This window comes from Allobosea sp. 67-29 (assembly GCF_001898115.1).
GTDB lineage: Bacteria > Pseudomonadota > Alphaproteobacteria > Rhizobiales > Beijerinckiaceae > Allobosea.
This window is the reverse complement of record NZ_MKSQ01000017.1, coordinates 1-52,460: the sequence shown is the minus strand read 5'-3', so window position 1 is coordinate 52,460 and position 52,460 is coordinate 1. Positions and strand designations below refer to the sequence as shown.

Sequence of the window (52,460 nt, the reverse complement as noted above, 5' to 3'; positions counted from 1 at the left end):
CCGGGAATGCCACGGCGAACGAGGTCGCGCCCGGCTTCCCAACTAGGCTCCAGATAGGTCGGCATCGTCTCACCCGGCTGGCAGGGCATCGGCCGCGAGGGCTTCGGCATGGGCGCGGATATCCGGCGGCCAGCTGCGGCTGTGAGCGGCGAAGCCTGCCGCGTCGCCAGCGAAGAGCGCGCGGGAGGCTTCCTCGAAGCCTTCGCGGTTGCCGGCCATGGCGGAGATGAAGGCATAGGCCGTCTCCTGTGCCTGCCGGGCCCGGCTGCGGCCGCCGTCGCTGCGACGCGCTTCCTCGACGAGGCGTCGCAGGGCCTGGGATGCGCCGCCGGGCTGCGCCGCGAGCCATTCCCAATGGCGCGGCAGCAGCGTGACCTCGCGGGCGACGACGCCCAGCTTCGGACGGCCGCGGCCGCGCTCGGCGGGCGGTCCGGCGAGGGGTTCGGCAGGCGGGCGGGGCTCCTGCAGCCGCGCGACGATGTCTTGGGGGGTGCCGCGCAGGTCGAAGTCGACGGCGCGGCCGGTTCCGTCGTCGAAGACGAGGATCGTGGCCGTCGGATCGGATTCGAGCGCGGCCTTCACGGCCAGAGCGACCTCGGGACGGGGACCGTGCGCGAGGCGGGCATCGCCCCGGAAGGCCGTGCAGTTCGGGATGGGCGGATGGGGCATCGTGGTGCTTCCTGGGTTGGCGGGCCTTCTAGCGCGACGCTTTCCTCCTGGCAATATAATCCGGGTAAAAATATCGAAGCGCCGGCACGCGCCGGGCTTGCCCCGCACCGCAAGGAATGCTGCAATGCAGCAAGAAGAGCGCGGGCGGCGCGCCATGGGCCGGGATCGGGAGATATCGCCATGCCGGAAACGATCGAAAAGGCGCCTATCCCGGCTGTCGACATCGTTGCCCTGGCGGATGACCTGCAGGACAAGATCGAGCAGGCGCGGCTGGCCTCGCGCGACGATCCCTTCGGCAATCCGGTGCTGCGGGTGACGCTGTGGCTGACGCGGCTGATGGATTCGGGCGAGCTGTCGGTCGCGGCGGCCGGGGAGCTGGTGCGGCTGCTCGGGCGCCGGGCGTTGCGCGAGCGGGCTGGGCGCCTCGCGCATTATGTCGGGCTCGAGCGGGACGAGGCGGCAGCGTTCGCGGCCATCGCGCGGCGTCAGGGCGAGGAGGCCGATTCCTTCGCCGCCTTCCGCGCCGCGGTCGAGCGGCCGCGCTTCGGCGCGGTGTTCACCGCGCATCCGACCTTCGGCATGCAGCGCCGGCTCGCGCATGCGCTGGCCGATCTCGCTTCGGGCGACGAGGCTGCCGGCGCCGTCATCGACGCGCCGGCGCTGAGCTTCCGCCCCGACGGGCGCATCACCTTGCAGGACGAGTTCGAGCAGGCGCGCTTCGCCGTGCGCCATGCGCGGGACGCCATCGACCGGCTCAATGCCGCCCTGCTCGCCGAGGCGCGGCGGCGCTGGCCGGAAGAGTGGACGCACCTCGCGCCGCGCCCGGTCATCCTGGCCTCCTGGGTCGGCTGCGACACGGACGGCCGCACCGATATCGGCTGGTGGGACACGCTGCGCTACCGACTTGAATCGAAGGACGGGCAATTCGCCCGCATCCTCGAGAAGCTGCCCGAGATGTCCGCGACGGAGGCGCTGCGCAACCTCGTCGGCGCTGCACGGGACGCAGTCCAGCGACAGCTCGCTCTGGCTCCGCCGATCGGGACGCAGCCTTCGCTGGAGGCGCTGCAGGCCTTTGCCCTGGCGCTGGTGCATGAGCGCGAGACGGCGCTGCCGGATTCGTCGCGCCTGCTCGCGGTGCTGGACGAGGCCCTGGCGGCAACCGCCGACGACAAGTCCCGGTTGGTGCTGGCGCTTGTGCGGGCGGGCGTCGTCGCTCACGGCGTCTCGATCGCGCTGCCGCATTTCCGGCTCAACGCCTCGCAGCTCCACAATGCGCTGCGCGGGGTGATCCCCTCCGATGGCGAGCCGGCCGAGCCGGCTCAGCGACGCGCGTTCCTCGCCGCCGCCAATGCGGCGCTCGGCAAGGTCGAGCCGGTCGGCGTCGATTTCGGGGGGCTCGCTGCCGAGCGGGCCTCGGCGGCGCGGATGATGATGACGATCGCGCAGATCGTGAAGCATGTCGACGGCTCGCGGCCGGTGCGTTTCCTGATCGCCGAGACGGAGACCGGCTACACGCTGCTCTGCGCGCTCTGGCTGGCGAGCCGCTTCGGCATCGCCGACAAGGTCGAGATCTCGCCGCTGTTCGAGACCTCGGATGCGCTGGAGCAGGGGCCGCGCATCATCGACGAGGCGCTGCGCAGCCCGCATTTCCGCGACTATCTCAAGCAGCACGGCCGGCTCTGCATCCAGTTCGGCTACTCCGACTCGGGGCGCTATGTCGGGCAGGTCGCCTCGACCTTCTGGGTCGAGCGTCTGCGCATCCGCATTTGCGAACTGCTCGCCCGCTACGAGCTCACCGGCGTCGAACTCGTGATCTTCGACACGCATGGCGAATCGGTCGGGCGCGGCGCCCATGCCGACAGCCTGGCCGACCGGCTGGCCTATCTCGAGCCGCCCTATGCCAGGCAGGCCTTCGCGAAGGCCGGCATCGCCACGGTGCGCGAGACCAGCTTCCAGGGCAGCGACGGCTATCTGCTGTTCGGCACCTCCGCATTGGCGGGCGCAACGATCGGCCGGATCGCGGAAGCGGTGTTCGCGGCACCCGAAGCCGGCGACGATCCGATCTATGACGAGCCGGATTTCGCCAGCGAGTTCTTCCAGACCGTGCGCGAGGAAATGAACGCGCTCGTCGACGATCCCGGCTATGCTGCGCTGATCGGCACCTTCGGCCCCTCGCTGCTCGACAAGACCGGATCGCGCCCGGCAGCGCGGCAGACGGAAGGTGCGGGCCCCGCGCGCATCCGCCATCCCCGCGAACTGCGCGCCATCCCGAACAACGCCATCCTGCAGCAGCTCGGCTGGATGGCCAACAGCCTGCACGGCATCGGCCATGCGGCGGCGCGCGCGCCCGACCTCTTCGGTGCGATGCGCGAGCAGTCGGACCGCTTCGACCGGGCCTATCGTCTCGCCGCCCATGCGATGGGCCATAGCGACCTCGACGTGCTGCGCGCCTATCTCGACACGCTTGATCCGGGAAGCTGGTTCGACCGGGCGCGCCGGACGGTGAGGGAAGGGCGGCGCGACGAACTCCTCGCCGTCGCGGACGCGCTGTCGGGGCTCGAGCTCGCGCCGGCGCTCAGGCGGCTGTTCTGGCGGCTGAGCGCCGACGCGCTGAAGCTCAGGGCCACGGCCGACGACGTGCCGCGCATGCCGGTCAGGCTTGCGGCGCTGCACGCGCTGCGGCTCGCGGCGCTGCACCGGATCTGGCTCAAGGCGGTGCATGTGCCCGATTTCCGGCCGCATGCCGGCGTCACGCGCGAGGCGCTGTTCGAGCGCCTGCTGCGCCTCGACGTGCCGGCGTCGCTGGCGCTGCTCGGCGAGATCTTTCCCCGCGATCCCGACCCGACCCTGGGGCTCGACTTCGGCGAGCCGCCCGGGCCGCGCGAAGGCGGGACCTATGAGGCCCTGCACCGCGACGTGCTCGTGCCGATGGGCGAGCTGTTCGCCCTGATCCGTGAGATCTCGGGCGCGATCCAGCACGAGATCGGTGCATTCGGATAGCGGCTCCCCGGGGTGAGGGCTTCCATGGGTGAAGCCGGCCAAGCGTTGCAACCCGCGCCGATGGCACTACGTTGACCGGCCGAGGAACCGCCGACCGGAGACGAGCCAGGCATGGCCGCCACCACCTTCGACGCCGCCGCAGCCCGCGTCACCGTCTTTCGCGCCCTGCTCCAGACCATCGAACGGCACGGCAGGAGTCGCATCGCGCTGGAAGATCCGGAGCGGCAGCCGATCAGCTATGGGCGGCTGGTGCTGGGCGCGCTGGTGCTGGGGCGCAAGCTCGCGGCGCTGACGGACGAGCGCGAACATGTCGGGGTGCTGCTGCCGAACATGCAGGGCATGGCGGTGACGCTGTTCTCGCTCCTCGCCTATGGCCGGGTGCCGGCGATGCTGAACTTCACCGCCGGCGTGCGCAACCTGCGGGCGGCGGGGGAGCTGGCGCAGCTCAGGACCATCGTGACCTCCCGCCGCTTCGTCGAGAAGGGCGAACTCGACGCCGAGATCGCCGCGCTCGGCGAGGGGCGGCGCGTGATCTATCTCGAAGACGTCCGCAAGCAGGTGACCAGTCTCGACAAGGCCTGGGGCGCATTGCAGAGCCTGGCGCCCGGGCTGGCGCACAGGCGCTACGAGGCCAAGCCCGACGATCCGGCCGTGATCCTGTTCACCTCCGGCACCGAGGGCACGCCGAAGGGCGTGGTGCTCAGCCACGCCAACCTGGTCTCCAATGCAAGGCAGGTCTTCGCCCATGCCGGGGGCGCGATCTCGGAGCGGGACATCTTCATGAACCCGCTGCCGGCCTTCCACTCCTTCGGGCTGACGGCCGGGATGCTGGTGCCGCTGCTGCACGGCATGAAGGTCGTGCTCTATCCGAGCCCGCTTCACTACAAGCAGGTGCCGAAGCTGATCCGCGACATGAAGGCGACCTTCCTGCTCGCGACCGACACCTTCCTTCAGGGTTACGCCCGGGCCTCGGACAAGGACGACCTCAGCAGCGTCCGCTTCGTCGTCGCAGGGGCCGAGCGGGTCAAGGCCGAGACGAAGCGGATGTGGGAGCCCTACGGCACCACGATCCTGGAGGGTTATGGCTGCACGGAATGCTCGCCGGTGATCGCCGTCAATACGCCGCGGGCGCTGCGCGAGAGCACGGTCGGCCGCATCCTGCCGGGGCTCGAGGCGGCGCTCGACCCGGTCGAGGGCATCCATGAGGGCGGGCGGCTGCGGCTGCGCGGGCCGAACGTCATGGCGGGCTATCTCGATCCGGCGCAGCCGGGCCGGATCGTCCCGCCGGAAGGCGGCTGGCACGACACCGGCGACATCGTGGTGATCGAGGACGGCTTCGTCACGATTCGCGGGCGGGCCAAGCGCTTTGCCAAGCTCGGGGGCGAGATGGTCTCCTTGGCGGCGGTCGAGACGATGATCGCGAAACTCTGGCCCGATCAGAACCACGTCGTCGTGGGCCTGCCCGATCCGCGCAAGGGCGAGCAGCTCATCCTGGTGACCGAAAAGCCGGATGCCGACCGCGCCGCCCTGCTCGAAGGCGCGCGGGCACAGGGCTTTCCGGAGCTCTGGGTGCCGCGCGCGATCCTGGTGACGCAGGCGATCCCGGTGCTGGGCAACGGCAAGATCGACTACGGCGCCACGCGCGAGCTCGCCGCCTCGCGCCGCTCGCTGCTTTGAAAAGGGAGCCTCGGTTCGTTTAGGATGAGCCCAGGCAATGTTCGGCCACAATCGTAACTATGTTGCATCGCATGATGATCCCTGCCTCCATCCTCGCCACCCTCCGCGTCGCCACGCTCGCTCCCGTCCTGTCGCTGGCGGGACCGGGCGATCTCGCGGCGCAGCCGCCCGGCGCGCTCTATGTCCGGCGCGACGAATGCGTCGAGGCCGGCAGGCTCAGCGCGGAGCAATGCGAGTTCGCCTACCGCAATGCGCATGCCGAATTCCTGCAGAAGGCGCCGCGTTATGCCTCCCGTGCGGCCTGCGAGCGCAGCCACGGGCGCTGCGGCGCGCAGATGATCGCGTCGGGCGGGTGGGAATCCTTCGGCAAGGGCGGCGCGACCTATGTGCCGCGCTTCGTCGGGGTCCGGGTGACAGGCGAGGGCGCGTCGGCGCGCGCCCTGCCGGTCGTGGAGGGCAGGACCGCGATCGCTTTCGCCGGGCGGCCGGTTTCGGAACTGCAGGACAAGGTCACCGGCCAGCGCGGCGTGATCGGCCTGGTCAGCAATGTCGGGCGCGGCGCGCACCGGCATGCCGGCCAATCCTCCGGCGCCGCCACCCGGAGCGGGGACCGCGACGACACCGTGCGCGTGCCGATGAAGGAGGAGCCGATCGGCGCGAACGTGCCGCCCGGCCTCTACGTCAACCCCGACGGCGTCGAATGGTACAAGCCCGCGCATCCGCATTGAGGGCGCCCGGAGGGCACTGGTGCGGACGGCGGGGATCGAACCCGCATAGCCGAAGGCCGAGAGATTTTAAGTCTCTTGCGTCTACCAGTTTCGCCACGTCCGCGCGGTTCGAGCGGTAGCGGGCTGCGGCCTGCGATGCAAGCGTGGCAGGCTGCCCGCTAGCGGCGCCGGTAGACGAGGCTGAGATTGTTCGCCGGCATCTCGACGATCTCGGGGCGGGCAAAGCCGGCGGCGGTCGCGAGCGCGGTGACGGCTTCGAGGTCGCGCAGCCCCCAGGCGGGGTCGCGGCTGCGCAGGCTTTCGTCGAAGGCGGCATTGCCGGGCTCGAGGGGGCGGTCCGACCGGCGGAACGGGCCGTAGAGATACAGCATGCCCCCGCCGGCGAGGAGGCCGGCGGCATGCCGGAAAAGCCCCTCGGCCGCCGTCCAGGGCGCGATGTGGATCATGTTGATGCACAGGATCGCCGCCGGAGCCAGCGCGGGCCAGGCTTCGCCGCCTGCGTCGATCGCGATCGGCGGCAGGATGTTGGCGAGCCCGCAATCCTCGATCCAGGCGGCGATGCTCGCCCGCGCTTCCGGGCTCGGATCGCTCGGCTGGAAGGTCAGCGCGGGGAGCGCGCGGGCGAAATGCAGGGCATGCTCGCCCGAGCCGCTGGCGATCTCGAGGACGAGGCCTTCGGCCGGCAGGATCTCGCGCAGCACGGCGAGGATCGCGTCGCGGTTGCGCTCGGCGGAGGGCGCCCGCAGGCGCGCATCGCCGGCAGGGCGGGCGATCTCGGAGGGATTCCAGAAGCTCGGCTTGGCGGTCGTCATGGCTCGGTCACCGAATCTTGGGCGGGCCCCATCGCTTTGGAGGCGCAATACGCTATAAGGGGGCCGGAAGCAGGCTGCCAGATGTCGCGGCTTTGCAGTGTGCAGGCTGGTTTTGTTAACCGAAATCCTGATCGTCGTGGTGCTGACCGTCATCAACGGTCTGCTTTCCATGTCGGAACTCGCCGTCGTCTCCTCGAGGCCGGCTCGGCTCAAGGTTCTCAGCGATCAGGGCAACAGAGGCGCGGCGACAGCCATGCGCCTTGCGGAAGACCCCGGCCGCTTTCTCTCCACCGTGCAAATCGGCATCACGCTCGTCGGCGTGCTCTCGGGCGCGTTTTCGGGTGCCACGCTCGGCACGCGCCTGTCGGAATGGCTCGGCGCGCACGGCTTCTCGCAATCGGCATCGGATACGCTGGGCGTCGGCATCGTCGTCGTCGCCATCACCTACCTCTCGCTGATCCTCGGCGAGCTGGTGCCCAAGCAGATCGCGCTGCGCGATCCCGAGCGCGTCGCTGCCCGCGTCGCGCCGGCGATGTCGCTGCTCTCCAGGATCGGCGCGCCGCTGGTGTTCCTGCTCGATCTCTCGGGCAAGACCGTGCTCGCGCTGCTCGGTCAGAAGGGCGAATCGGAGGAGAGGGTCACCGAGGAGGAGGTGCGCACCATCATCGCCGAAGCGGAGACGGCCGGCGTGCTGGAGCGCGACGAGCGCGAGATGATCGCCGGCGTCATGCGCCTGGCCGATCGCTCCGCCCGCGCCCTGATGACGCCGCGGCGCGAGGTGGAGCTCATCGACCTCGCGGATGACGTCGAGGAGTTGCGCAGGCAGCTGCGCGAGACGCGCCGCTCTCGCCTGCCGGTGCAGGACGGCGAGCCCGACTCGATCGTCGGCGTCGTGCTGGTGAAGGATCTGCTCGCCTTCCTGTCGCAGGGCGGGACGATGGAGGATCTGCGCTCGCATGTGCAGGAGACACCGATCGTGATGGACACGGCGAGCTCGCTCAACGTCCTGCGCGAGATCCGCTCGAGCCGGGTGCACATGGCGCTGGTCTTCGACGAATACGGTCATTTCGAGGGCATCATCACGCCTGCCGACGTGCTCGAGGCGATCACCGGAGCCTTCCAGGAGGAAGAGGAAAGCGAGCCCGCCGTCGTGGCGCGGCCGGACGGGTCCTACCTCGTCGCCGGCTGGATGCAGGCCGACGAGTTTTCGTCCGAGTTCGGCATCCCGATGCCGCGCGACGCCGATTTCCAGACCGTCGCCGGCTTCATCCTGGCCGAGATGAACCGCCTGCCCAATGTCGGGGAGACCTTCGACAAGGACAACTGGCGCTTCGAGGTCGTCGATCTCGACGGGCGCCGGATCGACAAGATCCTGGTCAGCCCCATCGAGTGAGGCGGCCGGATCAGCGCCGCGGCGGCTCGCCGGGCTCGATGACGCGGTATTCGGCGTCGATGATCTCGATCCGGTCGGCGGCAGGCCGCTGGCCGGCGAAGGGATCTGCAGCGCGGTCGAAGCCGGCCGCCTTCAGCTTCGCCTTGAGGCGCCAGACGGCGATGGCGCCGGCGATTGCGACGACCGGAATCAGGATGAGCGCGAGGCTCGCCGCCACCAGGAACAGGGTGACGCCGATGACGAAGCTCGCCGCCATGACGAGCCAGGTCACCCAGCGCGGCGCCGCAGCGGCGCGTCCGTTCAGCCGATCGTGTAGATTGACGCGGATCATGTCGTTTTCATTCCTTCCCGCGCCAAGAGATAGGAACGAATTGCGGCGCTGACGAGATGGGACCTGCGACTCTTGCGCCGGGCCGCTTCGGTTCAGGCCGCGTCGCGCCAGTCGTAGAGCCAGCCATAGCGGCTGCTCATGCCGTCCGGGCCGAGGCGCTTGAGCACCAGGTCGCGCCCGATGCTCCAGGGCCAGCCGAGATGGAAGGTGCGGCCGTTCTCCCGGCTCGTCTCCTGCACCCGGGCGACGCGCCGGGCGCGGGTCGCGGCGTAGGCGGCCATGGCGGCCGGCACGCCGGCGGCGCCTTCCTGAGCCAGATGTCCGGCGAGCAGCCGGGCGAGCACGCCGGCATCCTCGATGGCGAGCGAGGCGCCCTGAGCAAGGAAGGGCAGGACCGGGTGGGCGGCGTCGCCGAGGAGCGCGATCCGACCCTTGGCCATCGCGGCGGGCTTGCGGTCGAACAGCGACCAGACCTGCCAGCCCGGGGCGGCGTCGGCGAGCTGGCGCAGGGCCGGTGCCGCCTCGGCGAGATGCTCACGCAGCGCGACGCGGCGGCCTTCGCGGCTCCAGCCCTCACGGGCCTCCTGGGCCTGGCGCAGGACGACGAGATTGATCTGCCGGCCGCTCGAGACCGGGTAGTGGACGGCATGGCGCCGCGGCCCGAGATGCAGGGTCACGCCGGGCTTTTCGCCGGCGAGATGCGGGGCGGAGGCCGTCGGGATCATGGTCCGCCAGGCTTCGTAGCCGGTGAACGCCGGCGCGGCTTCGTCGCCCGCCAGGCTGCGCACCCGGGACCAGAGGCCATCGGCGCCGATCAGGCCGAGGCCTTGCAGGCGTTCGCCGCCGTTCTGGCCGGTGAGCGCCACGGTGACGCCCGCCTCGTCCTGCCGGACATCCTCGACGCCGCGTCCGACGATGAAGCGGATGTTCGGCATGGCGCGGGTGGCATCGAGCAGGATGGTGTGCAGGTCGATGCGGCTGAGCAGGCGGAACGGCGTCGGTTGCCGCGCGGCATCGGCCGGCATCTCGACGATCGAACGGCCGTCGCGCCAGCGCCGGACCGTCAGGCCGTGTGATGAGACGCCGACCCGCTTCAGCGGCAGGGCGAGGTCGAGCGCATCGAGCACGCGGCCGGAATTCGGGGTGATCTGCAGGCCGGCCCCGGTCTCGCCGAAGCCGGTGCGCTTCTCGATGACGGTCGAGGCGATGCCGCGCCGCGCCAGCGACAGCGCCGCCGTCAGGCCGCCAATGCCGGCGCCGGCAATGAGGAGGTGAGGAGCAGTCACGGCGAAAGCCTTCGATCGGGCGGCGTGCGGGGAACCGTCGGGGAGCGCAGGTGCCCCTCAGAACCTGCGCGATGGGCTGGCCGGTCGGGTCGCGGAGATCAGGCCGCCTTGGCGGCGTCGTGATACTCGCATTCCGGCGGGTTCGAGGCGCCGCCCTTCAGCGAGGCGTCGTATTTGAACAGCGTCGAGCAATAGGGGCAAATGATCTCGGCGTCCGATCCCATGTCGAGGAAGACATGCGGGTGGTCGAAGGGCGGCTTGGCGCCGATGCACATGAACTCGCGCGCACCGATGTGAATCGTGGCGACGCCGGGGTCATTGTGGAAATGCGGGATGCCGGTCGCGGCCATGGCTGTTCGCTCTTCAAGGCTGGAATGCGCGCGCAACCTATCCCGACACGCAGCGAGATGCCAGAGGCTGTTGAGGGCGAGACGGGTGTGCGCCGCGCACCCCGGGCATGCCATCCGCCTCACGGGCCGCGCAGGCAGGCCTGGGCAAGCCGGGTCATGCGGGTGCCTTCCTCCGGCGAGAGCGTATCGGTGAGGGCCTTCTGCCAGAGATTTTCGCGCTTCAGGCCGTCGACCGTGCAGGCGCAGACCTCGCCGCAGGCCCGCCCGGACAGGGCGGGGCCGGTGCAACTGCGCTGGCACTCGGCCCGGAACGCCCGCTCGTCCGGCGAGAGCGGCGTGACGACATGGGTCGCCAGCATGATCAGGCCGATGAACAGCGGCTGGTGGACGAGGTAGACGAGCAGGCTGTGGCGCCCGCCCCAGCACAGGACGCGCGAGGCTTTCGTTCGCGGCCGCCAGCTCGCCGCAGCGGTTGCCTCGAGGCGCGGCAGGACAAGGCGGGCGAGCGCGATGCCGGAGAGGACGCAGCCGAACCACGGGAAGACCGGCACGAAGTCCGCCGTCTGGATCGGGGCACGGGAAAATCCGATCCAGACGGCCCAGGGCTGGTCGAGCAGCGGGCTTGCGACGAAGGCGGGCAGGGCGAAGGCGATCGCCGCCGCGATGACGACGAGGAGGACCGGCAGGCGCAGGAAGGGCAGGGCGAGCACGCTCGCCAGCGCGACGTGGTGCAGGATGCCGAAGAAGATGAAGTTGTCGCGCATCGCGAAGAAGGTGCCGAGCGTCACCGCAGCGGCAGCGGCGATGACCATGGCCAGCCGCTTCAGGAAGGCGGCGCGGTTCAGGCCGTTGCGCGTGGCCAGCACCAGGCTGATGCCGACGACGACGAGGAAGGAGCCGGCGATGCAGCGGGCGAACAGCCGCCAGCCCGGCTCGAACGCGATATCGGTCTCGATCAGCCCGAAATTCGAGAGGTCATAGGCAAAATGGAAGACGAACATCGCCAGCAGCGCGATGCCGCGGGCGAGGTCGACGAGCTGGATGCGCCTTCGCTTGGCGAGGGGAGCCGGGATCGAGCTGGAGGGGGTGGCGGCGGCAGGTTCGGTCATGGCCGTCGTTCATAAGCAAGCCGCGTGGCGCCCGCTACCCAAAGCCGGCCCGGCATGGCAGGGAAGGCGGCATCGAGAGAAGGATCGCGACGGGACCCATGCAGAGCTTTTCCTCCGACGGTGTGAACATCGCCTATATCGATCTCGCGCCCACCGGTGAGACGCCGAAACACGAAACGGTGATGCTCGTTCATGGCTTCGCCTCGACCCACGTCATCAACTGGGTCAACACCCAGTGGACGAAGTCGCTGACCCATGCCGGCTACCGCGTCGTCGCGCTCGACAATCGCGGCCATGGCGAGAGCGAAAAGCTCTACGATCCGGCCGCCTATTCCTCGCAGGTGATGGCCGAGGATGTGCGCCGCCTGATGGACCATCTCGACATCCCGCGCGCAGCGGTGATGGGCTATTCGATGGGCGCACGCATCTCGGCGCATCTGGCGCTGGCGCATCCGCAACGCCTGAATGCGCTGCTGCTCGGCGGGCTCGGCATCCATCTGGTCGAGGGCGTCGGGCTGCCGATCGGCATCGCCGATGCGATGGAGGCCCCCTCGCTCGATTCGCTGACCGACCCGATGCAGCGCATGTTCCGCGCTTTCGCCGAGCAGACGAAGAGCGACTTGCGGGCGCTCGCCGCCTGCATCCGCGGCTCGCGCCAGACCCTGACCGCCGAGCAGGTCGGCCGGATCGCCGTGCCGACCCTGATCAGCGTCGGCACGAAGGACGACGTCTCCGGCTCCGGTCCCGAACTGGCAAAGCTCATTCCCGGCGCGCAGTCCTTCGCGATCGAGGGGCGCGACCACAACCTCGCCGTCGGCGACAAGAGCCACAAGCAGGCGGTTCTCGACTTTCTCGCGCGTTTGTGAGAATTTCCGGCCGACGAGGGGCGTTCTGGAAAATGCGGGCGACGCCAATGTGTTGTCGACGGTTCCTGAAAGACTGAATCCGGCGCCTCGCTTTTCGATTCAATCCTGTTCGACGCCAGCCTTTGATGCCGTCCCCGGCGACGGCTAGGCTCTCCTTCCGACGACGACCCTTTCCGGAGAACGATCATGCCGTCAGGGCGCTCCGCCATCGAAGCCCGCGATCCCGCCACCGGCCTCGACCGGGTCGATCCCGTCTGGGCGCGCCTGCGCAGCGAGGCAGAGGCCGCGGTCGCGGCCGAGCCGGCGCTCGGCACGCTCATCGTCGCCTCGGTGCTCAACCAGCCCAGCTTCGAGGGCGCCGTGGCGCACCGCGTGGCGCTGCGGCTCGGCCACCAGGCCGTGACCTCCGATTTGATCGAGCAGGCCTTCGCCGAGGCGATGGCCGAGGATGCCGCCATCGGCTCCGGCATGCGCGCCGACGTGCTCGCCGTGCTCGACCGTGACCCGGCCTGCTACCGGGTGCTCGAGCCGGTCCTGTACTTCAAGGGTTTCCATGCGCTGCAATGCCACCGGCTGGCGCATTGGCTGTGGCAGCGGAACCGGCGCGATTTCGCGCTCTACCTGCAGTCGCGTGCCTCGGAGATCTTCCAGACCGACATCAACCCGGCCGCCCGGATCGGCAAGGGCGTGTTCCTCGACCATGCGACGGGGCTCGTCGTCGGCGAGACGGCGGTGATCGAGGACAATGTCTCGATGCTCCACGGCGTCACGCTGGGCGGCACGGGCAAGCAGGGCGGCGATCGCCATCCCAAGATCCGCAAGGGCGTGCTGATCGGTGCCGGCGCCAAGATCCTCGGCAATATCGAGGTCGGCCAGTGCAGCCGCATCGCGGCCGGCTCGGTCGTGCTCCAGCCGGTGCCGCGCAACAAGACCGTGGCGGGCGTGCCGGCCAAGGTGGTCGGCGAGGCCGGCTGCGCCGAGCCTTCGCGCTCGATGGACCAGATCCTCGCAGGCGATTGCGGCGCCTATATCTGAGCGGCTTCCGCCGAGGCGACGAGCCATTCCATCACCTCGATGCGGCGCGCATGCGCGCCGAGGTGCGTGGCCGGCGTCAAGGTCAGGCTGTCGGCCGTCGCAACCGCCTGCCGAAACGGCGCCGCCAGACGTCCGGCTGCCAGATGGGGCGCAATGAGACTCATCCGCCCCATCAGCACGCCGGCGCCCGAGAGGGCGGCGTCGAGCGCCAGGCTGTAGAGCGAGAAGGCGGGGCCGCGCGCCGGATCGACCCTCGACCCCGGAGCAGCAATGGCGAGCCAGCGCGCCCAGTCGCCGCGCCAGACGGCGTCGTGCAGCAGCGTCTGCCCCGCCAGATCGGCGGGCGAGACCAGCCTTTCGGCCAGCGGCGGCACGCAGACCGGCAGGATCGCATCGGGGCCGATCCGGAGCGCGGACGGCTCCGCCGCCGCATCCCGGTAGAACAGCGACAGGTCGTGGGAATCGCGCCGCGGGTCCGGCGGTTCCTCCATGGCCGAGACGGAGATCTGCAGCCCGGGAAAGGCCTGCTGCAGCCGGCCAAGGCGCGGCGAGAGCCAGAGCTGGGCGATGCAGGGCAAGGCGGCGATGGCGAGCGGGCGGTGTGGCTCGCTGTCGCGCAGCGCCTGCACGGCCTGGCCGAGCAGGTCGAAGCCGCGCGTCAGCTTCGGCAGCGCCTCGCGCGCCGCATCGGTGAGGGCGACGCCTTGGGGCATCCGCCGGAAGAGCGGGACGCCCAGCGTCGCCTCCAGCTGCCGGATATGCTGGGTGACGGCGCCGGCCGTCACGCCGAGTTCATCCGCCGCCTTGACGAAGCTTCCCAGCCGCGCGGCCGCCTCGAAGGCGCGCAGCGCGTTGAGCGGCGGCAGGCGTGGGCGCGGCGGCTTGACGGGCAGAGGCGGGCTCCGTGTCGAGACTGAGATTTCCTCAGGCTCCCAAGCAGCAATACTCATTTGCGCGGCGTGCGGCAAACCGCTGTTATGGCAGCATTCTTGAGAGCGCTGGTTTTTCGGAGGATGGCGATGACGGCATTGGGACGGCGCGACTGGGTGCCGCAGGCAAGCGAGGATTACATCCAGCGCATCGCCGCCGAGACGGCGGGCCAGCCGCTCGATGCCATCGCGGAGAAGATCGCGGCGCTGACCGCCGAGAATCGCATCATCCACGAGCGCGACTGCGTCAATCTCAACCCGGCGACCAATGTCATGAACCCCAGGGCCGAGGCGCTGCTCTCGGCCGGGATCGGGGCGCGCCCCTCGCTCGGCTACCCCGGCGACAAATACGAGATGGGGCTGGAGGCGATCGAGCAGATCGAGGTGATCGCAGCCGAGCTCGCGGCGGAGGTCTTCGGCGCGAAATATGCCGAGATCCGCGTGCCCTCGGGCGCCATCGCCAATCTCTATGCCTTCATGGTCGCGGCGAAGGCCGGCGACTGCATCATCGCGCCGCCGGGCGAGATCGGTGGCCATGTCACCCATCATGGCGCGGGCGCAGCCGGGCTCTACGGCATCGTCACCCATCCGGCGCCGATCGACCCGGTCGACTACACCGTCGATGTCGCGAAGCTCAGGGCCGATGCGCTGCGCCTCAAGCCGAAGCTGATCTCGATCGGCGGCAGCCTCAATCTCTTCCCGCATCCGATCCGCGCGATTCGCGCCATCGCCGACGAGGTCGGGGCGCTGGTGCTGTTCGACGCCGCGCATATGTCCGGCATGATCGCCGGCCATGGCTGGCAGCAGCCGCTGGAGGAGGGCGCCCATCTGATGACGATGAGCACCTATAAGAGCCTCGGCGGCCCGCCTTCCGGCCTGATCGTGACCAACGACGCCGAGATCGCCAGGAAGCTCGACGCCATCGCGTATCCGGGGCTGACGGCGAATTTCGACGCTGCGAAATCGGCGGCGCTCGCCGTCTCGCTGCTGGACTGGAAGGCCTATGGCCGCGCTTATGCGCAGGAGATGGCGAAGACGGCGAAGGCGCTGGCCGAGGCGCTCGGTGAGCGGCAGGTGCCGGTCTTCGCCCGCGACCGGGGCATGACGACCTCGCACCAGTTCGCCATCGAGGCGGCGCCTTATGGCGGCGGGCAGGCGGCGGCGAAGAAGCTGCGCGCCGTCAACATCCTCGCCTGCGGCATCGGCCTGCCGCTGCCGGCGGTGGAGGGCGACGTGAACGGGCTCCGGCTCGGCACGCCCGAGATCGTGCGCTTCGGCATGACGGCGGCCGACATGCCGGAACTCGCCGGCTATATCGCCGAGGGGTTGAACGGCTCGCGCCCGGCCGAGGCTGTAGCGAAGGAGGTGACCGCCTTCCGCAGCCGCTTCCGCACGTTGCATTTCATGCGCTGAGCGCCGCCGCTGCCTGCTCAGCGCGGTAGGTCTGCCGCATCGATCCAGAAGACCTCGCCCTCGCTCTCCTCGGTGTCGAGCCAGGTGAAGGGCAGGTCGGATTCGGCCTCGAGCGCCTCCCGGCCGGTGCCGACCTCGCAGATCAGCGCACCGCCGGGATTCAGGTGACGGCGCGCCTGAGCCAGGATACGGCGCGTGATGTCGAGCCCGTCAGCGCCGGCGATATGGGCCATCTGCGGCTCGCTGCCGTACTCCGGCGGGAAGGCTGCGACCTCTTCCGCCGTGACATAGGGCGGATTGGCGATGATGAGGTCGTAGCGCTGCCCTTTCAGCGGCGCGAACAGGTCGCCCTCGAAGAGATGGACGCGCTCTTCGAGATCGTAGTCCGCGACATTGAGGCGGGCGACCTCGAGCGCTGCCGGTGAGAGCTCGACCGCGTCGACGTCCGCATTGGGGAAGCGTCCGGCGGCGATGATGGCGAGGCAGGCCGAGCCGGTGCAGAGGTCGAGCACGCGGCCGATCTCCTCCGGCTCCGGCACCAGGCCGAGACCGTCCGATTCGAGCATGCCGCGCATCAGGATCTCGCCGATATAGGAGCGCGGGACGATGACGCGCTCGTCGACGCGGAAGCCGAGGCCGTGGATGTAGGCGCGGCCGACGAGATAGGCGGCGGGCTTGCGGGTGCTCACGCGCTTCTCGATGAGATCGAGCAGGTGGACGCGCTCCTCGCGGGTCAGCCGGGCCTCCAGCCAGGGATTGATGTCGTCGATCGGCAGCTTCAGCGCCTCCAGCAGCAGGAAGGCGGCTTCGTCGAGCGCATTGGTCGTGCCGTGGCCGAAACTCAGCCCCGCCGCATTGAAGCGCGAGACGGCGAAGCGCAGCAGGTCGCGCATGGTGAGGAGGTCGTCGAGGGCGGTCATGGCGTCCGGGCGGTTGCGAGCGTTCCGCCTCTTACAGGGCCGCGGGGGATCGCGCCAAGCTGCTCGTCGCAACCTGGCTCGGAGCATCTGGTGGCCCGGTCCGTGTCAGGAATCGCCCGGAGGCGCGAAGAAGCAGAGCAGGTCTCCGGCATCGTCGATGCAGAGATGCCAGTGGCCATCGGGCGATTGCTTCGCCTTGTCATAGGGGATTTCGAGAATCAGGGGCTCGCGCCGCTCCTGCGACCACATCGGGTGCTTGCCCGGCGCGATGGTGACGATGAAGCCGCCATGGCCTTCGCGCACGGCCTCGGGCGCGATCGGAGCACAGTCTGAATCGAGGCAGCAGTAGAACGGATACTCCCAGCCGCTGGGAGCCTCATGCGCGCGAACCGGCATCGCTCCCGCAGCCAGCAGCAGCACCATGGCAAGTGAAGCGATCAAGCGCATCGGTCAGCCCTCGCGGCAAGGATGGCGCGCCGAAGGCGGCGAATACGTGGCATTCCCGCGCGGCGTTCAGGCTGGGACAGAGAACTTGTCCCCGCCCTCACAAGCCGCGCCTATGATCGCTGCACCTCGTCCCCGAGGGGCAGCCATCCGGAGGTATGCCGTTGGTGGGGACGGGGGCGGCGCCTGCGGGTGGGTTTACGCCCCACTCCCGGGAGGCTTCGGGGCACCGCCCTGGGGGTACTACGGCCCCTGTGCGAGGAGCTCGCTGGACGGGCTGGCGGAAGCGGTCCTGTCCGACACCGCGGTGTGGCGCACCCTATGGGGCGTTGAGGCCGCAGGACGGCAGGGCAGGCCCGCCGCGCCCTTATAAGCGCGGCCCGGAGCCAAAAATCGCCGAAGGCGGAGCGCCACGGGGCGTGCGGAGGGTGGCTCAATCCCCCCGCGCCGCATCCTGGCTCAATGGAAGCGGCCCTATACACCTTGCGCCTCGCGGCGCTCCGCTGCCCCTCATCGCGACCGAACGCGCCCCGGCGCGGGCGGGCGAAGGCGTTCGCGCGGGCCAAGGTGCCTTCCGCGCGCGATTCCGGCGCGGTCAACCCGACGTTTTCTCCACATAGCGCGCCAGCATCTCGACCTTCATGTCCTCTTCGCCGATGAAGCGCCCGCCGCCGAGCCAGATCGATTGCACCGCGCCGCTCTCGTCGCGCACCAGCCGCGCCGGTTCGCCCGGGCTGTTGAAGCCGGAGGCGCGGGTGATGCGGCCGTGGTCGGGGCCGTCGAGCGTGATCTCGCCGGCATCGAGGAAAGGGGTGAACAGCGCGGGATTGGCGACGAGGACGTGCCCGGAGACGGGGACGAGATCGCCTGCGCCCCAGATGCACCAGCCGCGCCGGCTCCAGCTCTCGGTCCCGGCCGGCGGTGCGCCGCGCTCCGCGAAGGTCCTGAGGATATGGGCGACGCCGTCGAGCCAGGGATGGGCCAGGCCGTCGATGGCATTGGTCAGGACGGAGACGGTCAGGTCCTGTTCGGGAAAGACGCAGGTGCGGGTGATAAAGCCCTGGAAGCCGCCCGAATGACCGAACCAGCGCCAGTCGCCGTCGCCGCCGTGAATCGTGCCGTAGCCGTAATGCCGGCCGAGGCTCGCCTCGTCGTCCGGCCAGAGCCGGCGGCTCATCTCGCGCCGGCTGAGCGGCGAGAGCAGCGAGGTCTCCGCGCGCGGCGAGAGCTGCGCGAAATAGCGCGCGACATCGGCGGCGGTGGCGACGAAGCCGGCGGCGGAGACCATCGCCCGGCCGGGATTGTCGCCGGGAATGACGACGCGGTAGCCCAGTGGCTGGGTGCCGCTATGACCCTTGGCCAGCGGCCGCGGGCCCCAGAGCTCGATATCGGCCTTGGTTTCGAGCAGGCCGATTTTCGCCACGACCTCGTCGGTGATCCATTCGCTGTAGCTCAGCCCGGTCACCGCCTCGATGACGAGGCCGAGCAGGGCGAAGCCGTGATTGGAATATTTGAAGCGCTGTGCGGCCGGGAAGACGGGAGGCGCGGCGAGGTCGGCCAGCAGCTCGGCCCTGTCGCAATAGGGCTTGCGGTCGAAGAACTGCCCGTTGTCGGGCCCGTCGCGGGTGAGGCCGGCGCTGTTGGACAGGACCTGGCCGATCGTGACCGCGGCCACCTGCGGATGCAGCCCGTCGATCAGCGAGCCGACCTTGTCGTCGAGCCGCAGGCGCCCATCCTCGACGAGGCGCATGATGCCGGCGGCGGTGAAGCTCTTGGAATGCGAGGCGATGCGGAAGCCGTGGCGCGGCGTCAGCGCCTCTCCTGTCGCGAGGTCGGCGCTGCCGAACGCGGCTTCGAGCACGATCTCTCCGCCGCTCGCGATGGCCACGGCGACGCCCGGCTGGTCGTGCTGCCGGCGCTGGAAGTCGAGCCAGCCCGCGACATAGGCGAGGGCGGCGGGAAGCCAGGGAGTCATGAATGCGATCCGTCCTCAGGGTCGGGAGAGGCGCATGCTACGGATCGCGGAGCAGGGCGCAAGCCGGGTGCCGGCGCGGCGCGGGGCCCGCTTTCGCTTGCCCTGTGCGGCCCGGCATGGCATCGCTCCCGGCCGAAAGAAAGGGACACGCATCGTGGACAAGACAGAACTCGCCAAGCTGCAGGACTATCTGCGCCGGACCTTCAGCAACACCAACATCACCGTGCGGGCGCGGATGAAGAAGACCGACTCGGCCGAGGTCTACATGGGCGAGGAGTATATCGGCATCATCCACGTCGACGACGAGGACGGCGACCGCTCCTTCAATTTCACCATGGCGATCCTCGACGTCGACCTCGAGGGCTGACATTCACTGGGGAATGGCCCGAGCGCGTCGGGCCGCTCCGCTCAGCGGATCAGGCCGTCCAGCGTGCGGCGCACACCGCCGAGCATCACCGCCCAGTCGGCGATGATGGCGCGGGGGAAGCGGATGTTCACGTCCATGCCACGATGCTGGAAGGTGACGCGGCAGGGCTCCTCCAGCAGATTGCCGGTGTCGATCGGGCAGCGCGCGGCGAATCCGCGCCCATCCGGCACCGAGACGTAGAATTCGTCGCCCTCGAAGGGCGAGCCCTTGCGGAAGCCGCGGACCACCAGCCCGCCCGGATTCGACCAGACCATCGGCGTCAGGAAGCGGGCATAGGTGGCGAGCTGGCGCGAGGGTTCGTTGACCTTGTCCGGCGGGCTCAGGGTGATCAGGAGCTTGTAGCGATCCTGCGGGCCGGCCGGGCCGAGATTCGGCCAGGCGAGCCGCAGGCGCGCCATGCCGACCAGCTGGCTGCGGTCGCCATCGCCGTCGTCGACGCCCGTCAGGTTCCGCGGGATCATCAGCGCGACCTCGCCGACGCGGGCGGGCTGCAATTCGGCCGAGGGGACATCGCGGCGATGCGTCCAGTACAGCGCGGCGCCGGTGGCGAGCGCGCCGACGAGCAGGATGGCGAACGCTGCCTTCAGCACGGCGCCATCGGCGCGCGGCAGGGGCGGCGGCTGGCGGCGCAGCCGCTGGCGGACCATCGAGGTCAGGGCGGCGGCCTGATGCCCGGGCAGATGATGTTGAAGCGACGCAGCCATGTCCGGTGCCTTCGGAACGGGTTCGCGTCACTGAATCACCGCGGCCTTAACGGCGCGTAAACCATAAAGCGCCGGTTCAGCCGGCCGCCGTCCTGTCGCGGTGCTCGGCATTGCCGACGACGCGGTCGCGGCCGCGGCGCTTGGCGTCGTAGAGATGCCTGTCGGCATGGGCCAGGAGATCGCGGAGGGTCGGCGCGTCGTCGGGGAAGGTGGCGACGCCGATGCTGATGGTGGGGGCGGCGGCAAACTCCTGGGCGAGCGTGCGGTGGACCGCGACCCGCATCCGATCGGCATGGGCGAGGGCGGCGGCATGCGGCATGTTCTCGCAAAGGATGACGAACTCCTCGCCGCCATAGCGGAAGATTGCGTCCTCGCCGCGGATCTCGCCGCGCAGGCATTCGACCACGCGGCGCAGCACCTCGTCGCCGGCGATATGGCCGTAACGGTCGTTGATGCTCTTGAAGTGGTCGACATCGAGCATTGCCAGGCTGAGCGGCCTTCGCAGCGCGCCCGCTCGCGCCAGAATCGCCGGGCCGGTGGTGTCGAAGCGCTCGCGGGTCAGGGCGCCGGTCAGCGCGTCCTGCCCGCTCTTCCCGAGCAGTTCCTCATATTTGCGCCGGTAGGTCAGCTTGTAGAAGACATCGGCAAGGGGCTGAGGCGCGGCCTCCTGGACATCGCGCTCGAACAGCAGGAGGTAGAGGCCGATCAGGGCGCTGTACACGACGGCGGCGCCCATCTTGGCGATCCAGCCGCCGAACAGCGCGTCCCAGGGGGTACCGCTGATGGCGTGGAGGCCGATGAAGAAGCTCACCTGGTCGAAGCTCAGGATCAGCGCCAGGCTCAGGCAGGCACGCGGGACGGCCGCATGCGGCAGCAGCCGGTGCAGTCTCTCGTAGAGCAGGATCAGCGCGATCGAATCGACGAAGAGCAGCGTCGTGCCCCAGACCATCAGCGCACCCATCTGGTCGATGAGGGCGAGATCGGGGTTGTACCCCGGCAACGCGACCGGCGATCCGTAGAGGCGCAGCGTCATGACCAGCGCCACCATCAGGAAGTTGCCGACCAGCAGGCCGTAGATCGGCTGCCGGACGGTCTCCGCATCCTCCCGGATGTAGAAGAGCAGGATGATCGCCAGCTTGCCCGAGAAAAGCACCGTCGAGCCGGGCGACAACAGGCCGAAGGGCAGCTGGATGAAGAAGACCGCGGCCAGATAGGTCTCGAGGAAATGCATCACGCCGAGCGCACAGAGAAAGGCGCCGAGGCCCATCACATGGCGCAGGCGGAACAGAAAAGCCATGACGCCGAAATAGATCAGCGCCTGAGCCAGAAGCAGGGTGATGCCTGACATTGCCGAAGAATCGAGCCGTATTCTGTAGTCTGCGACACTCATACGACGAAACTATCGATATTTCACGCGGTTTGATGCGGATTGTGCCAGAGATCATATCGCGACATGCGCAGCCTTGCCGGTCTGGATTGACGAAACGTTAACCGTGATCATTTACTATTCGTTAAGGATTTCCTTTCCCGCCGCCGGCTCGCAGGCCAGTCTCCCGCGCGATACGCTCGATGAGGCTGCGCGCCATGACGATCCAACCTGCCGCTCTCGAGGCGCTGCAGTCCATTCTCCTCGGCTTTGCCTTCGCAGGACTTCTGGCGAGCGCGTTCGAACTGTTCACCGCCCGCCGGGCCGACTTCAAGCTGTTGCAGGCGGGAGGATTGACCGCGCTCGCGAGCGTGCCGGTGGTCGTGTTCAGCGCGCCGTTCCTGATCCTGCGCAACACGGTTCGCGGCCGGCGGATCGAGGGGCGTCCCCTTGTGTTCGCCCTGCTGGCCGGCATGATCGCGGCGCTTTGGAGCATGGCCTCGGGCCGCGTCGTCCTCGATCTGCTGCAGGCTCTCGCCGCTTGACGGCAGGGCGCCGGCGCCTGCAATCCTCGACAGCTCAGGCCAGGAGGATCCGATGCCGCTCTATTCGCTCGACGGCGACAAGCCGGAAACGCCCGCCGAAGGGCAATGGTGGCTGGCGCCCGATGCCCATGTGATCGGGCGGGTCCGGCTGGCGGCCGGCGTCGGAATCTGGTTCGGCGCCGTGCTGCGCGGCGACAATGAATGGATCGAGATCGGCGAGGACAGCAATGTCCAGGAAGGCTGCGTCTTTCATACCGACATGGGCTTCCCGCTGACCGTCGGAGCCCGCTGCACCATCGGCCACCGCGCCATCCTGCACGGGTGCACGATCGGCGAGAACAGCCTGGTCGGCATGGGGGCGACGGTGCTGAACGGCGCCAGGATCGGCCGCAACAGCCTGGTCGGCGCCAACGCCCTGGTGACGGAGGGCCGGGAATTCCCCGACAATTCGCTGATCGTCGGCGCTCCGGCCAAGGCCATCCGGACGCTCGACGACAAGGCCGCGGCCGGCATCGCGGCTTCCGCGGCGGGCTATGCAAGGCGCTGGCGGCAGTTCGCAGCCGGCCTGAAGCGGCTGGATTGAGCGCTTCCCTGAAAGAAGTGGGCCGGCTCTCCCGTCGGAAAGCCGGCCCTGGCGAAACCCGATCCTTGGGGACGGGTGGGTGGGGACGTGACCGAGCCTCGCCTTTCCCGTGAGCGACCTGACCCTTGAGCCGGTCGCCAGCCTGCCCGAGCCGCAGCGCGGCCGGGGCGCTCCTTCAGCGCTGCACCGAGGCGACCGTCGGCGTCTGCGCGCCGCCGAGCGAGGTCCAGCCCGTCTGGTACTGCGACTCCCGCTTGACGTAGACGTAACCGGTCTGGCTCCAGGGCAGGATCGCATTGCGCTTGTTGTCGAGGACGAAGTCGCCGCGGTCGGTGCGGATCATCAGCACGGCGTGGCCGGCGTTCTCCTCGTCGATGACGACCGTCGCCAGCATGGCGCGGCGCGGCAGCCCGGCTTCGGCCAGGCGCTTGCGCTTGAGCAGGACGTAGTCCTCGCAATCGCCCTTGCCGTCGGTGGGGATGTCCCAGCGGTCGACCACGCCCCAATGATCCTGATCGGTGATCGGCTCGATCTCGCGATTGATCCGGTTGTTCATCGCGACGATGGTTTTCCAGAGCTTCGGCGTCAGTTCGACGTGATCGGGCTCACGTGTGTCGACCCGGCATTCCGACGGCATGCGCTTGCAGAAGTCCGTCCAGGCATAGGGAGCGCGTGCGTCGCCGTTGGCGACGGCGGGGGCGCTCGCTACCGGAACGCCGGACGAGGGCTGCGCCAGCGCCGGCGCGCCGGCCAGGCCGATGACTGCGATAAAAGCGCTGCCGATCAAAGTACGATGAAGAGAAAACATGTCGTCCCCTTTCTGTCCCGGGGAGACGATGCTGCTCAGCCGATGGATTTCACTTGAAGTGAAAGCGTACAAATTTATGCAATTCGCCCAGCAACGGCGGCGGTGAATATCAGGGGCAATCTTGTTGAAATCGAGAAGTAACGATTTGCTTCAATGGCGGAACAAAGGATTAACCATTAATGCTTCGTTCGGCGGCAAGAGGCGGTTAACTTACCGGATCATTACCAGAAGTCGACGGCCCCCGAAGCCGCCGCCGCAGCTTTTCCCCGACATTCGATTCCGCCAGGCAGGGCGCGGCTGCTCGCCGGGCACGATGCGGGGAGAGAGGCATGGCGGTGCGAAAGGCGTTTTGGTCGCCAGCCCGACAGCGGGAGCGGCCGAGCGCTGCATTGGAAGACGGACTTGGAGGTCGGGCCGGTCGAGACGGGAGCCGCGCCGGCCCGCTTCAGAGCTCGAGATTCTCGTCGAGCAGGTCGGCCGAGAGCGGGAAGCGGAATTCGACCGCATAGCCGCCGTCGAAACGACGCACGATCCGTGCCGGCGTGCTGCCCAGCCGAACCGGCGTGTTCATCGGCAGATCGAGATCGCTGGAGACGGCGGCGCCGGAGAGCGAGATGTCGATGATGCGGACGGGATGTTCCGAACCGTCGCTCAGGCAGAGGAGGGAGCGCGGATTGCGCGGGACGATGCGCTCGTGGCGGCGATCTTCCGGCAGGCCGAGTTCCTCGCGGTTGGCGAGCCAGGTGAGCTGGGCGGTGAACTTCTCGCGCTTGCGGCTCGTCGCCGTGATCGTCATGGCGAACCCTTCCATGGTGGTCCGCACGCAGCTGCCTTCGATCCGGCCGAGATGTTCGAGATAGGCGATGACGCGCTCGCCGGGGGCCGCCTTGACCGGCGCGGCGAGATGGACCCCGCCCGGCGAGATGTCGATGCTCTGGCAGGGGTATTCCATCCGGTTGGGCAGCATGTAACGGCCCAGCAGCACCACCTTCATCCGGTGGTGCCGTCTGCGTTCGACCGGAACGGCCGCCGCCCGGGGCGTTTGGAGCGCGCTCAACATCAAAGACCAGCCTGGATTCGGGGCGATCCTAGGCAGGTGCGGTTAACGGAGGGTTAGAGGACGCGGGCTTCGCCGCTCGCCGCCGCCCCCGTAGCGAGCCGGCTCAGGCCCGGCCGCCGGGCAGGACGACGAGGCGCGGCGGGCCCGCGCGCTGGGGCTCGGGTGCCGCGGGGCGGGCGGACGCTGCCGGCCACAGCATGCGCAGCGAGATCATCCGCATGCTGGCGACGGTGTCGAGCCCGAGCCATTCCGGAGACAGGGCGGGCGACAGGGCGCCGAGGATCCGCGCATGGGTGCGGCCGCGATAGCGCAGCGGCAGCAGCAGCAATTCCAGATAGATCGGCGTGCCGGTGCTGCTTTCGCCGGAAAGCCCGGCGACCGCACCGGCCGTCTCGTCCATCACGGTCTGGACAAGGCGGCGCATGTCGCCCTGGGCTTCGACATCCGGCCAGAGGGCGGTGAAGGGGCGGCCGCGCAGCTCGTGGCCGATCAGGGCGCAGAGCCGCGTGCCGGCCAGGCGAAAGACCGGGCCGATCGGCTCGTTCTCGAGGATGAAGGTATCCGCCAGCGCATGGCGCAACGCTCCGGGCTCGATCTCGCCGCGCTCGGGCGCCGAGCGTTCGCCGCGCAAGGCGTCCCAGTAGTCGAAGACCAGTCGTGTGCTCGTGTTCTTCATCCTGCGCCCATGTAGCCGGTTGACCCAGTCGTCGATCCTGCGTCCAGCGATGGCGCAGATCCGTCCGAAAGGGAGACGAATCGTTCTCCGAGGTGATCGAAGACGCACCCGTCATGCCGTCTTGCCACTGCCGACTGAGTCGGGGGAGGCGCCGGGCCGGTTAGGGTTAATGAAGTCTTGCTTTTGTGGAAGACGCTTAAAATGCGTATCAAATGCCGTGGAATTCGGGGCGGCGGCAGGTCGCCTCGAGCGGGCTGGAGGGGGGCGTGACACGTCGTCCGGACATCCGGGCGGCGGCACAGCCGGCGGAAAGGGAGAGGGTCTCGCGCTCTCTCCCTTTTCGTGAGTGAAAGCCTGAAACGCCGCGCGCCCCGCCGATGCGCGCCCGTCCCGGAGCCGCGGTTGCGGCCAGCCACATGCCGCTCCTTGGGGGCGGTGCCTTCCGGCATCTTGCGCGCTCCCGCCGCTTCGGCAAATGTTGCGGCGCAATGGCCTCCCATGATCCTCGCCCCCCGGCGCGCGAACCCGCCTTCAACCTGCCGCCCGTGGTCGTCCAGCTCCTGGCGGTGCTGGCGCTGATCCATGCCGGGCGCAGCCTTCTCTCCGACTACAACGACTATGTCGTGATGTCGTGGTTCGCCTTCGTCCCGGCGCGCCTGACGCTGTGGCTTTCGCCGGGCCGGCTCGACGACGTGGTGGGGGCGCTGGCGCAGTCGACTGTCGGCCAGGATGTCGGCGACCGGCTTCAGCTCGTGCAATTGCTGCTCGCCGATGGCGGGGTCCGGCTCTGGACCTTGCTGAGCTACGGCTTCCTGCACGGTTCCTGGCTGCATCTGGCTTCGAACGGGCTCTGGCTCGCCGCCTTCGGCAGCCCGGTGGCGCGCCGCCTCGGCCGCGGCCGCTTCCTCAACCTCATGGCGCTGGCGACCATCGGCGGCGCGCTGCTGCACTGGTGGTCGCGCGAACTCGACGTGCTGCCGCTGGTCGGCGCCTCGGCCGGCATCTCGGGGGCGACGGCGGCGGCGATCCGCTTCGTCTTCGCGCCGGGGCTGCGCTTCGGCGATCTCGGCGACGATGCGGTCGTCCGGGCGATTCCGGTCGAGCCGCTCGGGCAGCTCTGGCGCAACTCCCGAGCCCTGCTGTTCACCGGCATCTGGTTCGTGACGAACATCCTGTTCGGCGCTGGCCTCGTGCCGATCTTCGGCGAGGAGACCAGTATCGCCTGGGAAGCGCATATCGGCGGCTTCGTCGTCGGGCTGTTGCTGTTTCCGCTGTTCGATCGCGGCCGGCAAAGCCGCTGAGCGCCGCAGAGCGCCTTGCCTGCGCCGCGGTCTTATCTCACACTCCCCTGCATTGCGAAGCACTCCTCGGGCCTGTCCGGCACTGCGTGTTCGCCGGCAGCCCTGGAGCGTCAGCGGAACCGCGCGCCGCGGGGCGGCGCGCCATGGCAGGAGGAGCGTTCGATGAATGTCGAGCAGTTGCTGAGCGACAAGGGCCGGGAGGTGATTTCGGTGCAGCCGCACCGCACCCTCGCGGAAGCGGTGCGCGTCCTGAGCGAGAAGCGGATCGGCGCCGTGGTGGTGATGGGGGCCGATGGCGCGCTGGTCGGCATCCTGTCCGAACGGGACATCATCCGGGCGCTGGGTGCAGAGGGAGCCGCTGCGCTGGATAGCGCCGTCTCGCGCGTGATGACGGCCAAGGTGGTGACGTGCCGGGCGCAGACCAGCGTCGACGAGCTGATGGAGATCATGACGACCGGCCGCTTCCGCCATGTGCCGGTGATCGAGAATGGCCGCGTCATCGGCATCGTCTCGATCGGCGACGTGGTGAAGCATCGCGTCGCGGCGATCGAGGCGGAGAGCCAGGCGATGCGCAACTACATCGCGATGGCGTGACGAGGGCGATCGCCGCGCCGCCCCTCCGGCAGCGGGCGGCGATCCGCTTTCCGATCCGCGGTCTCAGCCGACCGAAGGGATGTGGTTGGCGGCGACGACCGTCGCGATCTCGTCGAGGGCGCGGTGAGCGGCCTGGCGGCCGAGGTCGATCGTCTCCTCCGCGCGGTGGAAGTCGAACAGGCCGACTCGGCCGAGCCGCGGGCCGATCATCACGTCCGGCGGGTCACCGGCGAGGCGCGAGCGCGAGATCCGGTCCTGGGTGATGTTGAAGGCGTCGATCATGACGCCGGCAAGGCCAGGCCGGTTATCGTTCGGCCGGCCGACGAGGTTGCGGACGCGCTTGGCGGCGTCGCTGATGCCATCGAACCAGCGCGGCGACGGGCGATGCATCTCCAGATCGGTCGCGTCGCCGTTCTGCTCCGAATCCGGGTCGGGATCGGAGGCGTAGTTCTGGATGACCGTGCCGCGGCCGGCGAGGTCGTTGTTGAGATTGACGCAGATCACGACATCGGCGCCGAGCGCCCGGGCGGCCGTGACCGGCACGGGGTTGACCAGCGCCCCGTCCATCAGCCAGCGGCCGCCGAGCTTGACCGGGTCGAAGATGCCGGGAAGGGCATAGGAAGCGCGCAAGGCCTGGATCAGCGGGCCGTGCGTCAGCCAGATCTCGTGACCGGAGCCGAGCTCGGTGGCGATGGCGACGAAGCGCTGGTCGAGCTCCTCGATCCGGACGTTGTCGAGATGGTCCTCGAGCAGCCGCTTCAGCCGGCCGCCGGAGATCAGTCCGGCTCCGCCGATGTGGAAATCCATGAGCCCGACGACGCGCCGCTTGGTCAGCCCCGTCGCGAATTCCGCCAGCTGGGAAAGCTTGCCGGCGGCATAGCAGCCGCCGACGACCGCGCCGATCGAGGTGCCGGCGATGACCTCCGGCGCAAAGCCCGCCTCGATCAGGACTTCGAGCGCGCCGATATGCGCCCAGCCACGCGCCGCGCCGCCGCCCAGCGCAAGGCCGATCTTCGGCTTGCGCCGCATCGGCAGCTCAGGCGCGGACGACATCTCGTTCATGGTGCTTCCACCTCCGCCGAGACCGACGGCTCGTCGCGCGGCTTTGTCCCACAACATGGATGCGTCCCTCCGCAGAGGTCCAGAATCCCGCAATGCGATGAGCGAAACGTGAACGGCATGCCACTCTGCACTATCCGCCTCGTTTGACGGAAAGGTGAAGGCACGGCGGAGCAGGGCAGCCCTGCCGGCGGCTCACGCGAAGACAAGCGGAGCCGAGCCCTCCGCCCGCAGCGGCTGCCGGCGATAGAAGCAGGAGCGGCGGCCCGTGTGGCAGCAGCCGCCGTCGCCCGCCACCTCGACCTTCAGCCAGACCGCATCCTGATCGCAATCGATGCGCATCTCGACGATCGTCTGAATCTGGCCGGAGGTTGCCCCCTTGTGCCAGAGTTCCTGGCGGGAGCGCGACCAGTACCAGGCCTCGCCGGTCTCGATCGAGCGCCGCAGCGCCTCGGCGTTCATATGCGCGACCATGAGCAGCTCTCCGCTCGCCGCATCGGTGGTGACGCAGGTGACGAGGCCGCTCGCGTCGAAACGAGGGCTGAGCACCGTGCCCTCCTCGAGGGTGCGCTTGTCGGCCGGGGCGGGAAAGACACTCATGGCGACTCCAGGGTAATGCAGGTCCCGGACCTTCTAACGGCGAGAGACCCGCTCGGAAACGCCGGGGTTGCCGCCGGCATCGACGCGGGCTCTCACAGACCGGGCGACTTCACCATCGTGAAGAAGCGAAGCTGCTCGGCCGGGTCGTCGCGGAACAGGCCGCGGTACTGCGTCGTCATCGTCGAGGAACCCTGCTTCTGTACGCCGCGCATCGACATGCACATGTGCTCAGCCTCGACCAGGATCGCGACGCCGCGCGGCTCCAGCGCCGCCTCGATCACATCCGCGATCTGGGCGGTCATCGTCTCCTGGGTCTGCAGGCGGCGCGCGAAGACGTCGACGATACGGGCGAGCTTGGAAAGGCCAACGACGCCTTTCGACGGGTAGTAGCCGATATGCGCCTTGCCGACGAAGGGCACCATGTGATGCTCGCAATGCGAATAGAACGGGATGTCGCGCACCAGCACCATGTCCCGGTAGTCCTCGACCTCCTCGAAGACGCGGTCGAGGATATGGTGGGGATCCTCGGCATAACCCTTGTAGAATTCCTTGTAGGCCTTGGCGACGCGTCGCGGCGTCTCGGCAAGCCCCTCGCGCGACGGATCGTCCCCGGCCCAGAGAAGCAGGGTACGGACGGCGGCCTCGGCCTCCTCCTGCGTCGGCTTGCGCACCGGAAACTTGTCGGCGGAGGGGCCGACGGGCCTCTCGACGGACAAGGACTTAACCACAGGGACCATGTGGCGCCTCCCGTTGGGACGATAAAAGGCCCCGCCCTCCGGCCAGAACCGACCATTGCAGCGAGGCCGTTGCGACAAGTTCGATGCCTCGCGGCGGAAGAGGTTCCCATGCCCTCCCGTTTTGCGGCGATCAACCCTATATTGTGGCCCGAGGCCGATCATACCAGACCGGCGAGAGACTTGAGCCATGCTGGACGACGTCTACAACACGCGCATCCTGGCGCTTGCCGCAAACATCCCGCTTCTGGACCGGCTGCCTGCGCCCGACGCGACCGCCAAGGCGCATTCGAAGCTGTGCGGCTCGACCGTGACAGTCGATGTCACCATGGACGGCGATGTCGTCACCGGCTTCGGCCACGAGGTGAAGGCCTGCGCGCTCGGGCAGGCCTCGTCCTCGATCATGGCGCGGCACGTCGTCGGCTCCACGGCGCAGGAACTGCGCGACGTGCGCGAGCAGGCCCGGGCGATCCTGAAGGAGAACGCCGAACCGCCGCAAGGCAAATGGGCCGATCTCGCCGTGCTCGTGCCGGTGCGGGACTACAAGGCGCGCCACGCCTCCACCATGCTGACCTTCGATGCCGTGGTCGACGCCATCGACCAGATCGAGGCCAAGCGGAAAAGCGCGGCGGCCTGACTATTTCGCCCCGAGCGCCAGGCGGATCTCCGGGACCGTCTCGTCATAACGGGCCTTGAAGGCCTTGTCCGCGAGCAGTGCCTTGGCGACGGCGCGGCCGACCTTGTCGCCTGCTGCGAGGTCGCTGGGATAGTGGAAGCCGCAGACCAGCCTGCTCTCGTCATAGCTCTTCACCCGCTCTTCCAGCTTCTCGCCGGCCTCGGGCGCCGCCGTCTTGAGCAGTTCGGCATAGAGCGCGGCAGTCGCGGCGTGGGCGGATGGGAAGGACGTGCCCTCGGGCCTGGCGCCGGGGCACGGCTTGACGCGCACCTTGTTCCAGACGGCAAAGGGGCGCGGCCGGCTGGTCAGGCGGTGGACGCTCTTGAGCAGGATCGCCAGTTCGATCTGCGCCTCGCGAAAGAGCAGGCGGACCTCGCGATGGGTATTGTCGACATAGCGCGTGTCCATGCCATTGAGGAAATTCACCAGGCCCTGGCGCTGATCGGCGATGGCGGCCTTCTCGCGCTCGGGCGTGCGGGCTTGCGAGATGCGCAGGACCTCGTCGAATTCGGCCTTCGCCTCGGGGCTGTTCTGCGCCGGCGGCAGGCCGGTGATCTTGGCGATGTCGAGCTTGGCGCCGTCGAGCCAGAGCAGATAGGGGCGCTGCTGGGCCTCGGCGCTCGTGGCGAGGGCCAGGCCGAGGAGAAGGCCGCAACCGGCCAGGGCATGGCGAAAATGATTGGCGCGCATCATGTTATGAAATCGATCGATGAAAGCGGTTGACGTGGCGGATCGGCAAAACGAAGGAGACGCCTTATTTCAGCGTCTCTTTGTTAAACAAAGATGTTCGCGGTTGCACAAGATAGATCGCTGGCCGCGCTGGGCCGCGCATGTCGCGATCCGTGCCTATCAGCTCAGCCTGTCGATGCTGGTCGGCCGGCACTGCCGGCATTGGCCGAGCTGCTCGCGCTATACGGACGAGGCGATCCAGCGCTTCGGCCTGTGGCGCGGCGGCTGGATGGGAGCGGCGCGGATCTGCCGCTGCCACCCTTACGGCACCAGCGGCATCGATATCGTCTGCGAGGAATTGCCGGCCGATGCGCGCTGGTACAGTCCCTGGCGCTACGGTCGCTGGCGCGGAACGCTGAATCCGGAGGCGCAGGCCACCGAAACGACCAAGCCTACCGGCCCTGGCGCTGCGCCCGGGCCGTCCTGAGCGCGTCGATGCAACCGTCGGAGAAGGAGGCCTGCTTCTCGCGCATGCAGGCGACCAGGCGGCCGCCGCCGGGCTTGATGCCGGGGCAGTTCTTCGCGAAATCGGCCTGGCAGGCGGCGCGCAGCGCGCCCCGGTTCTGAGCGGCGGCCGGAAGCGCGGCGGCGAGCAGGAGCGTGGCGAGTGCGATGCGGATCACGGGCGGTTCCTTCGAAGGCGGCTGAGGGGAGCATCCAGGGTGATCGCGGCATGATTGCGGGCCGCTGACCACCGCATGACAAATCGGCAAGGTCGGCTTCTCGGCGATTGCGCAGTGCGGGATCGTCGTATAGGCGAGGGGCCTCGCGCGCGCCGAACCGGCTGCGGGCCCGCGCGCTCTTCCGACAGGCAGCCGGTCTGACTTACGGGGTCCGTATCCCCGAGTGAGCAGGAGCACGATCGATGACGATCTCCCTGACATTTCCCGATGGCGCCAAGCGCGAGTTCCCCTCCGGCATCACCGGAGTCGAGATCGCCAAGGGCATCTCTCCCTCCCTGCTGAAGCGAACCGTCGCGATGGCGCTCGACGGCACCGTCGTCGACCTCGCCGACCCGATCACTGCGGATGCCAAGATCGAGCTCCTGAACCGCGAAGACCCGCGCGCTCTGGAACTGATCCGGCACGACACCGCCCACGTCCTCGCCGAGGCCGTACAGGAACTGTTTCCCGGCACGCAGGTGACGATCGGCCCGGTGATCGAGAACGGCTTCTTCTACGATTTCGCCCGCAACGAGCCCTTCACCCCGGAGGACTTCCCGGCGATCGAGAAGAAGATGCGCGAGATCATCGCGCGCGACAAACCCTTCACCAAGGAAGTCTGGAGCCGCGACAAGGCCAAGGATTTCTTCGCCGCCAAGGGCGAGGCCTACAAGGTCGAGCTGGTCGATGCGATCCCCGCCGACCAGACGCTGAAGATGTACGCGCAGGGCGACTGGATCGACCTCTGCCGCGGCCCGCACATGACCTCGGTCGGCAAGGTCGGCAACGCCTTCAAGCTGATGAAGACGGCCGGCGCCTACTGGCGCGGCGACTCGAACAACGCGATGCTGACCCGCATCTACGGCACCGCCTTCGCCAAGCAGGAAGAGCTCGACGCCTATCTCAAGCAGATCGAGGAGGCGGAGAAGCGCGACCACCGCAAGCTCGGCCGGGAGATGGATCTGTTCCACTTCCAGGAGGAGGGGCCGGGCGTCGTGTTCTGGCACTCCAAGGGCTGGCGCCTGTTCCAGGAGATCATCGCCTATATGCGCCGGCGCCTCGCCGCCGACTATGAGGAGGTGAACGCGCCGCAGATCCTCGACAAGTCGCTCTGGGAGACCTCGGGCCACTGGGGCTGGTACCAGGACAACATGTTCGCGGTGAAATCGGCGGCGGCCTTCGAGAATCCGCAGGATGCCGAGCGCGACCATCGCGTCTTCGCGCTGAAGCCGATGAACTGCCCGGGCCATGTCCAGATCTTCAAGCACGGTCTGAAGAGCTATCGCGACCTGCCGATCAGGCTTGCCGAATTCGGCAACGTCCATCGCTACGAGCCCTCCGGCGCGCTGCACGGGCTGATGCGCGTGCGCGGCTTCACGCAGGACGACGCGCACATCTTCTGCACCGAAGAGCAGCTCGCGGCCGAATGCCTGAAGATCAATGACCTGATCCTCTCGGTCTACGAGGATTTCGGCTTCACTGACGACCTCGTCATCAAGCTCTCGACGCGGCCCGAGAAGCGTGTCGGCTCCGATGCGGTCTGGGACCATGCCGAGCAGGTCATGACTTCCGTGCTGGAGAAGATCGCGGCCCAGTCCGGCAACCGGATCAAGACTGAGATCAATCCGGGCGAGGGCGCCTTCTACGGGCCGAAATTCGAATATGTCCTGCGCGATGCGATCGGTCGCGACTGGCAGTGCGGCACGACGCAGGTCGACTTCAACCTGCCGGAGCGGTTCGGCGCCTTCTATATCGGCGCCGATGGCGAGAAGAAGCAGCCGGTCATGGTCCACCGCGCGATCTGCGGCTCGCTCGAGCGCTTTACCGGCATCCTGATCGAGCACCATGCCGGACATTTTCCGCTCTGGCTGGCGCCTGAACAGGTCATCGTCGCGCCGATCACCTCCGAGGCGGATGGCTATGCCGAAGAGGTCACGATGGCCCTGATGGGTGCCGGCCTGCGTGCCCGCGCCGACCTGCGCAACGAGAAGATCTCCTACAAGGTGCGCGAGCATTCGCTGGCGAAGGTCCCGGTCATCCTCGCCGTCGGCAAGCGCGAGGCCGAGGAGAAGACCGTGACGGTCCGCCGCCTCGGCAGCCAGGCCCAGACCGTGATGCCGCTTTCGGAGGCGCTCGCAGCGCTGACGCAGGAGGCGCAAGCGCCGGATCTGGCGCGGATCCGAAAATCGAAGGCGGCCTAGCACCATCCGCCGCCGCCCTTCTTCCCTCTCGGCGAGAAGGGCGGCTGTGATGGCTGCCTCTGGTAAAACCCGGTCGGCTCATGGCAGATACGGGCGATGCTGACCGGTTCCTATCGCAAACGGCTCGAAGCCGATCTGATCCGCTGGGTTCATGAGGGCTGGCTGACGGCCGACGGCGCCGGCGCGATCCGGCGCGATGTCGCGCGCGAGCACGCCGGCTTTCGCCTGCCGGCCCTGCTCGGGCTGTTCGGCGGACTGCTGATCGCCTCGTCAGTCGCGGCCTTTGTCGCCGCGAATTGGGAGGCGATTCCGCGGCTGGTGAAGCTCGCGATGATTCTCGCCGCGATCGCCGTGGCCTTCCTCGTCGCCTACCGGTTGCAGAAGGCGGGCTCCGAAGGCGGGGCCGACGCGGCGACGACCTGTGGCGTGCTGATCTTCGGGGCCGGGCTCGCGCTGGTCGGACAGATGTATCATCTGCCGGAGGACTGGCCGGGCGGGGCGATGCTGCTCGCGATCGGGTCGCTGGCGGCCGCATTCCTCATGCGCTCGAACGGCGCGCTGGCGATCGCCTTCGTCGCGCTCTGCGCCTGGAGCGGTGGACGGTGGGACGAGGCCGCCGGGCGGACGCATTACGGCTTCTTCGCGCTCTACCTGCCGGCACTGTGGATCGCGCTCTCGCGCGGCAACAGGCTGGTGCACCACCTCGCCGTGCTCGCGGCTGCCTTCTGGCTCGGCACGGCGCCCGGGGTCTTGCTCCAGCATTCGTTCGATTACGGCCTGCTCGCCTATGGTCTCGCCATCGCGGTCTGCTTCGTCGCGCTGGGCGCTCTGGCGCTCGCGCGCGGCGGGCCGGCCGTGCTGACCGCTTGCCTGCCCTGGGGGCTGATCGGCCTCGTGGTCGCGCTCAATGTCGAGCTGGCCCGTATCCTCGACGCGCATGAAGCGCGGGCGGGGCACGCCTTCCTCTTCGTGTTCTATGCCTATGCCGCCGCCGTTCCCCTGAGCGTGCTGCTCGGCGCGGTTGCGCGCGAGCGGCGCTTCGCCTGGCCGCTGACGGCAGGGCTGCTGCTCGCGCTGCTGGTGCCGGTTGTGTTCTGGAGCGACCGCGTCGCCGGCATGCCCGGCCGGATCGCGGTGGCGAGCCTCATTCTCCTGTCGGCCACGGCGCTCGTGGTAGCCGGGGCGGCCGGCGGGATCCGGCGCATTCTCACCGCGGGTTCGGTGCTGTTCGGCGTCGCCATCCTGATCCTGCTCTGGCAGACCATCGGCACGCTGCTCGACCAGTCGCTGTTCTTCCTTGCCGCCGGAGCGGCACTGCTCGCCACGGCCTGGGGGGCGAGGCGGCTGTTCGCGCGGCTCAATGGTCCGGCAGGGGAGGCGTCATGATGCGCAGCGTATCCGCCGACGCCGTTGCCGCGAAGGTGCCGCCGCTCTGGCGGGCCGTCGCGAGCGCGCTGCTCCTGATCGCCGGCCTGCTGGCGCTCGTGCAGCAGCGGGCGGGCATCCTGAGCCATGGCACCGAAATCCGCCTGAGGACGGTGCCCGTCGACCCGCGCGACCTGTTCCGCGGCGACTACGTCGTGTTCGGCTATCCGATCAGCGTGGTCGACACCGGAGCCGGGGCTGGCGCATTCAAGACGGGCGAGACCGTCTATGTGACGCTCGGGCGCGACGCCGAAGGCTTCGCCCGTGCAGCGAGCGTTTCGCGCGACTGGCCCGCAGTGGGGGGCGGGGCCGTCGTGATCGCCGGGCGCGTGGTCTCGACCAGCGCCTGCGCCCTCGACGATGCGGGCCGGTTCGATTGCTCGGGCGACCGCAGGCGGCTGCGCATCGCATACGGCATCGAGAGCTATTTCGTGCCGCAGGGCGAGGGCCGGGCGATCGAGACGACCGACAAGGCCCGCATCGAGGTGGTCGTCGCCGTTTCCTCCTCGGGAGAGGCCGCGATCAAGCGCCTGCTGATCGACGGCAAACCGCTCTACGCGGAGCCGCCCTACTAGGCCTGCGCGCCAGGCGGCGCCGCAACGAATTGATCACATTTCAGCCGCAGGAAAGAGGTTCCTGTGATTCGTCGCAGGCCCGCTCACACGGGCTTGTGACTTCGCGCCGCGTGACGGCGAACCGACCGAGTTATATGAACGGCAGATGAACGGTTCCTGCGGGAGACCTTCGCCGGCCGCCCCCGTCTGGAACCCGTGTCGAGGGGTGCGCGTTGCGCCTTCCGCTCGGCGAAGCCCACCAAAGGACCGTCTTTCGTGCCGTCAGACCCGTCACTGCAGCGCTTCATGCTGTTCGGCCGCCGCGCCGAAAGCGGATCAAGGCGCCGGCCGGGGCGGGACATGCGCATCGACATGGTGCGCGGGCTTGCGCTGCTGATCATCTTCATCAACCACATGCCGGGGAACGTCCTCTCCGCCTACATGCCGAACAATTTCGGCTTTTCGGACGGCGCCGACGCCTTCGTCCTGCTGGCTGGCGTGTCGGCGACGCTGGCCTATGGTGGGCTGATAGAGACGCGCGGCCTTTGGATCGCCGCCCTGAAGCTCGGCGCCAGGATCTGGACGCTGTACATCGCCCATATGGCGGTGTTCATCATCGTCTGCGGCGTGATCGCGGCGGCGGTGACGCGCACCCAGAACCCGCTCTACATCGAGGCGATCAACATCCAGCCGTTCTTCCGCGACACGGTGGACGCGCTGATCGGCGCGCTGACGCTCACCTACCAGCCGTCCTATCTCGATATCCTGCCGCTCTATATCGTGCTGCTCGCCCTGTTCCCGGCGCTGTATTACGGCGTGCGCTTCAGCCCGGCGCTGACGCTGGCGCTGTCGCTGATGGTCTGGCAGGGAGCGCTCGCGCTCGATCTCAACCTGCCGAATTCGGGCGGACACTGGTTCTTCAACCCCTTCGCATGGCAGGTGATCTTCACGCTCGGCATCATCCTGGGCCGCGCGGCGCAACTGGGACTGACGGCGCCGCGCCTGCGCTGGCTCGACCTCGCCGCCGTCACCTTCCTCGTCTTTGCCTGGCTGGTGAAGATCCCCGCCGGCAATCCGACTGGCATCGCGGCGTTCAACGACTGGTTCGATTCCGTGCAGCTCGGCTCCGACAAGACGAACCTCGCCTGGAGCCGGCTCCTGCACCTTGGAGCCCTGGCGTGGCTGGTGATCCGCTGGCTGCCGGCCGAGGGGCGGCTTGCGCGCTCGCGTGTCGGCCGGGCTCTCGCCTGCTCGGGGCGCAACTCGCTGCACGTCTTCTGCGTCGGCATCGTGCTGGCGATCATCGGGCAGATCGTGCTGGCGGAAACCTCCTTCGCCCTGGACGTCCAGTTGCTGCTTTGCGCCGGCGGCGTTACAGTGTTGACAGGGCTAGGAATTTTCCTCTCGTGGTACCGTTCGATCACGACTCGCGATCAGCGCGCGGAACCGGCCGAGGCATCCGCCGCCTCAGCGCCGCGGCCGTCCTTCTCGCCGCGCTGACCTCGGTCGCCTCGGCCAAGCCGTTCGTCGCGACTGCGCCGACCGATCAGCGTTGCCGTGCCGGCGCGCTCCAGACGTTCAGGCCCGCGCTGCCCGCGGCGCGCAAGGCGATGCAGGAGACCGGGCGGCTGACCATCGTCGCGCTGGGCTCCTCGACCACGGCGGGCTCCGGCGCCAGCGCCGAGGACAAGAGCTATCCCTTCGTCCTGCAGAGCGAGCTGCGCCGGCGTTTGCCGGGCGCCGAGGTCCGCGTCGTCAACAAGGGCGTCGGCGGCCAGTCGGCCTACGACATGCTGCTGCGCATGGATGGCGACGTCATCGACGAGAAGCCTGCGGTGGTGATCTGGCAGACCGTCGTCAACGACGCGATCCGCGATATCGGCGAGGAGAAGCTCGCCAAGATCCTGCGCAAGGGCATCGCCAAGGCCCGTGCCGCCGGGATCGACATGATCCTGATGGATCTGCCCTGGCTGCCCCGCGAGGGGCGCTATCCGCATTTCGACGATTACCGGGCCGTGCTGGCCCGGACCGCGGAGCAGCAGGGCGTCTCGCTGTTCCCGCGCTATGCGATGATGAAGGGCTGGTCGCGCTCGAAGCAGTTCACCGAGGAGGAACTCGTCGGCATGAACGGGCTGCACCTGGTCGATGCCGGCTATCGCTGCCTCGCCTCGCGGCTGGCGGACGGGATCGTTTCGGCGGTCGGCGACATCGAGATCCAGACGATTCGCGCCGAGTCTCCCCCGACCGACTGAGCGCCGCGACCGGGCAGGCTATTTCGCCAGGACCTCGATGTCGCGGTCGATGCCGGATTCGACCTTGAAGTCGCGCGAATAGACCTGCCCCTCCTGCCGGGCGATCAGGACATAGTCGCCTTCCGCCAGGATGACCTGAGGGAAGGCGCCGATCGCCTCGCGGATGACGTCGCCGCCCGGCGTCAGCACGCTGAAGGCCGTGCCGGCGAAGGCCTCGCCTCCCGCCTGCGCGACCAGCTTCAGCGTCACCTTGGCGGCGCGGTGGTGCAGGGTGGCATCGGTGATCTTGCCGGTCTCGACACGGACGTCGGCGCGTTGGATCGCGTTCGAATCGCCATAGGTCGAGACCACATGGTAGGTGCCCTCGGGCAGGCGGATGAGGTCGCCGGCCTTGGCGTCGCCGGTGACGAGGCGGCCTTCCGAGTTGCCCTGCAGCGGCACGAAGACCTGGAAGGTGAGCTGGGAGGCCGGGATGGGCGTATCGCCGATCGAGCCGGCGAGCGTGAGAGCCCCCGCACTGATCGCGACCTGGTCGTTCAGCCCCTGCGCGCCCAGGGTGATCCGCTTGGTGCCGCTGGCGAAGCCATAGGCGGCATGGACGATATAGCTGCCCGGCGGCAGCGTGAAACTCGGATTGGCGCTATCCGAGCGGGCGACGATGCGCGGCGCCGAGCCGTCGGCGGTCTCCGACAGCACGCGCCAGTTCAATCCCGAGCGGATCGGCTTGCGATCATTGGCGAACTGGGCGCCGAGGGACAGCTGAACGGGGGCCGCCGGCCAGATGGATTGCTGCGGCGCCGGCTGCAGGGCCGGCGGGTCGCCGGGCGTCTGCGCGGGTTGTGCGTCCTCGGGGCGCTGCGGCGGAATCTGGGCGGGGGAGAGAGTGGGCGCAAGCAGGGCCGCGAGCAGCGCGAGCGCACCGAGGATGCGGCGGCCGGCCTCGAAGCCATCCAGTTCAACCATGCGTCTCGTCCTCGGCGCCTCGATCGCCCGCCTCGATGGAATCACCGAAAGCCGTGCCAGCGATCCAGCTCTTACAACCGGAGCAGTCCTCGGGCAGAAGACCGGCTCCCGCCTTTCCGCAGAATGCTCTTGCGGCGATGTCTGAGCAGGTTCGCTTGTCCTGATCAAGGCAAAGCCCTAGGTCAGGCTCTGTTCTCATCGTCGCGGATGTTTCATGACCGATACGCTCTCCCTGCTCAAGCTGCGTCGCTCGGTGCCGCCGCAGTTCCTCACCGCTCCCGGCCCCGAAGGCGCGCAGCTCGACGAGCTCCTCGCGATAGCGGCGCGGGTGCCCGACCACGGCAAGCTCGCCCCATGGCGCTTCATCGTCTTCAAGGGGGAGGCTCGCAACGAGGCTGCCGAGGTGGTGGCGCGGGTGTTCCGCGAGCGCAACCCGCAGGCCAGCGAAGATCAGGTCGAGTTCGAGCGCAAGCGCCTGACCCATGCGCCGGTCATCGTCGCGGTGGTGTCGCGGGCGCGCGAACACGCCAAGATCCCGCTCTGGGAGCAAGAGCTCTCGGCCGGCGCCGTCTGCATGACGATGCTGATCGGCGCCTATGCGATGGGCTATGCGGGCTCCTGGCTGACCAACTGGTTCTCCTTCGACCGGGAGGTGCTGACCGAATTCGGCCTCGACGCCGACGAGCGCGTCGCCGGCTTCGTCCATATCGGCACGCCGACCGCGCCGATCAGCGATCGCGACCGGCCTGTGATGGCCGATATCGTCAGCTATTTCGGGAGTTGAGGAATGATCTATTCGGCGACGCGGGACGACCTCGGCTTCGCGCATGACCCGTTCAAGGCCATCGTCGCGCCCCGGCCGATCGGCTGGATCACGGCTCTGAGCGCCGAAGGGGCGGTCAACCTCTCGCCCTACAGCTTCTTCAACGCCATCTCCTCGCGGCCGAACATGGTGATGTTCTCGTCGGAGAACAAAAAGGATGCCGTCTCCTTCATCGAGGAGACCGGGGAGTTCACCTGCTCGCTCGTCTCGGGCGCGTTGATGCAGCAGATGAACCTGACCTCGGCGCCGCTGCCGCGCGGGCAGAGCGAATATCCCCATGCCGGGCTCGCCATGGCCGCGTCGCGCTTCGTCAAACCGCCGCGGGTGGCCGGCACGCCCGCTGCGCTCGAATGCAAGGCGGTCTCGATCCAGCAACTGAGGGACATCGACGGCAACGACGTCCCACGCTGGATGGTGATCGGCCAGGTCGTCGGCATCTTCATCGACGACGACTTCGTCAAGGACGGACGCTTCGATACCGCCGGCGCCAACCCGATCGCGCGTTGCGGCTATTCGGACTATGCCGAGGTCACCAGCCTGTTCTCGCTGCAGCGGCCGGCCGGAGGCTAGAGCGCCGGACCGGCAGGTGGAATCCACTTTTCGGGAAAATGCGGCGCTCCAGCAATGAGATGGATCATCGCGCGTCCGGTAGGGCGTGCGATGTCCAGGCGTCGTCAGCCGCCCTCGGCCAGCGGCCCCCTGACCCGGTAGTCACCGAGCTGCGCCAGGGCCTTGTTGATCGTCTCGGCGTCGAGCCCGGCGCCTTGCGGCAGCGTCAGGCGCGGCGGATCGAGCGTGACTGTCGCGCCCGGCGCCAGGCCTGCCGCGGCGCGCTCGACGCGGGAGGCGCAACCGCCGCAATGCATGCCGGACACTTCGAAAACCTGAGTCATCGGAATCACCTGCTGTCGATCATTCAGCCAGTTTGCGAGCGCGGGCGACGAGTCGCTCCGCCCGGATCAGATGGGGGCGGTCCAGCATCTCGCCATGGAGGCCGATCACGCCCGCGCCGGGGTTGGCGGCGAAGAGCGCAATGATCTGCTCGGCCTTGGCGAGCGCTTCCGGCGAGGGCGCGAAGACCTCGTTGATCGGCGCGACCTGCGCCGGGTGGATCGCCATCTTGCCGGTGAAGCCGTCGCGGCGGGCGGCAACGCATTCCGCCCTGAGCCCGGCCTCGTCCCGGAAGTTGGTGAAGACGCTGTCGATCGCGTCGACCTGGGCCGCGCTCGCGCCGAACAGGGTCAGGGTGCGGGCCAGGCGGTAGGGGTCGGCATAGGAGCCGTCCTCCAGCCGGTTGGTCTCGGCGCCGAGATCGGCGGAGAGGTCCTCGGCGCCCCAGGTCAGCGCCATCAGCCGGTGCGAGGCGCGGGCATAGGTTCCGAGGCCGAAGACGCCCTTGCCGTTCTCGGTCGCGATCGGGAGGATGCCGGTGGCGCCGTCGGGAAGATCGGCCTCGGCCTCGCGCACCGCGATCTTGGCGGCGAGATGGCCGACATCGATGCCGCCTTCGGATTTCGGCAGCATGATCGCGTCCGGCGCACCCGGCATCACGGCGTCGAGATCGGCCTCGCTCAGACCCGTGGTCAGGCCGTTGATCCGCACGATCAGCCGCGGGCGGCTGGGCAGGGCCCGGGCCGTGCGCAGAAAATCGAGGGTGATGGCGCGGGCCTGCGGCTTGGCATCGAGCGCGACGGAATCCTCGAGATCGAGTATCAGGGCGTCGGCGCCGCTCTCCAGGCCCTTCTGCTGCTTCTTGGGGCTGTCGCCCGGCACGAACAGGAGCGAGCGCATCGGCTTCAGACCGAAACCGTCGCGGGGGCGGGGTGCTTGCGCATGAAGGCCTGCCGGCGGCATTGCGCAACCAGCGTGCCGTCCTGCTTGTAGGCCTTGTGCAGGAACTCGACGATGCCGGCATCGGGCCGGGAGCGCGACTCGCGCTTGGCGACGATCTCGGTAGTGCAATTCACCGTGTCGCCCTCGAAGAGCGGGGCGGGAAAGGCGACGTCGGTCATGCCGAGATTGCCGATCGTGGTCCCGACCGTCGTGTCGTTGACGGAGATCCCGATCATCAGCCCCAGGGTGAAGAGCGAGTTCATCAGCGGCTTGCCCCATTCCGTCTCGGTCGCGCAGAAATGCGCATCGATGTGAAGGGGTTGCGGGTTGAGCGTCATGTTGGAGAACAACATGTTGTCCATCTGCGTGACGGTCCGCGTCAGGCCGTGCTCGATGACGGCGCCGACCTGGAAGTCCTCGAAATAGATTCCGCCGCGCTTGTGACGCACCAGTTCGGCCATCGATCCTCTCCGCATCGTCCAGTACCGGCCACTGAGCCGGCGCGGAAAGTCGTAAAGGGCGCCGTGGGCGGAGGGAAGCGGAAAGCAGTCCGGCCGGCGCGGACGGCGGCGCCTTAACGCTTCGCTTACCATAATGGAGGAAAGCTTTCGATGCGTCCCCGCAGCGTCGCGGCGCGGCGCGCCCGAGACCCCTGATGTTCCTGTTCACCACGCCGCCGAGCCGCGAGACCCAAGCCGCCGCCAACCCGGTCGTCAGCGCCATCCGCGAGGGCGCGGAGCGGACGGGGACGGGCTTCGACTACCTGCTCAAGACGGCGCAGCGCGAATCGGCGCTGGCGCCGGACGCCAAGGCGAAGTCGTCGAGCGCGACCGGCCTGTTCCAGTTCATCGAGCAGACCTGGCTGTCGATGGTGAAGCAGGAGGGGCCCAAGCAGGGACTCCAGAACTATGCCGATGCGATCAGCGAGAATGGCGGGCGGCTGACCGTCAACGATCCCGCCCTGCGCGAGAAGATTCTGCAGTTGCGCAACGATCCCCAGGTGGCCGCGGTGATGGCGGGAGCCCTGACGCAGAAGAATCGCGACCAGCTCTCCGGGGCGCTGGGGCGCCAGCCGCAGGCGGGCGAGCTCTACATGGCCCATGTGCTCGGCGCGCGCGGCGCCGCGGACCTGATCAAGGCCGCCGCCAGCGATCCGAGCCGCGTCGCCGCCCGGGACTTTCCCGATGCGGCTGCGGCCAATCGCGGCATCTTCTACGACAAGGCCGGCCGGGCGCGCAGCGTCCAGGAAGTCTATGGCGTTCTGGCCGCCAGCCATGCCAGCACCCAGATCGCGGCGACGACGGCGAGCGGCAGCGTGGCGAGCGACGATTCCATGCCGGTGACCGAGATCGCGGCAGCGCTGCAGCCGGGCCGGGCGCATGGTCTGATCGGCCTGTTCTCGACCGGGGGCTCGCGCGAGCCGGTTTCCAAGGCCGTCTCGAATCTATGGACGTCGCCGCGCGCGAACGGTACCCGCACGGCCTCGCTGGACGGGGCAGAGCGCTATTTCCCGCGGATCAAGAGCGACGCCTCGACGGCGGCCGAGGGCGCAGCCGCCCGGCCGTCGGAAGGGCAAGGCGCCGCAGTGGCCGCGCCGCTGCCGCCGCAGCGCCCGGCCGATCTCGGCCTTCCGCAGGCCGGTGCCGCCCAGGCCGGAAAGCCGCGGCGCGGACCGCTGAACCTGTCGTCCTTCATGCTCCAGGGGGGCGACGCATGATCGTTCGTCGCTTTCTGCTCTGGGCCCGCACGGCGCCCGCCGAGGCCCGCGCATCCGGCGCGGCCGCGCTCGCAGGTGCCTATCTCCGGTCCAATCTGGCGCCGGAGGATCAGCACGAGGCCGAAACCGCGCTGATCGCGCTGATCGACGACCCTTCGCCGCTGGTGCGCCGCGCCATCGCGGAGGAAATGGCGGCTTCGCCGCGCACGCCGCGCAATCTCGCGCTCGGCCTGATCGCCGAGCAGGGCGATGTCGCAGCGCTGGTGCTGGCTCATTCGCCGGTGCTGACGGAGGCCGATCTGGTCGATGCCGCAGCCGTCGGCGACGTGCTCGCCCAGCGCGCCATCGCGATGCGCCGCTGCCTTCCGTCCAGCGTCGCCGCGGCGCTGGCCGAGGTCGGGTGCGAGGAAGCCCTGCACACCCTCGCAAGCAACCGGACCGCCGATATCCCCGACTTCTCGTTCGAGCGGATGATCGAGCGCTGCGGCGACAGCGGCGTACTGCGCGAGGCCCTGCTGGAGCGGCAGGATCTGCCGCCCGGGCTGAGGCAGGTTATCGCCGCCCGGGTCTCCGACGCACTGGCGCATTTCGTCTCGGGCTGCGGCTGGCTGACGCCCGAGCGCAGCCTGCGGCTGGCCCGCGAATCGACGGAGCGCGTCGCCGTCGCCCTCGCGGCTGGCGGAGAGCCGACGGACGCTCCGGCGATCGTCGAGGTGCTGCGTGCGACCGGCCGGCTCACGCCCGGGCTGATGCTGCGCTCGCTGCTGAGCGGCGAGCCGGCGCTGGCGGAGGCGGCTTTCGTGATCCTGTCGGACCTGCCTGCCGCCCGCGTCGCGGCGCTGCTGCGCGACCGGCGCGGCGCCGGCCTGAAAGCGCTTTGCCGCAAGGCGGGGCTACCGGCGGCGCTGGAGCCGGCCTTCGTGGCCGCAATCCTCGCGCTGAACGCGCGCGGCTTCGATGCCGGCGCGGCGCGCCAGGGCATGGACCGCAGCCTGCTGCGCGAGGTGCTGCTCGCCTGCGAGGCGATGGAGGGCGGCGAGGCCGATGCGCTGATGGCGCTGCTGCGGCGCCTGGATGCCGAGGCGGCACGCGAGGAGGCCCGGCTGATGGCCGATTCGCTCGCCGACGACGCCGCCTTCGCCCTGTTGGTCGAGGCCGATCCGTCTTTCCTGATCGAGCTCGAGAACACCGACCTGCGCGACGCCGCCTGAAGGCTCAATAACCGAACTGCTCGCGCAGGATGCGCTCGTCGAGGCTGTGGCCGGGATCGTGCAGCATGACGAGGTCGACCGTGCGGTCGATCTCGATGGAGACCGAGGCGACCTCGTCGATCTGGGTATGGTCCGCCACCGCGCTGACCGGGCGCTTGTCGGCCTCCAGCACGTCGATCGTCACCTTGGCATAGTCGGGCAGCAGCGCCCCGCGCCAGCGCCGCGGCCGGAAGGCGGAGATCGGCGTCAACGCCAGCAGCGGCGCATCGAGCGGCAGGATAGGCCCGTTGGCAGAGAGGTTGTAGGCGGTCGAGCCGGCGGGGGTGGCGAGCAGAACGCCGTCCGCGATCAGCTCGGCGAGCCGGACCTGCCCGTCGACGGAGATGCGCAGCTTGGCGGCCTGATAGGAGCGTCGCAGCAGCGAGACCTCGTTGATCGCCTTGGCCTCGACCTGCGCGCCCTTGCGATCCACCGCGTGCATGGAGAGCGGATGGACGACGCTGCGCTGGGCCGCCTCCAGGCGCTTGCGCAGGCCGCGCTCCCTGAACTCGTTCATCAGGAAGCCGACGGAGCCGCGGTTCATGCCGTAGATCGGCGTGCCGGTGCCCAAGAAGCGATGCAGCGTCTGCAGCATCAGCCCGTCGCCGCCCAGCGCGACGATGACATCGGCCTCGACGGGATCGGCATTGCCATAGCGCTCCACCAGCTTCGCCAGGGCCGCCTCGGCTTCCGGGGTTTCGCTGGCGACGAAGGAGATCGCGCCAAATCGCTCGGTCATGACGGGTCCTGAAGCGGCGGGCCTTACGGCATCGCCACCGGCTTAGCATGGCCCGGGCGGAAGGCGCGAGACTCGGGGGCGATGAAAAAGGCCGGGCGAGCCCGGCCCCATCCTTCGCCTCGCCGGGCTCTCAGACCGCCGAGCTCCACTGCACCGGCACCATCTCGAAACCGTTGCCCTCCTTGGCGATGAAGCCGACGGCCGGGAAGGGCGCATGGTAGAAGGCCACCTGCATCCGGTCGGCCGCCACCATGTCGAGCAGCTTGCGGCGCGTCGCGGCGGCCTGCGGGCCGTCCATGTCGAAGACCGCCGACCAATCCGGATTGCGGACGAAGAGGGCCGGATGGTTGGTCGTATCGGACATGATCATCATCCGATCGTTGCCGGAGGCGAGCGCGAAGACGGTGTGGCCGGGCGTGTGGCCGGGCGCGGCGACCGGCGTGAGCCCGGGCAGGAGTTCCTTGCCGGGCTCGAATCGCCTCACATCCTTGGCGACCGGGCCGAAGACACGGCGAACCCCGGCGAAGGCACCCTTCATGCCGTCGGGCGCGGCATTCATCTTCGCATCGTCCATCCAGAACGCCCATTCGGCCGCCGGCACCAGAACCTCGGCATTGGGAAAGACGGCGCTGCCGTCTTTGAGGCGGAAGCCGTTGATGTGATCGCCGTGGAAGTGGCTGAAGACGACGCTCGAGACATCCTTCGGGTCGAGGCCCGCGGCCTTGAAGTTCGCCATCCAGGTGCCGGAGGTCGGTGCTCCGGAATCGCCGTTGCCCGTGTCGACCAGGGTCAGCTTGCCGCCGTGCTGGATCGCCAGCGTGGTGAAGGTGATCTGGAGCGCATCCTGCGGCAGGAAGGCTTCCGCCATCGCCCGTTTCACATCCGCCAGCTCCGCGTTGCGGACGAACCCTTCGAGCGGGCGCCGGCCGAAGCCATCATGGATCGCCGTCACGACGATGTCGCCGATCTTGTAGCGATAGAAGCCGGGGGCCTGTGCGCCCGCGGGAGCCTGGGCCTGCGCAGGCGACAGGACTGGCAGGCCGAACGCTGCCGAGGCGGCCAGCGCTCCGGCGCCGGCGAGAGTGTGGCGGCGCGACAGGCGCATGGTCTGCATCGGTTCCTCCTCGTTGCTGGCCGAGGAAGGTAACGGCGCAAGCGGCGGGTTCAACCGCCGCGGCCGCGTGCCGGGTCAAGTTTCCGTGATGAGAAACCCGCTCATTCGGATTCCGCCGGCCCCTTGCGTGCCAGCGCCCGCAGCATAGCGGCGCAGAGTGCGAGCGAGCCCATCACGCCCTGTCCGGAGCACTCCGCGACGAGCGCCTGGAAGGCCAGGGGCTCGTCCGAGGCCAGGCATTGCAGGCTCCAGCTCCAGCCCGGGGCCTTCTCGCGCAGCAGCGAGACGGCAACGTCGATATCGGCGCTGACCGCTCCGAGCGACTTCCAGAAATTGCCCTGCTGGTAGATGCCGCCCGCAGGGGTCCGCCGGGTGGAGAGGCGCGCGGGCTTGCGCCGCACGGTGAAGCCCAGCGCCTCGTAGATATCGGCGTCGAGCTCGCGGTTAGGCTTGCTCGAAGCCTCGCAACGCTGCGCCAGCGCCAGAAGTTGATTCCGGTCGTCCATTCGGTTCCGCGACACGATCAGGAGGCCGGCGGCCGCGACGCAGCTTCCGGCAGGCATTCTCCGCTTATCCTACCGCATTGCGGCAGGCGGCGGCCAGCCTCCGATGACAGCTGACCCCGCGCCCGAAATCGGGGTCCGGATCAGGGGCCGACGACCGTGCCCCGCGCCCGGCCACCCGGCACGCGGCAGGAGCAGCCGATGCCGAGTGGCGCCCGCTCGTACAGCGTGCAGACCTTGACCGGCGTGCTACAGCGGCCGCCCGAGGCGGCGGGAACGGCGCCATAGGCCGGATAGACCGGGTAAGCCGGATAATCGTAATAGTCGGGGTAGACCGGATAGGTCGCGAGCGCGCCGAGGGTCGCCGCCGTCGCAAGACCAGCGCCCCAACCCCAATAAGGATAGCCGCCCCAGCGGCGATGATACGGACGGTAATAGCTGCCACGCCAGGCGCCGAGACGCGCGACATGGCCGGCGCGGTAACCGCCACGCCAGCCGCCGCCACGCCAGGCTTGGGCGCCGCGGAAGCCGCCGTGCAAACCGCCCGGATGGAAACCGTGCCCTCCGGGGCGATGCTGGGCGATCGCCTCGGTGCCGGCGGCGAAGAACAGCGGCGCCACCGCAGCCGCGATCAGGAACAGGCGACGCATCGCGCATCTCCTTTGCTCATATCGCCCCGGATCATCAACGGCCGGACCGGCCGGCAGTTCCGTCCGGCCTCGCCTCAGTCATCCCAGAAGGTGCCGGCCTTGCAGCGATAGCCGACGAAGCAGGCCGGCATGTCCCGGCTCGGCACCCAGGCGGGCTCGATGACCTCGTCGAACTGGCAGAAGCTGCGATCCCGCACGAAGCGGTCATAGGTCTGCCCGCCGGTACCCAGGACGGCGGCTCCATGTGCGAGAACCTCCTGTCGGCTCGCGGCGCAGGGGCGCGTCACCGTCGAGGGGCGCGATTGAGCGAGGGCTGCATGCGGCCCCAGTGCCAGAAGGAGCGCGATTGCGATCGGTTTCATCGACCCCTCCCGGGGTTCGTCGAATGGAGGCATGCCGGTGCGCCGGCTTCGATACGGGAGATTATCACCACCGGCGATCCCGGTCTCGGATGACGCGCGAGATGCGGTGAAGGTTCCAGGCGGGAGCCGCGGAGATAAAGGTTTGCAGGGCGCCGGGGATCGATCCGGGACGGGAAGCGGGCGTCCGCCAGGAGAGGGATGGTGCCGGAAGAGGGGATCGAACCCCCGACCTTCGGTTTACAAATCTGTCGGCAAAATGTGAGTTTTCAATTCGCTGCGGAGCAGATCGGCCGATTTTGTACAGATTTTGTCGAGGCGCCCGGCGGGCAGGTCTAGTCGCCCGCCGGGCGGCCGCCGAACAGTTCTGCCTCCATGCGCTCGACCTGAGCCCGCCGGCGGGCTTGAGCTTCGGCGCTCTGGAACAGGTGGCCGTAGACGTCATAGGTGACCTGGATCGACGAGTGGCCCATGCGGGTCTTCACATCGAGCGGGTCTGCGCCGGTGGCGATGTACTGCGAGGCATGGAAATGCCGAAGCGAGTGGATGGTGAAGTCGCACTCGAGATCAAGCGTATCCTCGTCGCCGGCCGGGACCATGCGCGCCGACCCTATGGCCTGCATCAGCGGGAGCCAGAAGCGGCGGCGGAAGTTGGTGTAGTGCTCAACGCCTCCGGACGCGTTGGGGAAGACCAGATCGAGCTCACCCTTCGGCCGCTGCAGGATCCACTCCCGGAGTTCCTTGACGACGTCGCCGGGGATATCGAGCGTGCGATATCCGGCTCTCGACTTCGGCTTGCCGATCTTGCCCGATTGGGAGAGGCGCTGTGAGACCGTGATGGTGCCGGCGGACAGGTCGACATTGCTGCGGGGCAGTCCGAGGATCTCCGAAATTCGCATGCCGGTCGCAACGGCAACGCGGAGCAGCACGTAGAGCATGCGCCCGCGTTCCTTGGCGAAGCGGGGGTTGTTGGTGGTGCGCCCTTTGATGACGATCGCCGGCGGCGCCTGGCTCCAGAGCCGGGCCCGTGCGACGAGATCCCGGACCCGGTCGGCGTCAGGAATCTCGACACGCTCGTCATCCTCGTCGACGTCGCGGGTCCTGGTCGCGACCTTGACGCCGCGGGCGCGATTGACGGCGACCAACTCGCGGGACATCGCCTCGTCGATGATCGCTCCGAGAGTGCTCACCGCGCGCTTCGTGGTGAAGCGCGTCACGCCGTCGGCCAGCAGATCGTCGCGGAAGGCGGCGATCGCCGCTCTCGACAGCTTGCTGAGCTTCACCGAGCCGAGACGGGGCTCGATCTGATTGCGAACCGTGCTTCGGTAGGTTTTGTAGGTGTGTTCCTCGACTGGAGCTCGGCCGTCCCGGCCGTTGAGTGTCGCCTTGAGCCAGATCTTGGCCGCCTCTTTCACCGTGATGGTGTCACGGTCATGGACGTGCGTGCCGTCGGCGACCTGCGAGGTGACGGTGTCGCGGAATTGTTTGGCGTCGGCGCGCTTCTCGAACTGCTTGGTCCGGATCCGGCCGCTCTGGTCGGTATAGGTGACGCGCCAGGCCGTCGAGATCTCGCCGGTCTTGTTCGTCCAGGTCCGCTTCTGCAGCGATGCCATCAATCAGCCCTCGTTTCGCGAACTATAAGGGAATCCCATGCAATGCCGCCAGAGACCGGCAGATCGAGATGCCTGCAGCGACGATTGACGGCACGCCTGGCCTTCGTCAGAAATGGAACATAAAGAGAACACGGCATCGGGTCGTCAACGGTCAGGAGTGCAACATGCCCGCCGCAACGGAGAAATACGCTTTCGTTATCGCGATCGGCCCGTCGCATGCCGCTTCGGCGGCGACCGACCAGGACCAGGTGCTGGCAACCCTGACCCGGTGCTTCGACGATGCCAGTTTCGAGATCGTCGTCATCGATGCCGACTTAGTCGACGGCAACTACATGCTGGTCCCCCGCCGGGGCACGATCGGCGCCGGCGATGCCGCGATCAAGCCGCAGCCACCGTCAGCACTCTATCACGCCATCGATGCCAAGCTCGCCGAGATGCGCTTCCTGCAGCCAGCTACGGCGCACTGACCATGTCACGCGCCGCGCTCGTTCTCCGGCGCAGTTACACCGGCCACCCTCGTCCCGAGGACGACGACAAGTTCTGGAAGGTCATCTATCGGGGCCTCTATGTCGGCTCGATCGCCCAGCAGCAGGGTCCGAGCGGCGACGAGCCGCATTGGACTTGGACCATCAACATACACGCTGGGGAGCTCGCCAACGGCGTCCGGCAGGCGACGCCGACGGAAGGCAGAGCAGCCACGCGCGAAGGCTGCCTCCCGGCCTTCCGCAAGGCCTTCGAACGCTACCTGATCTTTATCGGCGAAGAAGGCTGGGCAGCCCACGTCGAGCACATGCGCCGGATCGGCAGCAACGCCGAGACGAAGCGGTATTGAAAAAAGAGGCCCCGCCAGCGGGAGCTGACGGGGCCGAGCTATTTACGAGATTAAGTTTCTCGCAGCGTGCTTCACCAGCTCGCTTACCAGCCCTACGAGGCCGGCGCGGACGAGCTCCAGCACAAGGGCTCTCGCCCAGTGGCCAGATCGCGCCATGTGGCGCTTCTCCATGTTTGATTGCCGAGCTTGGCGGTGGCCAAGCGCATTTGCGATGGACGCTCATCGCCGCGGGAGACCAAGCCGCATTAAAATCGTCACGGTTGCGGATTGCGAGCCCACGATACGCCGGTCTGCCTGGAAACTACCTTGGAAGCGCGAATGCCACAACAAGAAAGAGCGCCGGGCCCCTTTCGGAGCCCGGCTCACGGTCTACGGAGGAAAACGCCCAGTGAGGCGGTTGATAATGCCGGCCAGACGATCGCCGAGGCGATCGCGGCGTCAGTCAGCCGGCGTGAAGTCGAGGAAATAAGCCTTGCCGATCGCGAACTGCTCGATGGCGCCGGGATTGGTGACGGTCATCTTGAGCTCGCCGGAGGGCGTGTATTTCGACCAGGTCTCATTAACCTTGCCGTCTCCGTAGCTGCCGAACACCGGCGCCATGGCGATCTCGGCGACGGGGTCGCTCCCTGGCGTTCCCATGTGGTTGATCGACTTGACGAAGAACTTGGCACGGACCGTCATCGGTCTTCTCCTTTGGTGATGGCCGGAAGCCGCCGGCGCGGATCGGCTGATGCCGAATTCAGTTGCGCCGCCCCGGCCGGGGCTTGCGCTCGACCCGCTCGATCGTGTCGCGCAGGGAATCCATCTCCCGGGCGTGGCGATCGGTCATCTCGCCGAGGCGAGCATTGGTCTTGATCTGCTCGTCATGAAGATCATCCATCCGGGCGGACATCCGCCGGACGCCCTCCGCGACGATGCTGAGCTGTGCGAGGATGGAATTGCCGAGGACGACGAGGCCGAAGGGGTCATGCCCCTGCGGCGCGAGGTGGCCGTCCTTCTTGTTGTCCTTCGCCCCGCGCAGGGTCATGAAGATCGCCAGGATGATGACGACGACGCCGCCGGCGAGCTGCAGCAGCGGGAAGGGTTTCAGAATCTCAGCGCCTGCGAAATCCGCCATCTCTCACCGCCCGGTAAACGGAGATCAGCTCTCCGAGTGTCAGCATTCCAAGGAGCGGCACGAAGATCGACACCTTGCCGGATAGCAGGCTGTCGTAGACCAGTGGCAGCATCAGCATCATCCAGACGAAGGCGCCGACGAAAGAGCCGGCATAGCGCATCAGCGGCCCGTAGACGGGCAGCTTGCCATTGGCGAAGAGAGCGATCGACCGCATCGAGCCGATGCAGGCCAGCGTTACCGCCATGGCCTCCTCGCTGGCGCCGTTCTCCGCCAGCAGCCGCAGCGTCCCCCTGTCGAGCGAGTCACCGGGGAGCGCCAGGGTGAAGGCGATCAGCAGCAGCCCGCCCGCCATGATCCATTCGAACAGGCGGTTCGAGCTGTATGGGCCGGCCGAGGGCCGGGGCCGCGCGATCATTTCCCGGGCATCCACCCGCAGACGCGCGCGCCGACCGCGTTGTTCTGCTTGGTCTGGGCGATCGTCGCGTCGGTGTCGCTCAGCGACCAGCGCACGGGGCGGAACTGGTCGCAGAGCGCGGCCCTAGTCTCGCCGCCACCCGTCGTCGTCACGCAGCTGCTCAGGAGCAATGGCAGCGCCAGCGCGAGCGTCCGCGCCCTGCTTGCGGATGTCGTTCGCATCGCGGAGATCCTTCGTTTCGGTCTTCGATTTCTGGTCGGAGCGGCCCTTGCCATAGGCCGTCAGCACGGCGACGAGCGCGGCGCCGGCTGCGGCGAGGTAGGGCCAGAGCGCAGAGAGCAGGCCGCCGAGGAGCGCGCTCATGCCGCCACGCCCTCGGGAAGGTCGAGCGCATCGGCCCGGCGCGCTGCCCTGCGGGCGGCATACCAGCGATAGGCATAGCCGCCGGCGGTCAACAGCACGCCGGTGACGACGAGCGCGGTGACGACATAGCCGATGACGGTGGAGGAGGCCGCGAGCGGATCGAGTTGCTGGCGCGCCGCCTCAATCACGCCGCCGAGCGTGCCGGAGGTGACGCCGGCGCCAGTCGTCGCATCGGCCGGGCCCTTGGCGGGCAGCGGCTTCGCCTGGTCGATCGTC

At 68.6% G+C, this 52,460-nt stretch carries 61 protein-coding genes, 1 tRNA gene and 1 pseudogene (1 of these 63 running past the window's edge); 25 read left to right on the top strand and 38 right to left on the bottom strand.

Features of this window, described 5'->3' with window-relative positions:
- Positions 1–110 carry the beginning of a DUF1330 domain-containing protein gene (locus BGO20_RS14635; RefSeq protein ID WP_291664887.1) on the bottom strand. It extends 361 nt beyond the left edge of the window, so 110 of the gene's 471 nt are visible here — the first part of the coding sequence; the start codon lies at positions 108–110; its stop codon lies beyond the left edge, outside the window.
- A complete protein-coding gene (locus BGO20_RS14630; RefSeq protein ID WP_291664889.1) occupies positions 70–669 on the bottom strand; it encodes a DUF2239 family protein in 600 nt (199 codons plus the stop codon). Before BGO20_RS14630 ends, BGO20_RS14635 begins: the two co-directional genes overlap by 41 nt.
- A 180-nt stretch (positions 670–849) precedes the next feature.
- Here BGO20_RS14630 and BGO20_RS14625 point away from each other — a divergent pair, with 180 nt between their 5' ends.
- The 3 genes from BGO20_RS14625 to BGO20_RS14615 all read left to right on the top strand — a co-directional run bounded on the left by BGO20_RS14625 (position 850) and on the right by BGO20_RS14615 (position 6,074).
- Positions 850–3,669, top strand: coding sequence for a phosphoenolpyruvate carboxylase (locus BGO20_RS14625; protein WP_291664891.1), 2,820 nt, complete (start codon positions 850–852; stop codon positions 3,667–3,669).
- Positions 3,670–3,780: 111 nt separating this feature from the next.
- Positions 3,781–5,346: an AMP-binding protein gene (locus BGO20_RS14620; RefSeq protein ID WP_291664893.1), complete on the top strand. Its 1,566-nt coding sequence runs from the start codon at positions 3,781–3,783 to the stop codon at positions 5,344–5,346.
- Positions 5,347–5,417: 71 nt separating this feature from the next.
- Positions 5,418–6,074, top strand: coding sequence for a DUF1190 domain-containing protein (locus BGO20_RS14615; protein WP_291664895.1), 657 nt, complete (start codon positions 5,418–5,420; stop codon positions 6,072–6,074).
- Positions 6,075–6,091: 17 nt separating this feature from the next.
- Here the strand turns inward: BGO20_RS14615 and BGO20_RS14610 are convergent.
- Together BGO20_RS14610 and BGO20_RS14605 are read right to left on the bottom strand one after the other, a co-directional pair.
- Positions 6,092–6,177, bottom strand: a tRNA-Leu gene (locus tag BGO20_RS14610).
- Between the two features lie 55 nt (positions 6,178–6,232).
- Positions 6,233–6,886, bottom strand: a complete 654-nt coding sequence (locus BGO20_RS14605) for a DUF938 domain-containing protein (protein WP_291664896.1) — start codon at positions 6,884–6,886, stop codon at positions 6,233–6,235.
- Positions 6,887–7,013: 127 nt separating this feature from the next.
- On the opposite strand from BGO20_RS14605, the gene BGO20_RS14600 reads away from it, so the two are divergent.
- A complete protein-coding gene (locus tag BGO20_RS14600; RefSeq protein ID WP_362890023.1) occupies positions 7,014–8,279 on the top strand; it encodes a hemolysin family protein in 1,266 nt (421 codons plus the stop codon).
- 10 nt (positions 8,280–8,289) lie between these two features.
- On the opposite strand, the gene BGO20_RS14595 is transcribed toward BGO20_RS14600, so the two are convergent.
- From BGO20_RS14595 to BGO20_RS14580, 4 genes are all read right to left on the bottom strand, one after another.
- Positions 8,290–8,610, bottom strand: coding sequence for a hypothetical protein (locus tag BGO20_RS14595; protein ID WP_291664900.1), 321 nt, complete (start codon positions 8,608–8,610; stop codon positions 8,290–8,292).
- 92 nt (positions 8,611–8,702) lie between these two features.
- Complete coding sequence (locus tag BGO20_RS14590) at positions 8,703–9,896, bottom strand: FAD-dependent monooxygenase (RefSeq protein WP_291664902.1); 1,194 nt, start codon at positions 9,894–9,896, stop codon at positions 8,703–8,705.
- 98 nt (positions 9,897–9,994) lie between these two features.
- The gene (locus tag BGO20_RS14585; protein ID WP_291664903.1) at positions 9,995–10,246 is read right to left on the bottom strand and encodes a zinc-finger domain-containing protein; all 252 of its coding nucleotides are present in this window, start codon (positions 10,244–10,246) and stop codon (positions 9,995–9,997) included.
- A 119-nt stretch (positions 10,247–10,365) separates the two neighbouring features.
- Positions 10,366–11,355, bottom strand: a complete 990-nt coding sequence (locus tag BGO20_RS14580) for a heparan-alpha-glucosaminide N-acetyltransferase (protein ID WP_291664905.1) — start codon at positions 11,353–11,355, stop codon at positions 10,366–10,368.
- A 98-nt stretch (positions 11,356–11,453) separates the two neighbouring features.
- Here BGO20_RS14580 and BGO20_RS14575 point away from each other — a divergent pair, with 98 nt between their 5' ends.
- Together BGO20_RS14575 and cysE are read left to right on the top strand one after the other, a co-directional pair.
- Entirely contained in the window at positions 11,454–12,221 is a 768-nt protein-coding gene (locus BGO20_RS14575; RefSeq protein WP_291664907.1) for an alpha/beta fold hydrolase, read from the top strand.
- Between the two features lie 186 nt (positions 12,222–12,407).
- The gene (cysE, locus tag BGO20_RS14570) at positions 12,408–13,256 is read left to right on the top strand and encodes a serine O-acetyltransferase (protein WP_291664909.1); all 849 of its coding nucleotides are present in this window, start codon (positions 12,408–12,410) and stop codon (positions 13,254–13,256) included.
- Here cysE and BGO20_RS14565 read toward each other — a convergent pair.
- Positions 13,247–14,206: a LysR family transcriptional regulator gene (locus BGO20_RS14565; protein WP_291664910.1), complete on the bottom strand. Its 960-nt coding sequence runs from the start codon at positions 14,204–14,206 to the stop codon at positions 13,247–13,249. The genes cysE and BGO20_RS14565 overlap by 10 nt on opposite strands.
- 69 nt (positions 14,207–14,275) lie before the next feature.
- Between BGO20_RS14565 and BGO20_RS14560 the strand changes: the two genes are divergently transcribed.
- Positions 14,276–15,598, top strand: coding sequence for a serine hydroxymethyltransferase (locus tag BGO20_RS14560; protein WP_291664912.1), 1,323 nt, complete (start codon positions 14,276–14,278; stop codon positions 15,596–15,598).
- A 17-nt stretch (positions 15,599–15,615) separates the two neighbouring features.
- Here BGO20_RS14560 and prmB read toward each other — a convergent pair whose 3' ends face one another.
- From prmB to BGO20_RS14545, 3 genes are all read right to left on the bottom strand, one after another.
- A complete protein-coding gene (prmB, locus tag BGO20_RS14555; RefSeq protein WP_291664914.1) occupies positions 15,616–16,518 on the bottom strand; it encodes a 50S ribosomal protein L3 N(5)-glutamine methyltransferase in 903 nt (300 codons plus the stop codon).
- 105 nt (positions 16,519–16,623) lie between these two features.
- Positions 16,624–16,965, bottom strand: a complete 342-nt coding sequence (locus BGO20_RS14550; RefSeq protein WP_291664916.1) for a hypothetical protein — start codon at positions 16,963–16,965, stop codon at positions 16,624–16,626.
- 592 nt (positions 16,966–17,557) lie between these two features.
- Positions 17,558–18,937, bottom strand: a complete 1,380-nt coding sequence (locus BGO20_RS14545) for a serine hydrolase domain-containing protein (RefSeq protein WP_291664918.1) — start codon at positions 18,935–18,937, stop codon at positions 17,558–17,560.
- 154 nt (positions 18,938–19,091) lie between these two features.
- Between BGO20_RS14545 and BGO20_RS14540 the strand changes: the two genes are divergently transcribed.
- Complete coding sequence (locus BGO20_RS14540; protein WP_089174836.1) at positions 19,092–19,304, top strand: DUF3126 family protein; 213 nt, start codon at positions 19,092–19,094, stop codon at positions 19,302–19,304.
- Between the two features lie 41 nt (positions 19,305–19,345).
- On the opposite strand, the gene BGO20_RS14535 is transcribed toward BGO20_RS14540, so the two are convergent.
- Both BGO20_RS14535 and BGO20_RS14530 read right to left on the bottom strand, forming a co-directional pair.
- Entirely contained in the window at positions 19,346–20,068 is a 723-nt protein-coding gene (locus BGO20_RS14535; RefSeq protein ID WP_291664922.1) for a hypothetical protein, read from the bottom strand.
- A gap of 76 nt (positions 20,069–20,144) precedes the next feature.
- Positions 20,145–21,416 carry a GGDEF domain-containing protein gene (locus BGO20_RS14530; RefSeq protein WP_291664924.1) on the bottom strand — a complete coding sequence of 424 codons (1,272 nt, stop codon included), beginning with the start codon at positions 21,414–21,416 and terminating at the stop codon, positions 20,145–20,147.
- A gap of 236 nt (positions 21,417–21,652) precedes the next feature.
- Here BGO20_RS14530 and BGO20_RS14525 point away from each other — a divergent pair, with 236 nt between their 5' ends.
- Positions 21,653–21,979 (top strand): DUF6949 family protein, encoded by a 327-nt coding sequence (locus BGO20_RS14525; RefSeq protein WP_291664992.1) that lies wholly within the window; start codon positions 21,653–21,655, stop codon positions 21,977–21,979.
- A gap of 52 nt (positions 21,980–22,031) precedes the next feature.
- On the top strand, positions 22,032–22,562 hold the full coding sequence (locus BGO20_RS14520) for a gamma carbonic anhydrase family protein (protein WP_291664926.1): 531 nt from the start codon (positions 22,032–22,034) through the stop codon (positions 22,560–22,562).
- Positions 22,563–22,737: 175 nt separating this feature from the next.
- Here BGO20_RS14520 and BGO20_RS14515 read toward each other — a convergent pair whose 3' ends face one another.
- From BGO20_RS14515 to BGO20_RS14505, 3 genes are all read right to left on the bottom strand, one after another.
- Entirely contained in the window at positions 22,738–23,370 is a 633-nt protein-coding gene (locus BGO20_RS14515) for a transglutaminase-like cysteine peptidase (protein ID WP_291664928.1), read from the bottom strand.
- Positions 23,371–23,815: 445 nt separating this feature from the next.
- The gene (locus BGO20_RS14510; protein WP_291664929.1) at positions 23,816–24,430 is read right to left on the bottom strand and encodes a PilZ domain-containing protein; all 615 of its coding nucleotides are present in this window, start codon (positions 24,428–24,430) and stop codon (positions 23,816–23,818) included.
- Between the two features lie 103 nt (positions 24,431–24,533).
- Positions 24,534–25,106, bottom strand: coding sequence for a PAS domain-containing protein (locus BGO20_RS14505; protein WP_291664931.1), 573 nt, complete (start codon positions 25,104–25,106; stop codon positions 24,534–24,536).
- 488 nt (positions 25,107–25,594) lie between these two features.
- Here BGO20_RS14505 and BGO20_RS14500 point away from each other — a divergent pair, with 488 nt between their 5' ends.
- Together BGO20_RS14500 and BGO20_RS14495 are read left to right on the top strand one after the other, a co-directional pair.
- A complete protein-coding gene (locus BGO20_RS14500) occupies positions 25,595–26,407 on the top strand; it encodes a rhomboid family intramembrane serine protease (RefSeq protein WP_291664932.1) in 813 nt (270 codons plus the stop codon).
- A gap of 162 nt (positions 26,408–26,569) precedes the next feature.
- The gene (locus BGO20_RS14495; RefSeq protein ID WP_291664933.1) at positions 26,570–27,001 is read left to right on the top strand and encodes a CBS domain-containing protein; all 432 of its coding nucleotides are present in this window, start codon (positions 26,570–26,572) and stop codon (positions 26,999–27,001) included.
- Positions 27,002–27,064: 63 nt separating this feature from the next.
- On the opposite strand, the gene BGO20_RS14490 is transcribed toward BGO20_RS14495, so the two are convergent.
- The 3 genes from BGO20_RS14490 to folE form a co-directional block, all read right to left on the bottom strand.
- Positions 27,065–28,063 (bottom strand): patatin-like phospholipase family protein, encoded by a 999-nt coding sequence (locus tag BGO20_RS14490; protein ID WP_291664935.1) that lies wholly within the window; start codon positions 28,061–28,063, stop codon positions 27,065–27,067.
- A 192-nt stretch (positions 28,064–28,255) separates the two neighbouring features.
- The gene (gene hisI, locus BGO20_RS14485) at positions 28,256–28,660 is read right to left on the bottom strand and encodes a phosphoribosyl-AMP cyclohydrolase (protein ID WP_291664936.1); all 405 of its coding nucleotides are present in this window, start codon (positions 28,658–28,660) and stop codon (positions 28,256–28,258) included.
- Positions 28,661–28,752: 92 nt separating this feature from the next.
- On the bottom strand, positions 28,753–29,397 hold the full coding sequence (folE, locus tag BGO20_RS14480; RefSeq protein ID WP_291664937.1) for a GTP cyclohydrolase I FolE: 645 nt from the start codon (positions 29,395–29,397) through the stop codon (positions 28,753–28,755).
- Between the two features lie 187 nt (positions 29,398–29,584).
- Between folE and BGO20_RS14475 the strand changes: the two genes are divergently transcribed.
- Positions 29,585–30,031, top strand: a complete 447-nt coding sequence (locus BGO20_RS14475; protein WP_291664939.1) for an iron-sulfur cluster assembly scaffold protein — start codon at positions 29,585–29,587, stop codon at positions 30,029–30,031.
- On the opposite strand, the gene BGO20_RS14470 is transcribed toward BGO20_RS14475, so the two are convergent.
- The gene (locus BGO20_RS14470) at positions 30,032–30,763 is read right to left on the bottom strand and encodes a phosphatase PAP2 family protein (protein ID WP_291664942.1); all 732 of its coding nucleotides are present in this window, start codon (positions 30,761–30,763) and stop codon (positions 30,032–30,034) included.
- Positions 30,764–30,872: 109 nt separating this feature from the next.
- On the opposite strand from BGO20_RS14470, the gene yidD reads away from it, so the two are divergent.
- On the top strand, positions 30,873–31,226 hold the full coding sequence (yidD, locus tag BGO20_RS14465; RefSeq protein WP_291664994.1) for a membrane protein insertion efficiency factor YidD: 354 nt from the start codon (positions 30,873–30,875) through the stop codon (positions 31,224–31,226).
- On the opposite strand, the gene BGO20_RS14460 is transcribed toward yidD, so the two are convergent.
- Positions 31,192–31,422, bottom strand: coding sequence for a hypothetical protein (locus tag BGO20_RS14460; protein ID WP_291664944.1), 231 nt, complete (start codon positions 31,420–31,422; stop codon positions 31,192–31,194). The genes yidD and BGO20_RS14460 overlap by 35 nt on opposite strands.
- Positions 31,423–31,664: 242 nt before the next feature.
- Between BGO20_RS14460 and thrS the strand changes: the two genes are divergently transcribed.
- The 5 genes from thrS to BGO20_RS14435 all read left to right on the top strand — a co-directional run bounded on the left by thrS (position 31,665) and on the right by BGO20_RS14435 (position 37,893).
- The gene (gene thrS, locus BGO20_RS14455) at positions 31,665–33,662 is read left to right on the top strand and encodes a threonine--tRNA ligase (protein WP_291664946.1); all 1,998 of its coding nucleotides are present in this window, start codon (positions 31,665–31,667) and stop codon (positions 33,660–33,662) included.
- A 96-nt stretch (positions 33,663–33,758) separates the two neighbouring features.
- A complete protein-coding gene (locus BGO20_RS14450; RefSeq protein WP_291664948.1) occupies positions 33,759–35,048 on the top strand; it encodes a DUF2157 domain-containing protein in 1,290 nt (429 codons plus the stop codon).
- Positions 35,045–35,662, top strand: coding sequence for a GDYXXLXY domain-containing protein (locus BGO20_RS14445; RefSeq protein WP_291664949.1), 618 nt, complete (start codon positions 35,045–35,047; stop codon positions 35,660–35,662). Before BGO20_RS14450 ends, BGO20_RS14445 begins: the two co-directional genes overlap by 4 nt.
- Before the next feature lie 339 nt (positions 35,663–36,001).
- A complete protein-coding gene (locus tag BGO20_RS14440; protein ID WP_291664951.1) occupies positions 36,002–37,141 on the top strand; it encodes an OpgC family protein in 1,140 nt (379 codons plus the stop codon).
- Positions 37,048–37,893 carry an SGNH/GDSL hydrolase family protein gene (locus BGO20_RS14435; protein ID WP_298921884.1) on the top strand — a complete coding sequence of 282 codons (846 nt, stop codon included), beginning with the start codon at positions 37,048–37,050 and terminating at the stop codon, positions 37,891–37,893. Before BGO20_RS14440 ends, BGO20_RS14435 begins: the two co-directional genes overlap by 94 nt.
- Before the next feature lie 18 nt (positions 37,894–37,911).
- Here BGO20_RS14435 and BGO20_RS14430 read toward each other — a convergent pair whose 3' ends face one another.
- On the bottom strand, positions 37,912–38,856 hold the full coding sequence (locus tag BGO20_RS14430; RefSeq protein WP_291664955.1) for a hypothetical protein: 945 nt from the start codon (positions 38,854–38,856) through the stop codon (positions 37,912–37,914).
- Positions 38,857–39,070: 214 nt separating this feature from the next.
- Here BGO20_RS14430 and BGO20_RS14425 point away from each other — a divergent pair, with 214 nt between their 5' ends.
- The gene (locus BGO20_RS14425) at positions 39,071–39,640 is read left to right on the top strand and encodes a nitroreductase family protein (RefSeq protein WP_291664957.1); all 570 of its coding nucleotides are present in this window, start codon (positions 39,071–39,073) and stop codon (positions 39,638–39,640) included.
- 3 nt (positions 39,641–39,643) lie between these two features.
- The gene (locus BGO20_RS14420) at positions 39,644–40,249 is read left to right on the top strand and encodes a flavin reductase family protein (protein ID WP_291664959.1); all 606 of its coding nucleotides are present in this window, start codon (positions 39,644–39,646) and stop codon (positions 40,247–40,249) included.
- A gap of 104 nt (positions 40,250–40,353) precedes the next feature.
- On the opposite strand, the gene BGO20_RS14415 is transcribed toward BGO20_RS14420, so the two are convergent.
- Genes BGO20_RS14415 through BGO20_RS14405 form a run of 3 tightly spaced genes read right to left on the bottom strand, consistent with a single transcriptional unit; the run spans position 40,354 to position 41,973 of the window.
- Positions 40,354–40,572, bottom strand: a complete 219-nt coding sequence (locus BGO20_RS14415; RefSeq protein ID WP_291664961.1) for a heavy-metal-associated domain-containing protein — start codon at positions 40,570–40,572, stop codon at positions 40,354–40,356.
- 19 nt (positions 40,573–40,591) lie between these two features.
- A complete protein-coding gene (locus tag BGO20_RS14410; protein WP_291664963.1) occupies positions 40,592–41,470 on the bottom strand; it encodes an HpcH/HpaI aldolase/citrate lyase family protein in 879 nt (292 codons plus the stop codon).
- A 5-nt stretch (positions 41,471–41,475) separates the two neighbouring features.
- On the bottom strand, positions 41,476–41,973 hold the full coding sequence (locus BGO20_RS14405; RefSeq protein WP_291664964.1) for a MaoC family dehydratase: 498 nt from the start codon (positions 41,971–41,973) through the stop codon (positions 41,476–41,478).
- Between the two features lie 194 nt (positions 41,974–42,167).
- Between BGO20_RS14405 and BGO20_RS14400 the strand changes: the two genes are divergently transcribed.
- Both BGO20_RS14400 and BGO20_RS14395 read left to right on the top strand, forming a co-directional pair.
- A complete protein-coding gene (locus tag BGO20_RS14400; protein ID WP_291664966.1) occupies positions 42,168–43,229 on the top strand; it encodes a lytic transglycosylase domain-containing protein in 1,062 nt (353 codons plus the stop codon).
- The gene (locus BGO20_RS14395) at positions 43,226–44,440 is read left to right on the top strand and encodes a DUF2336 domain-containing protein (protein ID WP_291664968.1); all 1,215 of its coding nucleotides are present in this window, start codon (positions 43,226–43,228) and stop codon (positions 44,438–44,440) included. The genes BGO20_RS14400 and BGO20_RS14395 overlap by 4 nt, the downstream gene beginning before the upstream one ends.
- Before the next feature lie 4 nt (positions 44,441–44,444).
- Here BGO20_RS14395 and BGO20_RS14390 read toward each other — a convergent pair whose 3' ends face one another.
- From BGO20_RS14390 to BGO20_RS14365, 6 genes are all read right to left on the bottom strand, one after another.
- Positions 44,445–45,218 carry an NAD kinase gene (locus BGO20_RS14390; RefSeq protein WP_291664969.1) on the bottom strand — a complete coding sequence of 258 codons (774 nt, stop codon included), beginning with the start codon at positions 45,216–45,218 and terminating at the stop codon, positions 44,445–44,447.
- 130 nt (positions 45,219–45,348) lie between these two features.
- Positions 45,349–46,323, bottom strand: a complete 975-nt coding sequence (locus BGO20_RS14385) for an MBL fold metallo-hydrolase (protein ID WP_291664996.1) — start codon at positions 46,321–46,323, stop codon at positions 45,349–45,351.
- A gap of 110 nt (positions 46,324–46,433) precedes the next feature.
- Positions 46,434–46,838, bottom strand: a complete 405-nt coding sequence (locus BGO20_RS14380) for a hypothetical protein (RefSeq protein WP_291664971.1) — start codon at positions 46,836–46,838, stop codon at positions 46,434–46,436.
- Between the two features lie 140 nt (positions 46,839–46,978).
- Positions 46,979–47,485: a hypothetical protein gene (locus tag BGO20_RS14375; RefSeq protein ID WP_291664974.1), complete on the bottom strand. Its 507-nt coding sequence runs from the start codon at positions 47,483–47,485 to the stop codon at positions 46,979–46,981.
- Positions 47,486–47,559: 74 nt separating this feature from the next.
- Complete coding sequence (locus BGO20_RS14370; RefSeq protein ID WP_291664976.1) at positions 47,560–47,847, bottom strand: hypothetical protein; 288 nt, start codon at positions 47,845–47,847, stop codon at positions 47,560–47,562.
- Between the two features lie 332 nt (positions 47,848–48,179).
- Positions 48,180–49,457, bottom strand: coding sequence for a tyrosine-type recombinase/integrase (locus tag BGO20_RS14365; protein WP_291664978.1), 1,278 nt, complete (start codon positions 49,455–49,457; stop codon positions 48,180–48,182).
- A 68-nt stretch (positions 49,458–49,525) separates the two neighbouring features.
- Between BGO20_RS14365 and BGO20_RS14360 the strand changes: the two genes are divergently transcribed.
- Positions 49,526–49,924: a hypothetical protein gene (locus BGO20_RS14360; RefSeq protein ID WP_291664980.1), complete on the top strand. Its 399-nt coding sequence runs from the start codon at positions 49,526–49,528 to the stop codon at positions 49,922–49,924.
- Between the two features lie 2 nt (positions 49,925–49,926).
- A complete protein-coding gene (locus BGO20_RS14355) occupies positions 49,927–50,289 on the top strand; it encodes a hypothetical protein (protein WP_291664981.1) in 363 nt (120 codons plus the stop codon).
- A 438-nt stretch (positions 50,290–50,727) separates the two neighbouring features.
- Here the strand turns inward: BGO20_RS14355 and BGO20_RS14350 are convergent, their stop codons facing one another.
- The 6 genes and pseudogenes from BGO20_RS14350 to BGO20_RS14325 all read right to left on the bottom strand — a co-directional run.
- Positions 50,728–50,970, bottom strand: coding sequence for a hypothetical protein (locus BGO20_RS14350; RefSeq protein ID WP_291664983.1), 243 nt, complete (start codon positions 50,968–50,970; stop codon positions 50,728–50,730).
- A 58-nt stretch (positions 50,971–51,028) separates the two neighbouring features.
- A complete protein-coding gene (locus BGO20_RS14345; RefSeq protein WP_291664985.1) occupies positions 51,029–51,406 on the bottom strand; it encodes a hypothetical protein in 378 nt (125 codons plus the stop codon).
- Positions 51,384–51,821 carry a hypothetical protein gene (locus tag BGO20_RS14340; RefSeq protein WP_291664987.1) on the bottom strand — a complete coding sequence of 146 codons (438 nt, stop codon included), beginning with the start codon at positions 51,819–51,821 and terminating at the stop codon, positions 51,384–51,386. The genes BGO20_RS14345 and BGO20_RS14340 overlap by 23 nt, the downstream gene beginning before the upstream one ends.
- Positions 51,818–51,973 (bottom strand): hypothetical protein, encoded by a 156-nt coding sequence (locus BGO20_RS14335; RefSeq protein WP_291664989.1) that lies wholly within the window; start codon positions 51,971–51,973, stop codon positions 51,818–51,820. The genes BGO20_RS14340 and BGO20_RS14335 overlap by 4 nt, the downstream gene beginning before the upstream one ends.
- Entirely contained in the window at positions 51,945–52,184 is a 240-nt protein-coding gene (locus BGO20_RS14330) for a hypothetical protein (RefSeq protein WP_291664991.1), read from the bottom strand. Before BGO20_RS14330 ends, BGO20_RS14335 begins: the two co-directional genes overlap by 29 nt.
- A pseudogene (locus BGO20_RS14325) lies at positions 52,181–52,460 on the bottom strand (glycoside hydrolase family 108 protein); the annotation flags it as partial. The pseudogene BGO20_RS14325 and the gene BGO20_RS14330, both read right to left, overlap by 4 nt.

What these genes read in the sequence shown, in the direction of transcription:
- BGO20_RS14630 (WP_291664889.1), bottom strand. Translation starts at nt 669, where the DNA reads ATGCCCCATCCGCCCATCCCGAACTGCACGGCCTTCCGGGGCGATGCC.
- BGO20_RS14625 (WP_291664891.1), top strand. Translation starts at nt 850, where the DNA reads ATGCCGGAAACGATCGAAAAGGCGCCTATCCCGGCTGTCGACATCGTT.
- BGO20_RS14620 (WP_291664893.1), top strand. Translation starts at nt 3,781, where the DNA reads ATGGCCGCCACCACCTTCGACGCCGCCGCAGCCCGCGTCACCGTCTTT.
- BGO20_RS14615 (WP_291664895.1), top strand. Translation starts at nt 5,418, where the DNA reads ATGATGATCCCTGCCTCCATCCTCGCCACCCTCCGCGTCGCCACGCTC.
- BGO20_RS14605 (WP_291664896.1), bottom strand. Translation starts at nt 6,886, where the DNA reads ATGACGACCGCCAAGCCGAGCTTCTGGAATCCCTCCGAGATCGCCCGC.
- BGO20_RS14595 (WP_291664900.1), bottom strand. Translation starts at nt 8,610, where the DNA reads ATGATCCGCGTCAATCTACACGATCGGCTGAACGGACGCGCCGCTGCG.
- BGO20_RS14585 (WP_291664903.1), bottom strand. Translation starts at nt 10,246, where the DNA reads ATGGCCGCGACCGGCATCCCGCATTTCCACAATGACCCCGGCGTCGCC.
- BGO20_RS14580 (WP_291664905.1), bottom strand. Translation starts at nt 11,355, where the DNA reads ATGACCGAACCTGCCGCCGCCACCCCCTCCAGCTCGATCCCGGCTCCC.
- BGO20_RS14575 (WP_291664907.1), top strand. Translation starts at nt 11,454, where the DNA reads ATGCAGAGCTTTTCCTCCGACGGTGTGAACATCGCCTATATCGATCTC.
- cysE (WP_291664909.1), top strand. Translation starts at nt 12,408, where the DNA reads ATGCCGTCAGGGCGCTCCGCCATCGAAGCCCGCGATCCCGCCACCGGC.
- BGO20_RS14565 (WP_291664910.1), bottom strand. Translation starts at nt 14,206, where the DNA reads ATGAGTATTGCTGCTTGGGAGCCTGAGGAAATCTCAGTCTCGACACGG.
- BGO20_RS14560 (WP_291664912.1), top strand. Translation starts at nt 14,276, where the DNA reads ATGACGGCATTGGGACGGCGCGACTGGGTGCCGCAGGCAAGCGAGGAT.
- prmB (WP_291664914.1), bottom strand. Translation starts at nt 16,518, where the DNA reads ATGACCGCCCTCGACGACCTCCTCACCATGCGCGACCTGCTGCGCTTC.
- BGO20_RS14550 (WP_291664916.1), bottom strand. Translation starts at nt 16,965, where the DNA reads ATGCGCTTGATCGCTTCACTTGCCATGGTGCTGCTGCTGGCTGCGGGA.
- BGO20_RS14545 (WP_291664918.1), bottom strand. Translation starts at nt 18,937, where the DNA reads ATGACTCCCTGGCTTCCCGCCGCCCTCGCCTATGTCGCGGGCTGGCTC.
- BGO20_RS14535 (WP_291664922.1), bottom strand. Translation starts at nt 20,068, where the DNA reads ATGGCTGCGTCGCTTCAACATCATCTGCCCGGGCATCAGGCCGCCGCC.
- BGO20_RS14530 (WP_291664924.1), bottom strand. Translation starts at nt 21,416, where the DNA reads ATGTCAGGCATCACCCTGCTTCTGGCTCAGGCGCTGATCTATTTCGGC.
- BGO20_RS14525 (WP_291664992.1), top strand. Translation starts at nt 21,653, where the DNA reads ATGACGATCCAACCTGCCGCTCTCGAGGCGCTGCAGTCCATTCTCCTC.
- BGO20_RS14520 (WP_291664926.1), top strand. Translation starts at nt 22,032, where the DNA reads ATGCCGCTCTATTCGCTCGACGGCGACAAGCCGGAAACGCCCGCCGAA.
- BGO20_RS14515 (WP_291664928.1), bottom strand. Translation starts at nt 23,370, where the DNA reads ATGTTTTCTCTTCATCGTACTTTGATCGGCAGCGCTTTTATCGCAGTC.
- BGO20_RS14510 (WP_291664929.1), bottom strand. Translation starts at nt 24,430, where the DNA reads ATGTTGAGCGCGCTCCAAACGCCCCGGGCGGCGGCCGTTCCGGTCGAA.
- BGO20_RS14505 (WP_291664931.1), bottom strand. Translation starts at nt 25,106, where the DNA reads ATGAAGAACACGAGCACACGACTGGTCTTCGACTACTGGGACGCCTTG.
- BGO20_RS14500 (WP_291664932.1), top strand. Translation starts at nt 25,595, where the DNA reads ATGGCCTCCCATGATCCTCGCCCCCCGGCGCGCGAACCCGCCTTCAAC.
- BGO20_RS14495 (WP_291664933.1), top strand. Translation starts at nt 26,570, where the DNA reads ATGAATGTCGAGCAGTTGCTGAGCGACAAGGGCCGGGAGGTGATTTCG.
- BGO20_RS14490 (WP_291664935.1), bottom strand. Translation starts at nt 28,063, where the DNA reads ATGAACGAGATGTCGTCCGCGCCTGAGCTGCCGATGCGGCGCAAGCCG.
- hisI (WP_291664936.1), bottom strand. Translation starts at nt 28,660, where the DNA reads ATGAGTGTCTTTCCCGCCCCGGCCGACAAGCGCACCCTCGAGGAGGGC.
- folE (WP_291664937.1), bottom strand. Translation starts at nt 29,397, where the DNA reads ATGGTCCCTGTGGTTAAGTCCTTGTCCGTCGAGAGGCCCGTCGGCCCC.
- BGO20_RS14475 (WP_291664939.1), top strand. Translation starts at nt 29,585, where the DNA reads ATGCTGGACGACGTCTACAACACGCGCATCCTGGCGCTTGCCGCAAAC.
- BGO20_RS14470 (WP_291664942.1), bottom strand. Translation starts at nt 30,763, where the DNA reads ATGATGCGCGCCAATCATTTTCGCCATGCCCTGGCCGGTTGCGGCCTT.
- thrS (WP_291664946.1), top strand. Translation starts at nt 31,665, where the DNA reads ATGACGATCTCCCTGACATTTCCCGATGGCGCCAAGCGCGAGTTCCCC.
- BGO20_RS14450 (WP_291664948.1), top strand. Translation starts at nt 33,759, where the DNA reads ATGCTGACCGGTTCCTATCGCAAACGGCTCGAAGCCGATCTGATCCGC.
- BGO20_RS14445 (WP_291664949.1), top strand. Translation starts at nt 35,045, where the DNA reads ATGATGCGCAGCGTATCCGCCGACGCCGTTGCCGCGAAGGTGCCGCCG.
- BGO20_RS14440 (WP_291664951.1), top strand. Translation starts at nt 36,002, where the DNA reads ATGCGCATCGACATGGTGCGCGGGCTTGCGCTGCTGATCATCTTCATC.
- BGO20_RS14430 (WP_291664955.1), bottom strand. Translation starts at nt 38,856, where the DNA reads ATGGTTGAACTGGATGGCTTCGAGGCCGGCCGCCGCATCCTCGGTGCG.
- BGO20_RS14425 (WP_291664957.1), top strand. Translation starts at nt 39,071, where the DNA reads ATGACCGATACGCTCTCCCTGCTCAAGCTGCGTCGCTCGGTGCCGCCG.
- BGO20_RS14420 (WP_291664959.1), top strand. Translation starts at nt 39,644, where the DNA reads ATGATCTATTCGGCGACGCGGGACGACCTCGGCTTCGCGCATGACCCG.
- BGO20_RS14415 (WP_291664961.1), bottom strand. Translation starts at nt 40,572, where the DNA reads ATGACTCAGGTTTTCGAAGTGTCCGGCATGCATTGCGGCGGTTGCGCC.
- BGO20_RS14410 (WP_291664963.1), bottom strand. Translation starts at nt 41,470, where the DNA reads ATGCGCTCGCTCCTGTTCGTGCCGGGCGACAGCCCCAAGAAGCAGCAG.
- BGO20_RS14405 (WP_291664964.1), bottom strand. Translation starts at nt 41,973, where the DNA reads ATGGCCGAACTGGTGCGTCACAAGCGCGGCGGAATCTATTTCGAGGAC.
- BGO20_RS14400 (WP_291664966.1), top strand. Translation starts at nt 42,168, where the DNA reads ATGTTCCTGTTCACCACGCCGCCGAGCCGCGAGACCCAAGCCGCCGCC.
- BGO20_RS14395 (WP_291664968.1), top strand. Translation starts at nt 43,226, where the DNA reads ATGATCGTTCGTCGCTTTCTGCTCTGGGCCCGCACGGCGCCCGCCGAG.
- BGO20_RS14390 (WP_291664969.1), bottom strand. Translation starts at nt 45,218, where the DNA reads ATGACCGAGCGATTTGGCGCGATCTCCTTCGTCGCCAGCGAAACCCCG.
- BGO20_RS14385 (WP_291664996.1), bottom strand. Translation starts at nt 46,323, where the DNA reads ATGCGCCTGTCGCGCCGCCACACTCTCGCCGGCGCCGGAGCGCTGGCC.
- BGO20_RS14380 (WP_291664971.1), bottom strand. Translation starts at nt 46,838, where the DNA reads ATGGACGACCGGAATCAACTTCTGGCGCTGGCGCAGCGTTGCGAGGCT.
- BGO20_RS14375 (WP_291664974.1), bottom strand. Translation starts at nt 47,485, where the DNA reads ATGCGTCGCCTGTTCCTGATCGCGGCTGCGGTGGCGCCGCTGTTCTTC.
- BGO20_RS14370 (WP_291664976.1), bottom strand. Translation starts at nt 47,847, where the DNA reads ATGAAACCGATCGCAATCGCGCTCCTTCTGGCACTGGGGCCGCATGCA.
- BGO20_RS14365 (WP_291664978.1), bottom strand. Translation starts at nt 49,457, where the DNA reads ATGGCATCGCTGCAGAAGCGGACCTGGACGAACAAGACCGGCGAGATC.
- BGO20_RS14360 (WP_291664980.1), top strand. Translation starts at nt 49,526, where the DNA reads ATGCCTGCAGCGACGATTGACGGCACGCCTGGCCTTCGTCAGAAATGG.
- BGO20_RS14355 (WP_291664981.1), top strand. Translation starts at nt 49,927, where the DNA reads ATGTCACGCGCCGCGCTCGTTCTCCGGCGCAGTTACACCGGCCACCCT.
- BGO20_RS14350 (WP_291664983.1), bottom strand. Translation starts at nt 50,970, where the DNA reads ATGACGGTCCGTGCCAAGTTCTTCGTCAAGTCGATCAACCACATGGGA.
- BGO20_RS14345 (WP_291664985.1), bottom strand. Translation starts at nt 51,406, where the DNA reads ATGGCGGATTTCGCAGGCGCTGAGATTCTGAAACCCTTCCCGCTGCTG.
- BGO20_RS14340 (WP_291664987.1), bottom strand. Translation starts at nt 51,821, where the DNA reads ATGATCGCGCGGCCCCGGCCCTCGGCCGGCCCATACAGCTCGAACCGC.
- BGO20_RS14330 (WP_291664991.1), bottom strand. Translation starts at nt 52,184, where the DNA reads ATGAGCGCGCTCCTCGGCGGCCTGCTCTCTGCGCTCTGGCCCTACCTC.